Source organism: Streptomyces sp. NPDC002057, assembly GCF_040296665.1.
Taxonomy (GTDB): Bacteria; Actinomycetota; Actinomycetes; order Streptomycetales; family Streptomycetaceae; genus Streptomyces.
In genome coordinates this window covers 115344-171535 of record NZ_JBEOXR010000007.1, presented here as the reverse complement: position 1 = coordinate 171535, position 56192 = coordinate 115344, and the positions used below count along the sequence as shown (strand labels likewise).

Below are 56192 nucleotides of genomic sequence, written 5' to 3'. Positions count from 1 at the left end.
GGCAAGGCCTTCGGCGACGCGACCTGGGAGCAGGTCGTCGCCCGCAAGCCCGAGGTCGTCGTCATCTACGACTACGGCTCCACCACCGTCGAACAGAAGAAGAAGCGGCTCCTCGACGACCCCGCCCTCAAGGACGTCCCCGCGATCAAGAACCGCCGGTTCGCGGTCATGCCGCTCTCCGACACGGTCCTCGGCGTCCGCGTCCCCGCCGCCCTCGACAAGCTGGCGGCCCAGCTCCACCCCACCACCCGATGAACACGGGGACGCGCGAGACCGGCGGACGGGACACCCCGGCCACACCCCCCGCCCCGACCGGCGCGAAGCCCCGCCCCGGGGCGGGGCGGGACCCCGGGGCCGCCGGCCGGCCCGCCGCCGAGGCCCGCCGGGCCGCCGTCGGCCGGCTGCCGTATCCGGTCGTCGTCCTCGGGCTGCTCGTCGCCCTCGCCCTCGCCTCGCTCGTCTCCCTCGCCCTCGGCTCCGTCCGCATCCCGCCCGGCCAGGTGATCGACGCGCTCACCGGGCGGGCCGGGCCCTCCCCGTACCGGACGATCGTCCTCGACGTCCGGCTGCCGCGGGTCCTGCTCGGCGCGGTCGTCGGCGCCGGGCTCGCCGTCGTCGGCGCCGTCCTCCAGGCCCTCGTCCGCAACCGGCTCGCCGACCCCTTCCTCCTCGGGGTCTCCTCCGGCGCCTCCGCCGGAGCCGTCCTGGTCCTCGTCGTCGGCATCGGCGGCGGGATCACCACCACCCTCGCCCTGCCCGCCGGAGCCTTCGCCGGAGCCCTGGTCTCCCTCGTCCTCGTCTACGGGCTCGCGCGGCGCGGCGGCACCATGACGGGCAGCCGGCTCGTCCTCGCCGGAGTCGCCGTCTCGTACATCCTCTCCGCCCTCGCCACCCTCCTCCTGGTCGTCGCCGGCCGGCCCGAACACTTCCAGGAGGCGCTGTACTGGACCCTCGGCGGCCTCGGCAGCGCCCGCTGGGACACCCTCGTCCTGCCCGCCGCGGTCCTCGCGCTCGGCGTCGGCGTCCTCCTCACCCTCGCCCGCCCGCTCGACCTCCTCCTCGTCGGCGAGGAGAGCGCCACCGTCCTCGGCCTGGACACCCCCCGCTTCCGCGCCGCCGTCTTCGTCCTCGCCTCCCTCGTCACCGCCGTCATGGTCGCCGCCAGCGGAGCCGTCGGCTTCGTCGGCCTGATGGCCCCGCACGCCGCCCGCCTCGCCGTCGGCGCCCCGCACCGCCGGCTCCTCCCCGTCGCCGCGCTCGGCGGCGCGCTCGCCCTGGTCCTCGCCGACCTCGGCGCCCGTACCGTCGCCGCGCCCCAGGACATCCCCGTCGGCGTCCTCACCGCCCTCACCGGCGGCCCGTTCTTCCTCTGGCTGATGCGCCGCCGCCCGGAAGGGGCGTCCCTGTGACCGAACTGCGCCTGGAGGGCCTCTCGTACGAGGAACGGCTCCGCGCCGTCGACCTCACCGTCCGCCCCGGCGAGACCGTCGGCCTCATCGGCCCCAACGGCAGCGGCAAGACCACCCTCCTGCGCTGCGTCTACGGCACCCTCGCCCCCACCGCGGGCCGCGCCCTCCTCGACGGCGACGACCTCCACGCCATCGGGCCGAAGGCCCGCGCCCGCCGCGTCGCCACCGTCCCCCAGGACAGCGCCACCGAGTTCGAGCTGACCGTCCGCGAACTGGTCACCCTCGGCCGCTCCCCGCACAAGCGGTTCTGGGAGGGCGACACGGGCGCCGACCGCGAGCGGACCGGGACCGCCCTCGCCCGCGTCGGCCTCACCGAACTCGCCGACCGCGCCTACCCCACCCTCTCCGGCGGCGAACGCCAACGCGCCCTCGTCGCCCGCGCCCTCGTCCAGGAACCGGCCCTCCTCGTCCTCGACGAACCCACCAACCACCTGGACATCCGCAACCAGCTCGACGTCCTCGCCCTCGTCCGTACGCTGGGCACCACCAACCTGCTCGCCCTCCACGACCTCAACCTGGCGGGGGCGTACTGCGACCGGATCTACGTCCTGGAGCGGGGCCGGGTCGTCACCGGCGGCACCCCCGCCGAGGTCCTCACCCCGGCCCTCCTGGAGGCCGTCTACGGTGTGGAGACCGAGGTCATCCCGCATCCGAGGACCGGCAGCCCGACCGTCCTCTACCAGCACCGTCCGGCAGGCGGTCAGGAACTATCCACCATGTGAGATCACATTCCGGAACCCGGACCGGGAATCGATACGATGAGCCCATGGTTTCCCACGACGTGAGCGAAGAGAGCCCGAGCGGCCTGCTGCTCGTGGCGCGCCTGCACGTCGACCTGTGCCGCCTCGCCAGCGCGATCTGTCCGACCCGCGCCGCGCTCTGAGCGACCGGCCGAGCGCACCCTCGTACGACCCCCCTCCGCGCGGGGGCCCCAGCAGCGCGCCCACCACGCCACTTCCGACAGGAGCCCACGCCATGGCCATCGAGGTCCGCATCCCGACCATCCTCCGCACCTACACCGACGGCGAGAAGGCCGTCGAGGGCAGCGGCGGCACCCTCGCCGAGCTCTTCGCCGACCTGGAGTCCCGCCACAACGGGATCGAGGCCCGCATCGTCGACGGCGGCAAGCTCCGCCGCTTCGTCAACGTCTACCTGAACGACGAGGACGTCCGCTTCCTCGACGGCATCGACACCAAGCTCACCGACGGCGACAGCGTCACGATCCTGCCGGCCGTCGCCGGTGGCATGGTCTGATCCACATGCGCTACGACTCCTCGCTGGCGGCGGTCGGCAACACGCCGCTCGTCCGCCTCCCCCGGCTCTCGCCCTCGGACCACGTCCGCATCTGGGCGAAGCTGGAGGACCGCAACCCGACCGGCTCGGTCAAGGACCGTCCCGCGCTCCACATGGTCGAGCAGGCGGAGAAGGACGGCCGTCTCACCCCCGGCTGCACCATCCTGGAGCCGACCAGCGGCAACACCGGCATCTCCCTCGCCATGGCCGCCAAGCTCAAGGGCTACCGCATCGTCTGCGTCATGCCCGAGAACACCAGCGAGGAGCGCCGCCAGCTGCTGGCCATGTGGGGCGCGGAGATCATCTCGTCCCCCGCGGCCGGCGGGTCGAACACGGCGGTGCGCGTCGCCAAGGAGCTCGCGGCGGAGAACCCGTCCTGGGTGATGCTCTACCAGTACGGCAACCCCCACAACGCCGGCGCCCACTACGCCACCACGGGCCCCGAGATCCTCGCCGACCTGCCCTCCATCACCCACTTCGTGGCCGGCCTCGGCACCACGGGCACGCTCATGGGCGTCGGCCGCTACCTGCGCGAGCAGAAGCCCGACGTCAAGATCGTCGCCGCCGAGCCGCGCTACGACGACCTCGTCTACGGGCTGCGGAACCTCGACGAGGGCTTCGTACCGGAGCTGTACGACGCCTCCGTCCTCACGACCCGCTTCTCCGTCGGCTCCGCCGACGCGGTCACCCGCACCCGCGAACTGCTCCAGCAGGAGGGCATCTTCGCGGGCGTCTCGACGGGCGCGGCGCTGCACGCGGCCATCGGCGTCGGCAACAAGGCACTGAAGGCGGGCGAGAGCGCGGACATCGCCTTCGTCGTGGCCGACGGCGGCTGGAAGTACCTGTCGACGGGCCTCTACACGGCCGCGACCACCGAAGAGGCGATCGCGTCGGTCCAGGGCCAGCTCTGGGCGTAGCCCCGCCGCGGCGCCCGCGAGCCGTGACCCGCTAGCGCGCCAAGTGGCGGACCTGGTCCCACACGACCGGGTCCGCCTCTCCCACTCTGCGCCGGAAATCCGCGACCGGCACCTCGCGCAGCTCGTCCGTCTCCAGGAAGCTCGGCCTGCCCTGCGCGTCGCCCACCGCCCCCGGCGGCAGCGCGATCACCCCCGGCCGCTCGTCGTGGTACCTGCTGGTGATCTTGGCGACGAGCACGCTGCCCCGCCGCACCGACAGCACGAGACAGGGCCGGTCCTTCGAACCGGGCCCGTCCTCGAAGGGCACGTCCGCCCACCAGATCTCCGCCGCCCGCGGCCCCCGCCCCGGGCGCGCGGGCGCCTTCCGCGGCCCGGCGGGCCCGCGCGGCGGCCGCCCCGGCGGCCGGGTCCGCCCCGACGGCCGGCGCGAGGAGCGCTTCCGTCCGTCGGCGAGCACCACCGCCAGTGCGATCACCACGACCGCGACCAGCGCGGGCCACCACGACGTGTCCATACCTCAAGACGGTACCGGCGCGCCGCTCACTCCGCCGAGGCGGCCCACCATCCATCCGAACCGGTGACAGAGCCCGTGAGTTCGCCCACAACGGGCCACCACGAAGGAGCGACAGGCCCGGGTGCGCCTTACGCTCGACAGACCGCACAGCCTCCCCCTTCCTCAGCGCGCTTTCCGTATCCGTCCACGGAGGTTCACGCTCCATGAAGCTCACCGTCGTCGGCTGCTCCGGGTCGTTCCCGTCCGCGGATTCGGCCTGTTCGAGCTACCTCGTCGAGGCCGACGGCTTCCGGCTGCTCCTCGACATGGGCAACGGCGCCCTGGGCGAGCTGCAGCGACACATCGGTCTGTACGACCTCGACGCGATCTTCCTCAGCCATCTGCACGCGGACCACTGCATCGACATGTGCGGGTACTTCGTCGCCCGCTACTACCGGCACGAGGGCGGGCGCTGCGACGCGATCCCCGTCTACGCGCCGGAGGGTGCCGAACAGCGGCTGACCACGGCGTACGCGGACACCCCGTCCCCCACCTCGATGGGCGAGGTCTTCGACTTCCGCACGCTGAAGTCGGAGTCCTTCGAGATCGGCCCCTTCTCCGTCCGTACGGAGAAGGTGTGCCATCCGGTCGAGGCGTACGGCATCCGGATCGAGCACGGCGGCCGTTCGCTCACGTACTCCGGGGACACCGGGGTCTGCGAGTCGCTGCACAAGCTCGCCGAGGGCACCGACCTCTTCCTCTGCGAGGCCTCCTTCACCCACGGCAAGGAGGACATCCCGGCCCTCCACCTCAACGGCCGGGAGGCGGGGGCGGAGGCCGCCCGCTCCTCGGTGGGCCGGCTCGTCCTCACCCACATCCCGCCGTGGACCGACGGCGAGCTGAACCTGGCGGACGCGCGCGAGGTCTACTCGGGCCCGTCGGAACTGGCGAGACCGGGCGCGGTCTACGAGGTCTGAGCCTCGTAGGGACGGTCCGAGCTCGGTACGGACGGTCCGAACTCGGTACGGACGGTCCGCGACCCGTACGGACAAAGGGGAAGGCCCCGGAACCTGGACGGTTCCGGGGCCTTCCCCTCACTGCGGGGCGAGGCTCACGCCTTGGTGAGGTCCTCGAGCTCCTCGTCGGACTCGCGGCCCGGCGTGGGGAGGTTGAACTTGGTGATCGCGAAGCGGAAGACCACGTAGTAGATCGCCGCGAAGACGAGACCGATCGGGATGATCAGCCACGGCTTGGTCGCGAGGTTCCAGTTCAGCAGGTAGTCGATGCCGCCCGCGGAGAAGGTGAAGCCCGCGTGGACGCCGAGGGCCCAGGTGACGGCCATCGAGACGGCGGTCAGGACCGCGTGGATCGCGTACAGGACCGGCGCGATGAACATGAAGGTGAACTCGATCGGCTCCGTGATACCGGTGACGAAGGAGGTCAGGGCGAGCGAGACCATCATGCCCATCACGGCCTTGCGGCGCTCGGGGCGAGCGGCGTGGGCGATGGCGATCGCGGCGGCCGGGAGGCCGAACATCATGATGGGGAAGAAGCCCGACATGAAGATTCCGGCGCTCGGGTCACCGGCGAAGAAGCGGTTGAGGTCACCGTGGACGACCTCGCCGGCGGCGTTGGTGAAGTCACCGATCTGGAACCAGGAGACGGTGTTCACGAACTGGTGCATGCCGACGGGGATCAGCGCGCGGTTGATGAGACCGAAGAGACCGGCGCCACCGGCGCCGAGGCCGGTCATCCACTCGCCGAAGCTGGAGATGCCCTCACCGATCGGCTCCCAGACCAGGCCGAAGACGACGCCGACGGCGGTGCCGACGAAGGCCATGATGATCGGGACGAGACGGCGGCCGTTGAAGAAGCCGAGCCAGTCCACCAGCTTGGTGCGGTGGAACTTCTGCCACAGCACCGCGGAGAGCAGACCCATCAGGATGCCGCCGAGGACGCCCGGGTTGTTGAACGTCGCGGCGACGTCGACACCCTTGTTGGCGGTCGTGTTGACGACGGCGTCGGTGATGGGGAAGGCCTTGAGCACGTTGCTGTAGACCAGGAAGCCGACGAGCGCGGCCAGGGCGGTGGAGCCGTCCGCCTTCTTGGCGAAGCCGATGGCGACGCCGATGCAGAAGAGCAGGGGCAGGTTGTCGAAGACCGCGCCGCCGGCGGTGGCGAAGACGGAGGCGACCTTGTCCCAGCCGAGCCCGTCCTTTCCGAAGACGTCGGGCTGGCCGAGACGGAGCAAGATACCCGCGGCCGGCAGTACGGCGATCGGCAGCTGCAGGCTGCGACCGACCTTCTGCAGGCCCTGGAACAGGCCGGATCCGCGCTTCTTCGCGGGAGCGGCGGCCTGGGCGGTGGCCGTACTCATCAACTTCCTCCAGTAAGGCAAGGCGCCGCCAGAGGATGGAAAGGGGGGACGGCGACGTCTCGTGGAACGCGGTGGTCTGGACCGCGTGGTCTACACCAATGAGTGGTGTAGACCAGTTGTAGCACGTGAGACTTAGATAAGGAACCTGCGAATTCTGTGCGCTCAGCCATAGCTGGAAATGCACGACATAAGGCCCCCGGACGGTGAGGTCCAGGGGCCTTCGGCGGGCCTTACGAGGGGGGCGAAAGCCCCGAAACGGTCAGGGCTCCGCGGGGTGACCGCCGCGCTACCTGACGTTGTCGCGCCGTCTCACTTGACGTTCTCGCGCTCCATCTCGTCCCCCACCTCGTCCGGCTCGCGGCCGGGGGTCTGGAGGTCGAACTTGGTGATCGCGAAGCGGAAGATCGCGTAGTACACGACCGCGAACGCGAGGCCGATCGGAATGATCAGCCACGGCTTCGTCGCGAGGTTCCAGTTGATCACGTAGTCGATCAGACCGGCCGAGAAGCTGAAGCCGTCCTTCACGCCGAACGCCCACGTCACCGCCATCGACACACCCGTCAGCACGGCGTGGATCGCGTACAGCACCGGGGCGATGAAGAGGAACGAGTACTCCAGGGGCTCCGTGATGCCGGTGACGAACGAGGTCAGCGCCACCGAGAGCATCAGACCGCCGACCTCCTTGCGGCGGTGCGGCTTCGCGCAGTGGGTGATCGCGAGCGCCGCCGCCGGCAGCGCGAACATCATGATCGGGAAGAAGCCCGTCAGGAACTGTCCGGCGTTCGGGTCGCCCGCCAGGAACATGGGGATGTCGCCGTGGACCGTCGTGCCGTCCGGCTTCTCGTACGTGCCGAACTGGAACCAGATGGGCACGTTCAGGAACTGGTGCAGGCCGATGACGAGCAGCGCCCGGTTCGCCAGGCCGAAGATGCCCGAACCCCAGGAGCCGAGCCCGACCAGCCAGTCGCTGAAGCTCTCCAGGGCGTCACCGATCGGCGGCCAGATCCACAGGCAGAGCGCGGCGAACGCGATCGCCACGAACGTCATGATGATCGGGACGAGACGACGGCCGTTGAAGAAGCCCAGCCAGTCGACCAGCTTCGTCCGGTGGTACCGCTGCCACAGGTACGCCGTGAGCAGGCCCATGACGATGCCGCCGAAGACACCCGGGTTCTGGTACGTGTAGCCGGCGAACGAGTCGTCGATGGCGAGGCAGCCGCCGCCGATGTCCTTCGAGCCCTCGGGGCAGTCCTTCGGGAACTGGCGCAGCACCGTGTAGTAGACGAGGAAGCCGACGACCGCCGCCAGCGCGGTCGAGCCGTCCGACTTCTTCGCCATGCCGATCGCGACACCGATGCAGAACAGCAGCGGCAGGCCGAGGTTGCCGTCGAGGAGGGCGCCGCCCGCGCCCGCCATCACCTTGGCGACGTTGTCCCAGCCGAGACCGTCCGCGCCGAAGACGTCCGGCTGACCGAGCCGGTTGATGATGCCCGCGGCCGGCAGCACGGCGATGGGGAGCTGGAGGCTCCGCCCCATCTTCTGCAGTCCCTGGAAGAGCCCGCCCCACAGGGACTTCTGCGGCCGCGCCGCGGCGCTGTCCGTACTCATCGGCGACCTCCCTGCCCGGAACAAGCCGGGTCCGCGTCTCGTTGCACACTGGTGTAGACCAGTTGCGATAGGCTCCGGGAGCCCGCTGAGGACAGGCCGCCGGTGATCGTCATCATTCGGCAGAACGGCGGCACTCGCTCGCGAAGTTGGGCCAACCGTGGGTTACCGTGACAAAGCGGACCACAGGTGCGCCGAGATTCGCGTCCTCGCGAACGGAACGGACAGGGAGAGACACATGGCCAGCAAGGCTGAGAAGATCGTCGCCGGGCTCGGCGGCATCGACAACATCGAAGAGGTCGAGGGCTGCATCACCCGCCTGCGCACCGAGGTCGTGGACCCCAGCCTGGTCGACGAAGCCGCGCTCAAGGCCGCCGGCGCCCACGGCGTCGTCAAGATGGGCACCGCGATCCAGGTCGTCATCGGCACCGACGCCGACCCGATCGCCGCCGACATCGAAGACATGATGTGAGCAGCTGACCCCGCAGACATGATGTGAGCGGCCCGACCCCGTCGGCACCCTCACATCGCCAAGGGCCCGTTCCGGCAGGGGAACGGGCCCTTCGTCATGGACGGCCACGGGGAGAACGGACCCCTCGTCATGTCCCGCTAGGCTCGTCCCATGTCTCGTATCGACGGCCGTACCCCCGAACAGCTCCGCCCCGTCACCATCGAACGCGGATGGAGCAAGCACGCCGAGGGCTCCGTCCTCATCTCCTTCGGCGACACCAAGGTCTTCTGCACCGCCTCCGTCACCGAAGGCGTCCCGCGCTGGCGCAAGGGCAGCGGCGAAGGCTGGGTCACCGGCGAGTACTCGATGCTCCCGCGCGCCACCAACACCCGCGGCGACCGCGAATCCGTCCGCGGCAAGATCGGCGGCCGCACCCACGAGATCTCCCGCCTCATCGGCCGCTCCCTGCGCGCCGTCATCGACTACAAGGCCCTCGGCGAGAACACGATCGTCCTCGACTGCGACGTCCTCCAGGCCGACGGCGGCACCCGCACCGCCGCCATCACCGGCGCCTACGTCGCCCTCGCCGACGCCGTCGCCTGGGCCCAGGGCAAGAAGCTCGTCAAGGCCGGCCGCAAGCCCCTCACCGGCACCGTCGCCGCCGTCTCCGTCGGCATCGTCGACGGCGTCCCCCTCCTCGACCTCTGCTACGAGGAGGACGTCCGCGCCGACACCGACATGAACGTCGTCTGCACCGGCGACGGCCGCTTCGTCGAGGTCCAGGGCACCGCCGAGGCCGAGCCCTTCGACCGCAAGGAGCTCAACGCCCTCCTCGACCTCGCGTCCGGCGGCTGCGCCGAACTCGCCGAGATCCAGCGCAAGGCCCTCGAAGGCACCCTCACCGCCTGAGACCGGCCGGGTCGCAACCCCCGGAGTTCGTACGGCGTCCTGACGGACAACGGGTGCACGGATACGATCCGTGCACCCGTACGTCTGCACGAACCTGGGGGAGGACCCGCCTTGAAGCGCCGTCTCGCACTCGCCGTGGCCACGGCCGCCGCACTCACCACCGTCCTGAGCGGCTGCGGAGCCCTCGACAAAGCAATGGACTGCGTCAAGACCGCCGACGCGATAGCCACCTCGGTCACCAAGCTCCAGGACGCCGTCTCCAACGCGTCCAACGACGTCACGCAGATCGAGGAGTCCCTCAACTCGATCTCCACCGAGCTCGGCAACCTCAAGGACACCACCGACAACGCCGACCTCGCCAAGGCCGTCGACGACCTCACCAAGGGCGTCGAGACCGTCCGCACCTCCGTGAAGAACGGCGACGCGACCCCGGACATCCAGCCCATCACCGACGCGGCCACCGAGATCGGCAAGGTCTGCACCCCGGGATAATCGGTGGCATGACCCGTCTGATCCTCGCCACCCGCAACGCGGGCAAGATCACCGAACTCCACGCGATCCTCGCCGACGCAGGTCTCGACCTGGAACTCGTCGGCGCGGACGCGTACCCGGAGATCCCCGACGTCAAGGAAACCGGCGTCACCTTCGCCGAGAACGCCCTCCTCAAAGCCCACGCCCTGGCCCGGGCCACCGGCCTGCCGGCCGTCGCCGACGACTCCGGCCTCTGCGTCGACGTCCTCAACGGCGCCCCCGGCATCTTCTCCGCCCGCTGGTCCGGCACCCACGGCGACGACCGCGCCAACCTGAACCTGCTCCTCGCCCAGCTCTCCGACATCGCCGACGAACACCGGGCCGCCCACTTCGCCTGCGCGGCGGCGCTCGCCCTCCCCGACGGCACGGAACGCGTGGTCGAGGGCCGGATGTCAGGCCTGCTCCGCCACACCCCCGTGGGCACGAACGGCTTCGGCTACGACCCGATCCTCCAGCCGGAGGGCCACGCCATCACCTGCGCGGAACTGACCCCGTCGCAGAAGAACGCGATCAGCCACCGGGGGAAGGCGTTCCGGGCGCTGGTACCGGTGGTGAGGGAACTGCTGGGCTGAGGGCGACACGAAGAAGAGCCGCCCTGATGGGCGGCTCTTTCTTCCGCTGTGCGGCCGATGGGACTCGAACCCACATGGGCGAAACGCCCAGAGGCACCTAAAACCTCCGCTTATACCATTCAGCAACGGCCGCGTGCACAGTCATGGTAGCGGTCAGCCCGACCTCGCATCAGGGGCACGTCGGCGACCTCCCCGGCACCACGTATCGGTGACCGCATGGCAGTTGGGGCACAGCAGGCGCAGGTTCTCGCGCCGGTCGTCCCGCCAGTCCCCGTTGATGTGATCGACCTCCAACGTCATCGGCTCGCCGAGCCACTCGGGGCCGACACCGCATCCGACGCACTCCTCCCGCACGCCCACCTCGCGCAGCGCACGCCGGAGCAGATGCGTCCTCGTCCTCCTCTTCTCCTCGTGCCGGACGAGGATCTCCTCCGGCCGCTTCACCGGCGTCGGGCCCGGCTTCCCCCGCTGGTGGGCCTGGCCCAGGAAATGCGCGGTCGAGAGGTTGTCGCTGGAGATCCACTGCCGCAGTCGGCCTCGCTGTGTCCCCGTGACCGGACGCCCGAGCCGACGCAGCACTTCCGCGACGGAGAGGGATGCCGCCACGACGTCGCGCAGCACCTCGGGAGCGGGGCCTTCCTCCCGTGCGGAGAGCGTTCCGCGCGTCATGCGGCTCGCCCCCTGTCACGCCCTCGGTAGCCGGGCGTCGTGGAGTGGCAGTTCGGGCACAGGAACCGCAGGTTCTCGATGCGGTTGTCGCGCCAGTCGCCGTCGATGTGGTCGACCTCCAGCGGCAGCGGCCGGCCGCGCCAGACGGCCTCGTTGCCGCACATCGCGCACTGCTTCCGTACCCCGGACTCCGTCATCGCCCAGGTCAGGCGATCACCCGGCACGCGTCTGGTCTGCGGACCGGTCTGCTCCACGAGCAGCGCCTCGGGTGTGCGGGGGCGCCGGGGCCCTCCCCGTCGGGACGGCGCACGGAAGTGTGAGGTGTCGATGCCGTACGCCTTGATGCGGCGGCTCAGGTGCGCGTGCTGCCCGCCCACGACCTCCACCCCCAGCCGCCGCAGCACCTCGCACATGTTCGTGGACGCCGCCACCGCCTCCTCCAGGACCTCCCGGGTCCACCGCGTCCCCTCCCGCTCGAAGTGCGAGATGTCCACGCCCAGCTTCCGCATCCGCTCCCGCACGTATCTCCGCGTCCCGCTCCTCGGGTCCACCCCCAGCCGTTCCAGCGCCTCCGTCAGCGTCCGCGTCCCCCGCGCGGCCGCTTCCAGGCGTTCCCTCGTGTACGCGCTCGTCGCCATCGCGTCCCCTCCCCAGTACGGATCTCGTACGGAGTAACGACCCGAATATCGGACGGTCACGTCATATCGCGTACGAACCTCGCTCACGGCCGGGACGCGGAACGGCCCGCGCCGGATGATTCCGGTGCGGGCCGTTCGGGAGGCGGAGGGCGGCGAGGGTCAGAACTTCGGTTCCGGGGCCTGGGACATGACCAGTTCCGCCGCTTCCTCCGGGGTCTCCACCGACGGCGGGGAGCCCTCCAGGGGCTGCTGGGCCGTCTCCTTCATGCACGCCACCGCGACCACGCCGACGAGCGCCGCGCCCATCGCGTAGTACGCCGGCATCAGGTTGCTGCCGGTCGCCCCGATCAGGGCCGTGATCACCAGCGGGGTCGTACCGCCGAACAGCGACGCCGACAGGTTGTAGCCCACCGAGAGGGAGCCGTACCGGACCTCCGTCGGGAAGAGCGCGGGCAGCGCCGCCGACATCGTGCCGAGCATGCAGACCAGCGACAGGCCGAGCATCAGCATGCCCGCCGTGATCGCCGGGATCCCGCCCTGCCCGATCAGCAGGAACGACGGCAGCGACAGGAAGAGGAACCCCAGCATGCCCGCCATCAGCACCGGCTTGCGCCCGAAGTGGTCGCTCAGACGGCCGACCTGGGTGATGACCAGCATCAGCAGGACCATCACGACGAGCAGGATCAGCAGCCCGTGCGTCTCGCTGTAGCCGAGTTCGTCGGAGAGGTACGTCGGCATGTACGACAGCAGCATGTAGTCGGTGATGTTGTACGCGCCCACCAGCGCGATGCACAGGATCAGCGTCGGCCACTGCTGCCGGAAGATCTTCGCCAGGTCGCCCTTGGTCGAGGTCTCCACCGCGTCCGCCGCCTCGGAGGCGCGCGCCGACTCGCTCTCCAGCTTCTGGAACGCGGGCGTCTCGTCGAGCCGCAGCCGCAGGTAGAGGCCGACCAGGCCCAGCGGACCCGCCACCAGGAACGGCACGCGCCAGCCCCACGCCTCCATCGTGTCGGAGCCGAGCCAGGTGCTGAGCGCCGTCACGAGGCCCGCCGCGGCCACGTACCCGGCCAGGGTGCCGAACTCCAGGAAGCTGCCGAAGTAGCCGCGGCGGCGGTCGGGCGCGTACTCGGCGATGAAGGTCGAGGCGCCCCCGTACTCGCCGCCCGTCGAGAAGCCCTGGAGCATCCGGAAGAGGATCAGGAGGACGGGCGCCCAGAAGCCGATCGTGGCGTACGACGGGATCAGGCCGATCGCGAAGGTGCCGACCGCCATGAGGATCATGGTCAGGGCGAGGACCTTCTTGCGGCCCAGCCGGTCACCCATCGGGCCGAACACCATGCCGCCGAGCGGGCGGACCAGGAAGGCGACCGCGAACGTCGCGAACGACGACAGCAGCTGGACGGTGTCGTTGCCGGACGGGAAGAAGACATGGCCGAGGGTGACGGCGAGGTAGGCGTAGATGCCGAAGTCGAACCACTCCATGGCATTGCCCAGCGAGGCCGCCTTCACGGCCCGCTTGACCGCCGCCTCGTCGGTGACCGTGATGTCGGTCCGCCGCAGCCGGGGCTGCCGACGCCGGGTGATGGCCCTGAACAGGAGGGGATGGCGTCTCAGGGCATCGGGATCGGCGGCGGGGTCGCGGTCTGTGGCCGGCATGGCCGTACGTCCTCTCTGGGGGCAACAACTCCAGGAGGCACTTCTGCGCGGTCATGTCGTTCGCAAACGGAAACCGCCCGGGAATGGGACGTGCGTCACGTCCCCCCGGGCGGCCTTGCGTGGTTCCGGGCCCTTACGTCGCTTTGGCCCGGCCGCCGGGTCGGTCCGGCCCGGCTCAGCCCTCGATGGCCAGGTCCTTGATGATCTTGGCGACGTGGCCGGTGGCCTTCACGTTGTAGAAGGCGTGCTCCACCTTGCCGTCCTCGTCGACGACGACCGTCGAGCGGATCACGCCCGTCACCGTCTTGCCGTACAGCTTCTTCTCGCCGAAGGCGCCGTACGCCGTCAGCGTCTCCTTCTCCGGGTCGCCGACCAGCGTGACCCTCAGGTTCTCCTTCTCGCGGAACTTCGCCAGCTTCTCCGGCTTGTCCGGGGACACGCCGATGACGTCGTAGCCCGCCGCCGCGAGCACGTCGAGGTTGTCCGTGAAGTCGCAGGCCTGCTTCGTGCAGCCGGGGGTAAGAGCGGCCGGGTAGAAGTAGACGATGACCTTGCGGCCCTTGTGGTCCGCGAGGGAGACGTCGTTGCCGTCCGCGTCGGGCAGGGTGAAGGCGGGGGCGGTGTCGCCGGGCTGCAGTCGCTCGCTCATGGCTCTCCTCGGGATGGTTCGCGTACGCGTTCAGAGCCTAATGGGGGTCTGGGACGACCCGGAGGCGGCAGAGCTGACAGACTGGCGGTCAAGACCGATCATCGACCGGATCACGACTACGGAGGCAGCGCGGTGTCAGAGGCCAGGACCCCTGCGCAGATCGAGGCGGACATCGTCCGCCGGCGCGAGCAGCTCGCCGTCACTCTCGACGAGATCGGCATTCGGGTGCACCCGAAGACGATCGTCGGGGACGCCAAGGCCAAGGTCGCCTCGACGGTCGACCAGACCGCCGGGCGCGCCTTCGACGCAGTCAACCGCGTCGTCTCGGACGTGAAGGCACGTTTCACCCATGAGGACGGTGCCCCGCGCCTGGAGCGCGTGGTTCCGGCGGCCCTCGTCGTCGTGGCGGTCGTCGGACTGCTCGCCGTGTCCTCCCGCAAGGGGAAGGGATGACCCCTCCCCGCCACGGGCGCCACGCCCGGGCGGGTAGGTTCACCCCGTGAGCGAGAACACGCACGACAAGCTGCCCATCCGGATGCTCCACGACCGGGTCCTGGTCCGCACCGACTCCCCGGAGGGGGAGCGGCGTTCCGGCGGCGGCATCCTGATTCCGGCGACGGCGGCCGTCGGCCGCCGCCTCGCCTGGGCCGAGGTGGTCGCGGTCGGCCAGAACGTCCGTACCGTCGAGATCGGCGACCGGGTGCTCTACGACCCGGAGGACCGTGCCGAGGTGGAGGTGCGGGGTGTCGCGTACGTCCTGATGCGGGAGCGCGACCTGCACGCGGTGGCCGCGGACCGGTTCCAGGGGGCCACGGACTCGACCGGGCTCTATCTCTGAATTCTTTCGGCTCTGATTCTTCTGGCCGGTGAAGGCCCTGGTGACCATGGTCACCAGGGCCTTCGGCCTTTCTTTGCTAGCCTGGAGACATCCCGACGAGACGCGCCGTACCGGGCTTTCGACAAGACGACGCAGCCTGTTGTTCCGTCTCGCGGAGGTGTTGTCGTCATGGCCTGGATTCTTCTTCTCGTCGCGGGTCTGCTCGAGGTCGGCTGGTCGATCGGTATGAAGTACACCGACGGTTTCACGCGGCTCTGGCCCAGCGTGTTCACCGGTGTCGGGATCGTCGCCTCCATGGTGCTGCTGTCGCAGGCCGCCAAGACGCTGCCCATCGGTACGGCGTACGGCGTGTGGGTCGGGATCGGCGCGGCCGGTGCGGCGGTCTTCGGCATGGTGGTGCTCGGGGAGCCGGCGACCGCCGCCCGGATCTTCTTCGTCTGTCTGCTCCTGGTCGCCGTGGTGGGACTCAAGGCGACCTCGGGTCACTGACGCGGGCGGCCCGCGCCGGTGTCCGTGCCGGCGTTCGCGCTCGCGGACGGCCTCCCGCTCGTGTGCGGCTCGGCGTTCGTGCGGGGCTCGGTGTGCGCACGGGGCTCGGCGTTCGTGCGGGGCTTCGCGTGCGCACCGGGCTCGGTGTTCGCGCGGGGCTTCGCGTTCGTGCGGGGCTTGGCGTCGGTGGCGGGCCGGGGAGCGGGGCCCGGCGCGGCCGGTCCGCGCGGGCCTGTTCCCTGCCCCGGCCCTGTTCCCTGCCCCGGCCCTGTCCCCGGCCCTGTCCCCGGGCCTGTTCCCGGCGCCGCTCCCGGCCCCGCCTCACCCGTTTCGTACGACTCCTCGGTTCCGTCGGGCCGCCCGCCGGTTCCGTCCGGCCCCTCGGGCCGGTCGAGCTTGTCGGGCCTGCCCGGCCTGCCCGGCCTGTCCGGCCTGTCCGCAGGTCCCTCGGGAGCCGCTTCCAGGTTTCCCTCCGCGGAGGTGGACCCGTCCGGGCCGTCCGGTGCCGGCGGGACCTGCGGCATGTCCTCCGCCCCCGGCATCAGCCGGAGGTCGAAGTCCCGCGGTGCCGTCCCGGCCAGCGCGTCCCGGGTGAACTGGCCCCAGATCTCGGTGGGTGCCCCGCCTCCGTTGACGCGGGCCTGTCCCAGGGCCCCGTAGAGCGACTCCTGCCGCCCCGTCTCCGGGTCCTGGCCCATCAGCGCGACCACCGTCGCGAGCTCCGGGGTGTACCCGGCGAACCAGGCGGCCTTGTCGTCCTCCGCCGTGCCCGTCTTGCCCGCCGCCGGGCGCCCGGCGGCCTGCGCGGCCGTTCCGCTGCCCACCTCGACGACGCTCCGCAGGATGGACGTGGTCGTGTCGGCGGCCTCGCGGCTCACCGCCTGCCGGGCGACGGGGGCCGGCGCGGCGATCTCCTGGCCGTCCCTGCTGATCCGTTCGACCAGGGTGTACGTGCCGTGCCGGCCGTGCGCCGCGAGGGTCGCGTACGCCGTCGCCATGTCGAGGACGCTGGCCGTGGCCGGGCCGAGCGCGATGGAGGGGGAGGCGGTGAGGTCGGGCGTGGTGCCGGGCAGGCCGAGGGCGATCGCGGTGCGCCGGACGTGCCCGGGGCCGACGTCGACGGCCATCTGGGCGTACACGGCGTTCACCGACAGGTTGGTGGCCGCGCCCACGGCGATCTCGCCGTAGCTCTCGTCGTCCTCGTTGGCGGGGTCGTACGGGCTGCCGCTCCAGCCCTGCACCGGGCGCCGGTTGTCCCCGTCGTACAGGGTGTACGGGGTGATGGGCTCGCCGTACTGGGTCTGCGCCCCGCTCTGCACGGCCGCGGTGAAGACGAAGGGCTTGAAGGTGGAGCCGACCTGGTAGTCGCGGCGGGTGGCGTTGTTGACGTACTGCCGGGTGTAGTCGACGCCGCCGTACATCGCGAGGACCTCGCCGGTCGCCGGGTCGAGGGCCGCCGCGCCGACCCGCAGGTACCGGTCGGCGGGGACTCGCGCCGGGTCGAGCTTGCTGACGACCCGGTCCTCGACGGCCTGGACGAGCGCCTCCTGTTTGGCGGGTTCCAGGGTGGTGGTGATGCGGAAGCCGCCGCCGGCGAGGGTCTTCTCGTCGACGATGCCGTGGTCGGTGAGGTACTCCTCGACGGCCTGGACGAGGTAGCCGCGCTGTCCGGACAGGCCGTTCGCGGGGCGGGCGGTCTGCGGGAGGGGGAAGGGCACGCCGACGCGGTCGGCGGGTGCGAGCCAGCCCTTGGTGACCATGCCGTCGAGGACGTAGTTCCAGCGGGCGACGGCCTTGGCGCGGTTCTCGGGGTGGGTGGTGACGTCGTAGGCGCTGGGGGCCTTGAGGAGGGAGGCGAGGTACGCGCCCTCGGCGGTGTCGAGGTCCTCGACGTCCTTGCCGTAGTAGGCGCGGGCGGCGGCCTGGACGCCGTACGCGTTCCGTCCGAAGTAGCTGGTGTTCAGGTAGCCCTGGAGGATGTCCTGCTTGCTCTTCTCGCGGCCGAGCTTGATCGCGATGAAGAACTCCTTGGCCTTGCGGGTGAGGGTCTGCTCCTGGCCCAGGTAGTAGTTCTTGACGTACTGCTGGGTGATGGTGGAGCCGGACTGGCGGCCCTTGCCGGTGACGGTGTTCCAGGCGGCGCGGACCATCGCCTTGGGGTCGACGGCGCGTGAGGTGTGGAAGTCGCGGTCCTCGGCGGCGAGGACGGCCCGCCGGACGGTGAGCGGGACGCGGTCGAGCCGGACGTTCTCGCGGTTGACCTCGCCGTCGCGGGCGAGGGGGGTGCCGTCCCGGTAGAGGTACACGTTGGACTGGGCGACGGCGGCGGCGTTGGCGGGCGGGATCTCCACCAGGAGGTAGCCGGCGGCGAAGGCGCCGGCGAGGAGCAGGGTGCCGAGCAGGAGGAGCCCGAAGAGGGTGCGCAGGACGCGCCGGACACGGCGCTTCGGCGCGGGGGGCGGCTTCGGGCCGGGGAGGGTGGGGTCCCTCGGTTCCCAGCTCGCGCGGACCGGCCGGGGGCCGTCGGCGCCGCTGGTACCGCTGGTACCGCTCGTACCGGAGGAAGGGGGCATGGCATCTCATACTGCCCGCAATATGACGAAAGTCCTGAATACGACCCGAAGGTGACGGGAAATCCGGTCGCGGCACCCGGACGGACCTCGCTAGGGTCGTGCGCTTCGGCGTTTTTCCCTGCGTGAGGGACGGGGTGACCCGGTCCCGGAAGGAGGAACGGCATGCTGCGGCTGTACGCGACGGTGGCCGCGGGCGGCTTCCGGCGCCATGCCACGTACCGGGTCGCGACGGCGGCGGGGGTCTTCACCAACACCGTCTTCGGCTTCATCCTGTCGTACACCTACATCGCCCTCTGGGACGAACGCCCGCAGCTCGGCGGCTATTCGATGGACGACGCCCTCGCGTACGTGTGGATCGGACAGGCTCTGATCACGGTCTGCGGGCTGATGGGCGGCGGCTTCGAGGAGGAGCTGATCGAGCGCATCAGGACCGGGGACATCGCGGTCGACCTCTACCGGCCGGCCGACCTCCAGGCCTGGTGGTTCTCGGCCAACCTGGGCCGTTCGGGCTACCAGCTGCTCGGCCGAGGGGTCGTCCCGATGCTCGTCGGCTGGCTCGCCTTCCGCTTCACGCTGCCGGCCGGGCCCGGCTCCTGGCTCGCCTTCCTGCTCGCCGTGGCGCTGGGCTCCGTGGTCGGCTTCGCGATCTGGTACCTGGTGGCGATGAGCGCGTTCTGGCTGCTCGACGGCCAGGGCGCGACGCAGGTGGCCTGGCTGAGCGGCCTGTTCTTCTCGGGCATGCTCCTCCCGCTGAACGTCTTCCCGGGCACGCTCGGCGAGGTCGCCCGGGCCCTGCCGTGGGCGTCCCTGCTCCAGGTGCCGGCCGATGTGTACCTGGGGAAGTACGAGGGCCGGGGGCTGGCGGGGGCGTACGCCTTCCAGGGGTGCTGGGCGCTGGTCCTGTTCGGCGCGGGGCGGGCGGCGCAGAGGGCGGCGACGCGGAAGGTGGTGGTGCAGGGTGGCTGAGGTCCTGTACGGGGAGGGGGACGGGGATGCGGACACCGGGCGGGGGTCCGGGTCCGGGTCCGTGTCCTCCGGGTCCGCGCCCGTGTCCTCCGGCTCCCGGGTCTCCGGTTCTCCGGTCGGCTCCTGGGCCACGTACCGCATGGTGGCGGGCATGTGGATCCGCTCCACCATGGCGTACCGCTCGTCCTTCGTCCTCACCCTCGTGACGAGCTTCTGCGTCACCTTCTTCGACTTCGTCGTCATCCTGCTGATGTTCGGTCAGGTGGAGGGGCTCGGCGGCTTCACCTTCGCGGAGGTCGCCCTCCTGTACGGGACGGCGGGCACGTCGTTCGGGATCGCCGACCTGACGATGGGGTCGCTGCAGCGGATGGGGAAGCGGGTCAGGGACGGCTCGCTCGACACCTTCCTGATGCGCCCGGCGCCGCTCCTCGCGCAGGTCGCGGCGGACAAGTTCGCGCTGCGGCGCTTCGGCCGCGTGCTCCAGGGGGTCTTCGTCCTGGTCTGGGGCCTGATCCTGCTCGACGTGGCGTGGACGCCGCTGAAGGTGGTGCTGCTGCCGGTGGCTCTGGTCTCCGGTGCGGTGATCTTCGCGGCGCTGATGACGATCGGCGCGGCGACGCTCTTCTGGATGCAGGACGCGACGGAGGTGACGAACGCCTTCACGTACGGCGGGAACACCCTCCTCGGATACCCGCCGACGATCTTCGCGCAGGACCTGGTGCGGGGGGTCGTGTACGTCGTGCCGCTGGCGTTCGTGAACTGGCTGCCCGCGCTGTACGTGCTCGACCGGCCGGCTCCGGCGGGGGTGCCGGAGTGGGCGGCGTTCGCCTCGCCGCTGGTGGCGGCCGTCTGCTGCGGCGTCGCGGGGCTCGCGTGGCGGGCCGGGATCCGTTCGTACCGATCGACAGGAAGCTGAGGGCCGTGCCGTTCATCGAGCTGGACTCACTGGAGAAGGTCTTCACGGTCCATCGCAAGGCGGGCCTGTTCCGCCGCGAGAAGCGTGAGGTCAGGGCGGTCGACGGCATCAGCTTCGGCGTCGAGCGCGGCGAGATGGTCGGCTACATCGGCCCCAACGGCGCCGGGAAGTCGACCACGATCAAGATGCTGACCGGCATCCTCACCCCCACCGGCGGCCGGCTGCGGGTCGCCGGCATCGACCCGTCGCGCGAGCGGACCAGGCTGGCGCAGCGGATAGGGGTGGTGTTCGGGCAGCGGACGACGCTCTGGTGGGACCTGCCGCTGAAGGACTCGTACCGGCTGATGCACCGGATGTACCGCATCCCCGACGCCCGCTACCGGGAGAACCTCGACCGCTGCGTGGAACTCCTGGAACTCGGGGAGCTGCTCGACGTGCCCGTACGCCAGCTCTCCCTGGGGCAGCGGATGCGCGGCGACATCGCGGCCGCGCTCCTCCACGACCCGGAGGTGCTGTACCTGGACGAGCCGACGATCGGCCTGGACGTCGTCTCGAAGGCGCGGGTGCGGGAGTTCCTGAGCGATCTGAACAGCACCCGGGGCACCACGGTCCTCCTCACCACCCACGACCTCACGGACATCGAACAGCTCTGCTCGCGGGTGATGGTGATCGACCACGGGCGGCTGATGTACGACGGGGAGCTGGCGGGCCTGCACGCCGTGGGCGAGAGCGAACGGCTCCTGGTGGTCGACCTGGAGCGCGAGCTGCCCCCGATCGACGTCCCCGGCGCCCGCTTCGTACGGTCGGAGGGCCCCCGCCAGTGGCTTGCCTTCCCGGCCACGGCCTCGGCGGCCCCGCTGGTGTCGGCGGTGGCGGCGAGCCATCCCCTCCTGGACCTCTCGGTGCGGGAGCCGGACATCGAGACGGTGATCGCGAAGATGTACGGGGGAACTCGGGACGAGCGCCGGGAGTCCCTGATGTAGGAGGTCGGCTCATGGTGAGTTTTTCGTACACGGCGGCGGACGAGGAGAAGAGCAGAGGCGTCCGCCGCATGAAGGCCCTGGCGACGGCGCTGCTGGCGGCGGTGGCCGTGATCTACGCCCTGGCCACCTGGGCGGAGAACGCGGGATGGGGCTCCTGGGCGGGCTATGTCGCGGCGGCGGCGGAGGCGGGCATGGTCGGCGCGCTCGCGGACTGGTTCGCGGTGACGGCGCTGTTCCGCCGCCCGCTCGGCCTGCCGATCCCGCACACGGCGATCATCCCGACGAAGAAGGACCAGCTGGGCGCGTCGCTGGGCCAGTTCGTGGGCGAGAACTTCCTCTCCGCCGACGTCGTACGGGGCCGGCTGGCGGCCCTCGGCATCGGCAGCCGCCTCGGCACCTGGCTGGCGAACCCGGCGCACGCCGACCGCGTCACGGCGGAGGCGGCCACGGCGCTGCGGGGCGCCCTGACCGTCCTGCGCGACGCGGACGTCCAGGCGGTCGTCGGGGAGGCGATCACCCGGCGGGCGGAGTCGGCGGAGATCGCGCCGGGCCTCGGCAAGACCCTGGAGCGGATCGTCGCCGACGGGGCCCACCACCGGGCCGTCGACCTGATCTGCACCCGCGCCCACGACTGGCTGGTGACGCACGGGGACTCGGTGATGGACGCGGTGCAGGGCGGGGCGCCCGGCTGGACGCCGCGCTTCGTCGACAAGCGCATCGGCGAACGCGTCTACAAGGAACTCCTCCGCTTCGTCACGGAGATGCGGGACATGCCGGCGCACCCGGCGCGCGGGGCGATCGACCGCTTCCTCACCGACTTCGCGGCCGACCTCCAGGCCGACACGGACACCCGGGCCCGCGTCGAACGCCTCAAGTCGGACCTCCTGGCCCGCCCCGAGGTCCAGGACATCATCGCCTCGGCGTGGTCCTCGGTCCGCAACCTGATCATCGCGGCGGCCGAGGACGACCGCAGCCAACTCCGCCTCCGCGCCCGCGCGTCACTGATCTCCCTGGGCAACCGCCTGGCGACGGACCCCCGCCTCCAGTCGAAGGTCGAGGGCTGGGCGGAGGACGCGGCGGCGTACGTGGTGACGACGTACCGGGGCGAGATCACGTCCCTGATCACGGACACGGTCGCGGGCTGGGACGCCACCCAGACCTCGAAGAAGATCGAGGCGAACATCGGCCGCGACCTCCAGTTCATCCGCATCAACGGCACGGTGGTGGGCGCCCTGGCCGGCCTGCTGATCTACACGGTGAGCCACGGGGTGGGGGGCTGAACACCAGCGGCCGGAGCCCGGCCGCGACACGGACTCACCCGTGGGCGCGGGCCCGGGCCGTGGGACGGCCCGGGCCGTTGCCCCGGCTCAGGCCTTGTCGCGGGTGACGGCCCACGAGGCGGCGGCGACGGCGCCGGCGACGGAGAACACGGCGGGCCAGGCGCCGATCTTCTTGGCGAGGGGATGGGACCCGGCGAAGGCGGCGACGTAGGCGGTACCGAGCCCGGCGGCCACCTTGGCCCCACCGACCTGCTGCCACTCCCGAGCGGCCAGCGCCCCGGCCCCGGCGAGCACGACCCCACCGAGCGGCCGCCTCTTGGTCCACCGCGCCACGGCGTAACCGCCCACGAGTCCGGCGGCGGCTATGACGGGGGAGGGGATGCGGGGCATGGTGTCACCTCGGGGTCGATTGCATGTATGTCCGTACGAGCCTAACGAGGACATCGTGCGGATGACGTGGCACCCGTCGAGAAGGTGCCGTGCGCTGTGGGCGGGAGCGCCGAGTCGTGTCGGCGCCCCCGCGACCGCAGGTCAGGACAGCAGGCGATCGAAGAATCCGATCTGTGGATCCTCGGGCGTGCCCACGAGCAGGGCGCGGTCGAGGAGGATGTTGTTGTGCTCGCAGCTTGTCTCCGGGAGCATCACGCAGGCGTGGCAGGCGGCAAGGTTGGTGCCGCCGGTGCCGGACGCCTCGGACTCGACGCAGAGCGGGTCGGAGGAACACCACTCCGCGCGGCGTACGGCGGCGGCGATCGTGTGGGCGAGGCGGTCCGGTTCACCCTGGGCGACGAGCCCCCCGAGGCTGCCCGCAGAGTCGCTGGTGGCCGTGTAGACGAGGATTCCCGCCATGGCGTCGTCGGCGTAGAGACGCTCGCGAAGGGCTCCGGCGGGGTAGCCGGCGTCGAGGCTCCACTCATTGATGAGGACATGAGCCAAGGTGTGGAGCAGCACCATGCGAGGGGTGGCCGGGGACGTGGGAGCACGGGTCGGGTCGGCGGCGCGCTGCTGGATGAGTCTCTCGTGCGCGGTACGCATTCGTTCGGCGCGCGCCGCCACGGCGGCCGAGCGCTCCCACGCGGCGAGGCGCGTGTCGTCGAGACGGAGAAAGACGCCCTCGCCGCGGACCTCCATGGCGGGGAGCCAGGTCAGTCCCGATGTGGAGAGGGCGGCTTCCCTGCCGTCGGTCGTCGAATCCAGGTCGGCGAGGCGGGTGAAGGCCTTGAGCGCGCGAACCTCGCGAAGTTTTTTCACCAGCATGGGGCCTGTGACACCGGGCGGGAGGTCCGCCGGATTCCCGAGGGGTGTCTCGCAGATGAACTGCTCGTCGCGAGAACGTTCGCGTTCGTCGTTGCCGGCGCGCAGACGCTCGTACTCCTTGTGACGCAGGGCGCGGTACCGGTGGTCGAAGGTGGGGGCCTCCTCGCCCTCGGGGTCCTCCTCCTGTTCGGCGTCCAGGAGGGCCATGACTTCGTCGACGGATACGGGGATCTCTCCCTTGAACACGAACTTCAGGCACATCTCGACCTCTTCGCGCCCGTTCAGGCTGCGGAGCTGCTCCCAGTGCTCTGCGAGCGGATCGGCACGGCCATCGCTCCATGGGGGGATGGAGAGCGCCGACCTGAGCACCGGTTGCCATACGGCGGACGAACCGCGCTGGAGTGTCCGGGCGGTGCAGTCGCAGGGATCCGGGGGCACGGAGGTACCGAGCCACGGACGGGTGCCGCGACAGCGGAGCCCGAGGTCCTTCAGGGCGTTCCTGCGGAATGAGCCCTCCATGGAGACCTCCGGCACCCCGCAGGTGCACGAGACGATTACGGAGCGGAGGGACGAACTGCGCCCCGAGGAACGCAGCTTCAGAGTCCCCCCGCACTGGCCGGCAGTGATCGTTCCGGAACCTGCGGCACGGTGGACCCAGTGCCAGTAGGGGAACTCGTCGAGATGTCCGGCCTCGCAGGCGATCACGAAGCGGGAGGGAACCAGGTCTGTCTCACATGCGCCACAGATGCTCCTGCCGGGGGGCGGGTTGAAGTCGCGGTGCCGACGCAGATCGTCGCATTCGGGGCAGGATTGCATCATGGGAAAGCGGCGGACCCGGACTCCGTCCTTGCTGGCCTCGTCGGACGCGGGAGGCAGCCGGAAGTCGTGGACGCCGAGCAGCCGGGCGAGTCGCCGTTCGTAGATCTTCGGTGACTCGCCGGAATTCCATTGAGAGTCTGCTCCGTCCAGGCCGGAGACGATGAAGGACTCGTGGTCGACGGCGACAAGAGACCCGACCCCGTACGTCGTGATCATCTGGGAGCGACGGACCGCGCCCCGACGGAGGAGGTTGGGGGCGGGAGCTCGGCCGTTCCGGCCGATGACGCGGCGACGTGCGGGGGGTGGGGTCATCGGGATGCCTCCATGAACAGGGCGGACTCGGCGTCGACGTCGCGCAGGCTCCACAGGGTGGGCCACGCTTCGGCGCCCTCGGACTCGTCGTCGTACGACTTCAGGAGTGACGGCGTGCGGTCGCCCTTCCGCTGCTCGAAGAGCAGGCCACCGTGCAGATCGGCCTCGGCACACCACCACTCGACGAATTCGTCGAAGGCGCGGGAGACGGCCTCGGTCTCCGTGGGGCCGGCGGTGGCGACGCGCCGGAGAATGACGGCCTTGATGTCCGTGCGGAGCCGGTGCTCGTAGGACTCGACCCGCCCTGCGGCGTCGTTGGCACGGGCCTCCGGAAGGAAGATCCGAGCGAGAGCGACGATCACTGCGTGCAGGCCGCGTTCGCGCGCCCGAGCGGAGAAGGGGGTGACGGACGTGGACTCCACCTCGCGATACAGGGCGGAGTGGAAGTGCAGGAAGTTCTCGTAGTGGGAGCGGTCACGGGACCGGGTCGCATTGAGCATGACGGCGACCAGGCCGGGGTGGGCTCGGCCGACGCGGCTGGTGGCCTGGATGTACTCGGCGGTGGTCTGCGGCTGGCCCATCACGGCCATCAGACCGAGCCGGTCCACGTCGACACCCACCGCGATCATGTTGGTGGCGAGAAGAACGTCCACGGTATCCGCATCCGGGAGCTTCTTCTCGATGCCCTTGAGGCGGGTGGGGATGTCGCTCGCGTCGACCCGGCTTGTCAGTTCCGAGTAGTTGGTTGTGGACCTGACCTCCACGCCTTCTCGATCGGCGAGCAGCTCCAGATAGGCCACGACGTCGTCGTGGACCTGGAGCTCGGCGGCGGAGAGAAGCCGGAGGCTGTTGAAGTACCCGACGAGGCTCCAGTACGCGTCACGCACCTCGTCCGCGGTCCGCGCCTGCTTGGCACGGTGCATCAGCGTTGCGTACGTACGGATGAGGAGAGTGGACTGGCTCGTGGCGGGAGCCAGAAGCCCGACGTAGCGGCGGCTCGCCTTCTCCCCGCGTGGCGTCTCCACCGCGAACCAGGAGTCGCGGGAGTCCAGGCCGGCGGGCGGGAACTGGTGCACGTCACGATCGAAGAGGCTGAGGCCCTGGGCCGAGGCTCGACGGATGGTCGCGGTGGAGGCGATCACCTTGGGTCGCTCGGCGAGGGCGTCCACAGCGGTCTCGTAGAGTCCGGTGAGCGTCCCGAGCGGGCCCGAGATCAGGTGCAGCTCGTCCTGGACGATCAGCTCGGGGGGAGGGGTGCGGTCGGTCGGGTCGTCACGGTTGAAGAGGGAGGCGGTGGCCGGCCGCCACGGCATCGAGGCGAACTTGTCGACAGTGGCGATCACCAGGGTCGGTCGGGCGTCGTAGACGGCCTCGTCGATCAGGTGGACCGGTAGGCCGTCCGAGAAGGCGCAGTCGCCGGCGGGACAGCGGACGTACATCCGCTTGGCGTCCGTGTCGATGTCGTAGTGACGGGCGTCGAGGCGCGTGCCGCACCACGAGCAGGCGTGCAGCTGGACCGGGTTCTTCGTGGCCAGACGTCTACCGAGGTCCTTGCGGAGTTCGGTGAGCTTCGCCTCGGCCTCCTCGAGTGTGTTGGGAGTGGCGGAGCGCCCCACCCACATTCCGATGGAGAACTCCTCGACACCCAGCTCGTCGGAGTGATCGCGGCGCATCCGCTCCATGGCGCACAGCAGGATCGCGGCCCGTTCGAACTGTTGAAGCGTGAGAAGCCGCAGCGTGTAGCGCATGAGTACGGTGACACCACCGCCGTCCGCACCGCGCCGGATGCGACGCAGGAAGGCGGTGAGCGCGATCAGACCGAGGTAGGCCTCGGTCTTGCCGCCACCGGTCGGGAACCACAGCAGATCGGCGATGCCCCGGTCTTCGTGCTCCGGGTCGTCGATGCCGGCCAGGCAGAGCAGTACGAACGCGATCTGGAACGGTCGCCAGCGGCCGGCGGACGCGTCCGGGATGCCGACACGCCCTGCCTTGACCCAGGCACTGCGGGCCCGCTGATCGGCCATGGCCCGGTTCGCGAGCCGGAAGGCCCGCATCAGGTCCGGCTTGTCGCCGAGGAGCTCGATGCCCTTGAGGATCCTTGCGAGCGCTTCGCGACAGGCCTCGACCTGGGCGGCGGCCGGCTTCTCGTGCGGGGTGCCGGAGAGGGCGGAGGCCTCTGCTTCCTTGCGGGTGATCCAGTGCTCGTACCCTGCGGCCAGGGCTTTCAGAGCGTCCAGGACGTCGGTGTCCGAGCTGTCGGCGAGGCCGAGCATGGACAGCGCGGAGCTGTCGATCTCCGGGTTGGAATCGGTGAGCAGTACGTCGACGGTGGGCACGAACTCGCTTCGCACCTCGGTCACCGCGGCCCGCCTGGAGTCGGTCATCCCGATGGGGGGCGGCGTCCAGTCCCATTCGGCGGCACAACCGTGGCCGACGGCGAAGGTCGGGGCATGACGGTGGAGCAGCCGGCTGGTGGCGACCTCGGGGTCGTGGGCGGCAACCGGTGCGGGACGCTCGACGAAAGCGCTGGAGCCGTTGGTCGCGCGGACGGTGAGGCCGCACTGGAAGAACGACGATGCGTCCTGGAGGTCGTACTCGCCGATCCGCTGCGTGTTCACCAGTGTGACCGTGACCGTGACCGCGCCAGTGACATCGGGGCGGCGGACGTTGACGCGCAGTGCGGCGCCGTGGCCGAGCTCGACTCGCAGAGCGGGGTCCGGCGAGGTCACGTCGACCCAGGTCTCCGGCAGCACCAGCACCTTGCGTCGCCACTGCTCCTGCTGGTCGGAGGTGGTGCGGGCCTCGGCACGGCGAGCCGGGACAGGGCGGCCTTCCGAGTCGTTCGCCTCGTAGACCGCGGCCCGGGCCCGGATCACGATCGCATCGCTTATGGCCGGGTCGACCGCGAAGGTGAGGCCCATCGACGAGGGCCGGCGGGATCCGGCGGCGCCGATCTCGTCGGTGGGGCCCGACTCCTCGACGTCGTCCCGGGAACGCATCGGTACGCGGTCCGCGCCGTCCTGCTCCTCCTCGTCCTCACGGATCCGCTCCTCCGCGGCCGGGTTCGCGGACCTCGGGTAGAGGACGCCGGTGAGGTAGCGGTCGATCGGGGCGTCCTGGACGAGGACCTCGTCCCGGTCGTCCGGCGCGGCCTCGGTGGAGGGACCGAGGAGTTCACGGCGCAACCCCACGAGGAGTTCCTCGTCGCGTACTCGGTAGTGCTCGTCGTGTCGGCCTTCCACGTGGGTCATGCGCTCATCTCCTCGTTGTCGTCAGTCCGGTGGTACTGACCGATGCCGGTGATCCGAGGCGCGATCCACACACCTCGGTCGCCGAGGCCGGCATTGGCGCCCGCGGCGGTGCTGCCGCTCACGGTCTCCAAGGTGTCGATCCGTATGCCGTGGATCGCATCGGGCCACCAGGGGTCCCAGGTCCGATTGACCTTCTGTACCTGGAACAGTTCCTCGCGGAACGTCTCAGAGGCCTCACCGATCTCCCGCCCGGCGTGCAGGAGGACGTACGGCGGGCTCTGGTGTTCTCCCGCCGGAAGATCGTGGCGCTTGCGGAGCACCACTTCGTGCCCGGGAAGAACATGCTCGAGGAGGTAGGCCTGCGTCATGACAGCGTGGGCCTCGGGACCGGGCGGACTGCTCCGACAGACGTCCCCCGCCCCGGAGACGATTCCGAACCGGTCGTAGGACCGCCATCCGCCGACGTACCTGCGGCCGTTTCTCCTGCCGCCCGCGCGTCTCAGGATCGGCAACGGGGGGGAGCTGACGTGGTAGAGGTCATGGCGGGCACGCGTCATCGCCACGTAGAGCGCTCGGGCTTCGGCGGGGAGGTCCAGCTCGTCCTTGAACTGCTTGCGGAGTTCGGCCGCGGTCGGTGGGATCAGGACGATCACCCGGTCGAACTCGAGCCCCTTGGCCCGGTGCACGGTGGTGACGACGATCCGTGAGCTCTCCGGGTCGGCTGCTTCGTCGGGGAACCGGCCGTCGGCGACGGAACGGCGCAGCCGCTCCAGGTCGAGTGTGTTGCGCCCGCTCCCGCGCGCGGCGCGCCGCAGTGCTGTCCACAGGGCGGTCGCGTTCGGCTCGAACGGCAGTGGGATCTCTCCGAGCAGAGCTCGGAAGCGATCCTCGGCGAGGCCGCTCGCTTCGGTGCGACGGAGCAACTCGGCCACCCAGTATGGGACCGGCCGCTCTTCCAGGGGGCGTCGCAGCCGATGTGCGATGCCGTGCTCGTGGAGGAGACCGGACACCACCATGGCCTGTCGATTGTCGCGGGTGAGGATCGCGCATGTGTCGGACAGGCCGCGCAATCCGTCCAGGGTGTTTCGATCCACGAGGTCGCCCAGTCCGTTCGCCGGGTCCATGAGCACCTCGCGCAGTTCCTCGTAGAGGACCTGCGCCGGCTCCTCGTCGGCGAGTCGTTGCAGTTGCGGGCCGTACGGCAGAGCCACCCCGGCCTCGGGCGTGTCGGCTCGGAAGTTCTCTGTGAGGTGCAGTTCCACCAGGTCGTCCGGGAACGAACAGCGCAGCCAGTCGAAGAACCGACCGGTCTCGTCGGCGCGTTCGGCCAGGTCCTCGACCTGGAAGCCGTACACGGTCTGGGCGGCGTCGCCGACGACGGTGAAGCCACAGCTGGCCTGATAGCGGTCGAGAAGGGTTTCCACCAGCTCCCGACGGCCTCCCAAGAGGTCCTGCACCTCGTCGATCACGACATGAGCCGGCGGAACGGCGTCACCCGTCTCCAGCACACCCTTCTCGATGGCCCGCGCTGCGGCCGCGATCCGTCCCTCGAAGCCGACCGAGCTCCATTCGTCGTCGGGGTGGGCCTGCCGGAGCACCCCGTACGCCCATGCGTCGAAGGTCTGTGCCCGGACCCGGCGCGCCCGGTCCCCGTGCCGGGCGATCCGCTCCCGCAGCTCCCGCGCCGCGGCCCGGGAGAAGGTGAGCACGAGGATCTCGGCCGCCTCCAGGGCCTCCTCCGGGTCCTCGTGGCCGCACAACGCGTCGAGCCGGCGTACCAGGGTGTGCGTCTTGCCCGCCCCTGCCCCTGCTGTGACCAGCACGCGCGCGCCCCAGGGCTGCTCGACGACGGTTCGCTGCTCGTCCGTGAGCGGAGGGCTGTCGAGGTAGGTGTCGGTCACGTGCGGCTCCAGAGGTGCTCGAACTGGTTGAACGCGAGCTGGGTGTCGAAGTTCGCGATGTTGTCGCTGACGTTGAGGATCAGGCAGGTGTCCTTGCCTCCGTTCCTGGGACCGCGCAGGCCACGACCGATCATCTGCTGGTAGACGTTGGTGCTGTAGACGGGGCGGGCCACCACCACGACGCGGGTCGCGGGCGCGTCGAACCCCTGAGTGAGGACGCCGTAGTTGGTGAGAACCCGGATGCGGCCCGTGCGGAAGTCCTCGATGCGGCGGCGCCGGTCCTGGGCACTGGTCGTGGAGTCCACGGCAGCAGCCGGCACACCGCGGTCGTTCAGCATGGCCGCCAGGTACTTGGCGTGGTCCACGGAGGTGGCGAAGAGCAGGGTCGGCCAGTTCTCCGGGAGGTCGACCACCTCGTCGACGATGCGGCGGCTGCGGGTGTGGTCGTCGGCGAGCCGCTGCTCGGCGGCGCGGGAGAGCATCGCCATCCGGTCGGCCTGGACCTTCTCGTCCCGCGTCAGTTCGATCCGGCCGCCTTCCAGAGTGCGGTGCTCGACCTGTGCGAGCATCCCCCATTCCTGGAGGTCCCGGTACGGGTCGCCGGACGGGAAGACACCCTCGTCGAGCCGCTTGTTGCCGAAGCGCTTGACCAACCGGTCGGTCTCCTCCTCGTTGGTGTTGCGGAACGGGGTGGCGGTGAGGCCCAGCAGGTGGCGCTTCGTCTCGTACTGGGTGAGTCCCAAATATCCAAGGATCGCCGTATATCGCTTGGAGACGGCGGTGTGCGCCTCGTCCACGATCACCAGAGAGGCCTGCCGCAGCCATGCGTATGCCTCGGTGTCCAGGCACCGTTCCAACTTGGCGTCCGTCGCGATCACGAGGTGTGGATGGTCGACGACGTCGCCGACCTCGTTCGTGCTCCACAGCCGGCTGATGGCGAGCGGTCGTTCGGCGCCCACCTTGCTCCAGACGAACTTCCAGCTCTGAGCGGCCTGCTCGCACAGCTCCTCGGTCTGTGCGATCCACACCAGCGGACCCTTCAGATCACCCACCTGCTTCACCCACCGGATCACGGCCTCCGCGGTGACCCGGGTCTTGCCTGCGCCGGTGGGCAACGACAGCATCGCGCGCTGCGGGGCCAGCCGGTCGAGCAGGGTGCTGATGTTGCGGACCAGGTCCTCCTGGTAGTCGTGGAGTCGGGGGAAGTCCTGGGGGCCGTCCACCGTCTCGAAGGCCGGTGGCGAGGGGGTCCTGGAGCCGGCGAAGGTCACCGGGAAGCGCAGATCGGACACGAAGGCGATGGCCGCCGAAGAGCCTCCGTAAGAGACCGGCGCGTTGGGGATCCGGGCCTGGATGTCCCGGGCGTGCTGCTGGAGCACGCCGTCGCCGTGCGCGTTGAACGCCATCTGCGCGATCCTGTGCGAGGACGGCTCCGCACCGTCGTTCTCCTGGAGCTCGGCCTCCATCAGCCCCTCCGGAAGGCCTGATCGCAGTGCTTCCGCACCGATCAGCAACTCGATCTTGGAGACCACTTCCACAGCGTCGCGGACGGCCTTGATCGCTGCCCTCGTCTCGCTGTCCCTGGCCATGCGCTCCTGGTGCTCCAGCACCGCCTTGCAGCCGGCCGCACCGAGCCCCAGCTCCAGCTCCCGGTCGATGAGGCGAAGCATCGACTCGGGGTCCGAAGGCACGCGGACCTTCACCGTGCCGCCCTGGCGCACCGCGTCCAGCTGACGGGGCCTGGTGCCGTTGGGGGTGCGCGTCACCTCCTCCAGTTCGGTGCACCGCTGCACCAGGCTGTTCCGGTTGGTTCCGCCGAGCCGCTGGCGCAGGGCCGGGTACAGCTCGACGAGGGCCACCGGGTCGCCGTCCGGGACTTCGCGGGTCTCCTTGCTGATCACGTCGGCGTAGCGGAGCATTCCCCACTTCTCGACCATGAGGTCGGCATCAGCCGCCTTCGGCACCAGAAGGGCGGGAAGCTGTTCGGCGCGGAGTGCCCGGTACTCGGCCGGGCCGACCGCGACGGTGATCTCTTCGTCCGAACGATTGCTCCAGGCGTCGCCCACGCGGCAACGGGTCAGCGAGTCCTCGGGAAAATCCGCGCCGAACCGGGTCAGCATCACGTACGTGGCGCCCACGAAGGTGTCGTCCTCGCTCTTGGACACCTCGGCGAGAAGGGTCTCCCAGCGTCCGGCCGGGACTTCGTCGACCGTGGTCGGCATATGCAGCTTCCGTGCCTTCTCCGGGGAGATGTCGGCGACCGGCAGCACGTCTCGATACGCGGCCAGCTGAGGCCCGACGGCCTCGCGCAGCGGCTTGATCCCTTGAGAGGTGGATACGGTTCCGTACTTCCGCAGCATCCATCGGATCGGTGAGGCCACGGCCTGGCGGGTGTTCGTCTGCACGCCGATCCGGAGGGTCCAGTTGTCGACGACGGCGTCGTCGGGCAGCGCCTTCAGGAAGGCGGCACGCGACTCCTCGGACAGTGAGTGGAACAGATGCAGGGGGCCCCCGACCGCGGATCCCTCCACCTTCATCCGACTGAGGGAAGGGCGGGGTGCTCGATCGTCCAGGGTACGCAGATAGGCGGAACGGACCGCCTCCCGGTACTCCTCGAACCATGCCTCGCCCTCCGGCCGCGCGGCGGCCGAGGGGCGCTCGCGCAGACCGATCTCGGGAAAGTACGCGAGGTCGTCCGAGTGGAAGTCCTTGTCGACGGCGATACGAGGGTCCCGCCTCGCGTCGACGACCACACCCGGCAGCATGCAGTCCCGAACGGGTCGGAACCTTCCGTCGGCGGTCCGTACCCGCAGCGTCTCGCGCGGACTCGGAACGCGCTCCAGTACCTTGTGGGCCAGCCGCCGCCCGCCGGCCTGACGGAACAGGTGCCAGAAGCGCTCCCATTCGGCGTCCCCGTACTCGTCGAAGCCTTGGTCGAGGACGCTGACGAATCGGCCCTCGGCGTCCGCCTCCTGGATGCCGAGGGCGTTGAGAGCATGGGCGAGCGACGGGTTCGCGGCGATCTCGTCGACCACGTACACGAGGGACTCGCGCAGGCCTCCCTCATCGGCGCGTCGGAAGACCCGGCCGGGCACCGCAGCGACCAGCCCGTGCTCATCGGTGAGTACGATCCGCGCCCGACGAGCCTCCTCCGCGTACGGGGAGCGGATCTCGACCATCTCCGCGAGGATGCGGATAGCCACAGCCGATGCCTCCGGGGTGGCGGACTCGACGAGTGCCTCCAGCCACTCCCGGACGCCGGTCCTCTCATGTCCGGCCGCGCCCAGAATGTGCTCCACCTTGCCGGATCGCAGGGGGTCGGCCTCGACACCGGGGTGAAGCCAGTCGGTGGGACGGCCAGGGCAGGCGTGCCACATCCGCAGCCATCCGAGGAGTCGCTTCTGGTCCTTGTCGAAGCGCGGGTGGATGTGCAGATCGGTCGGTACCCGCAGCACTCCGTCCTGGTCCGGGAGCGACGGGCTCACGGCGGCGCGTGCCCAGATCTCCCGGGTCAGGAACTCGTCCGCCCAGCTGATCGCCTCCTTCACGCGGCCGGGCAGGAGCGGCAGATGTGCGGCGGGGTCGTCGGCAGGAGCCAGTCGCGCGAGCGAGTCGACGACGAGACCCGCCGAGACGCGGATCATCTCCTCGTTGAAGGCCGAGGAGTCCAGCAGGTTCTGACGGTCCTCGTTGGTCTTCCAGGCGCCGTTGAGGATGCCGCTCAAGGACATCTCGTACTTCGTCGGGAAGAACGACCAGAAGCGTCCGCGTCCTCGCGCCTTCGGGGACAGGTACAGGCCGCTCTCGGGGTCCTTCTCCAACGCCGGTACGGCCCAGGCCAGATCGAGCTTGAGGCGGTCGTGCAGTTCGCCGGCGTCGGCCCGGGCTGCGGCGCCGGGTTCGTGGGTGAGGGTGAAGACCCTCCAACGGTCGGCGACGATCGGCTTCCCCGTCCGCTCCTCGTGCACGGTGTGCAGGTCACCTGCCTGCTCGGAGGCCAGCACTCGGCGAACGGCGAGGCGGGGGCGACGGTCCTCCAGAACGACCTTCGCCACGTGGGGGGAGAGGAGCTGGAATCCGATGGGGAACTCTGCGCGTGACGAGGCGGCCGTCCGTCCGCCGTGCATGTCCTGGGCCAACCGTTCCGAGGCCCCGGGGAGCAGGGGCAGACGCACGACTGTGGCAGCCCATTCCAGCAGCTCGTCGAGAGTGGGGTCCTGGGAGCGTTCGACAGCCATGTCGAGAGGGCGGGCCATGCGCAGAACCGGTGCCTCGAAATCCACGCCCAGCCGGTCTCCGACTCCGGGCACCGCTCGAATACGCTCGTGCGCCCATTCGCGATCGAATCCGAACGAACCGGAGGTGCTGAAGAACTGCGGGGTGTCGGTGACGACCAGCACTGATTTCACACCCACGCCGAATCGGCCGATCTGGCCGCCTCGCTTGCGTGACACGCTCATCCGCAGAATGGTCTCCGCGCCCTCGGCGGAAACGGGAGCTCCCTCGTTCGCGCAGTAGAGGTGCGTCTCGGTGAGGACGACGTGGACAGTACCGCCGGGATGCGTCGCGATCTCGTCCGCCGCGTTCTGCACGAGCTCGAAAAGCTGACGGTCACCGTATCCACCCTGAGTGATCCGCCGCTCGCTGTTGGCGTGCTCGGGAACGAGGCCGGGGTCGACCTCGTAGGTCTGCAGTACGCGCGTCGATTGTTCGAGGACGGTACGGATGACGGGGGAGTCGGTGGCTGGCATGTGTCTGCGGCTCCTGGAGTCGAGGAGGAGGTGAGGGACAGGGGCCGCGGCGGGCCGGCCCGGTGCAAGGACCCGGTCGAGACCGGTGCTTTGCACCGGGCCGGCCCGCCGCGGAACGACGGGTACACGGTCAGTCGTCATCGCGGGGGAGATCGAGACCGAGCTCGTTGAGGTGGTCGGGCGTCTCCCCGTACATTTCGGCGATGTGCTTCCGTGTGGCGTCGTCCGGCGCCATGGCGAGTTCCAGCCAGGACGAACTGAGCTCCCTCCCGGACTGAGGCGGAGCGTAGGGCGGGTGATAGGGCCCGTGCTGCGAATCCGGGTTCCCCGATGCGTCTTCCAAGAAAATCTCTCCGTCGCTTCTGAGACCCGTGACAGAATTCGACACGGGTCGTTGATGTGGGCACACTTTATTGCCGCCCCACTGCAGGACTTTCCTGCTGCAGGCGGTTCGTGATCAACGGTAGGGGACTTCTCCCCGAAGGCGCCACACGATCTGCGGAGTTCGTCTTGTGGATTTCCTGGAGCGTGTGAAGTGGACGGTCGGAGGATTTGGCAAAGAATGGAGCTCTCCCCCGGCCGCCTCGGTGATCTGCCGGGCGGGACGTTTTGCGTCACCTCTCAGGATATGGATCTTGCGGGGTCGCCGCCACCGAAATTCGGTCGACTCCGAGGGATCGATTCGAGCCTCGGGCGAGCTGGCCCCAATGTGAAATGGGTGATTCCGGTACGCATTTTCCGTTTCGATGCTTTTCTGTCGAATCAGTACTCGGGTCGTGGCGAGGAGGTCCCGTCAAGCGGCAGTTGACGTGAGGGTTGGTGTCAAATTAGCCTTCTCTCTGTCTCATGAACGGGTTCGAGGGGTGGGGTTGCATGGAGACGGGCGAGGACTTCGGGCCATGGCTGGCCCGTCAGCTCAGGCTCTCGGGTAGGACTCAGGCGGAACTGGCGGATGAACTGGGTCTGACCCGGGCCGCAGTCTCGGCGTGGATCACCAAGCGGTCGGTGCCGCGCCCGACCGTCATGGTGGAGATCGCCAAGGCGCTCGGCACGGACATCGGCACGGTCCACGCGCGTACCACCGACACGCAGGTCGGTCTTCCCGTCACCTGGTACCACCGCCCCGGCTACCAGGACGGCGGTCGGGACGGCGGCAACGCCGCCGCCTTCGCCTTCGACGCGGATGTCCAGGTACTTGCCCGTGAGACCTGCCAGAACAGTCTCGACGAGCGCCTGGTCGACAACGGACGCCCGGTTCGTGTGCGGTACACCATCCATGAGCTCACGGGGGAGATGCTCGACTCCTTCCGCCGGGCGATCCTCTGGGACGAGCTCCAACGTCACTACGCGGCGGTGTCGGAGAGGGCCTCGAACCAGAAGGTCGGACGGGTCGTGGACGCCGGCGTGCGTGACATGTTCGAGAAGGGGCGTCTCGTCCTCCTGAGGGTCGACGACTACAACGCCTCCGGTCTCACCGGCGACGACTACGAGGACGGCAAGTTCGCCGCCGTGGTCCGTCGCCAGCTGGAGAGCCTCAAGTCCGGTCGTGGCGCGGGGGGTTCCTACGGCCTGGGCAAGGCGACCCTCTGGGCGACCAGTGCGCTCGGCATGGTACTGATCAACTCCACCCTCTCCGTCCCCCATGAAGGCCGGACCGAGAGGCGGGTCATCGGTCGGCTGGAGCTGCCGTGGCGTTCCGTGGACGGGGAGCCCTTTGCGGGCCCCGCCTGGCTGGGGCGTCCGGATCCGGACAGTCCCGGCGCTCGGGTCGCTCGGTCCTGGTGGGCGGACGAGGAGACGGTCGAGCGTCTTCACCTCACGCGGGACAGCGACGAGCCGGGCACTTCCTTCCTCATCGTCGGTGCTCATGATGTCGCGAGCCTCGACCAAGGCGCCGACGAGGTCGACACCGACGAGGAGGAAGGCGCCGACGACGGGACCCACGAGATCGAGGTCATGCACAGGCGACTGGTCGAGGCCCTCGGGCGGGACTTCTGGGCGGCCATGATCGCAGGAGGGGCCCGGCTCCCACTGTTGGAGACCTCGGTCCGCACGATGCGCAACGGCCAGGTCGTCGTCGAGGAGCAGAACGTCGACCCCGCTGCTGACCAGCCCTCCAGGACACGGGCGCTCCGAGCCTTCTACGAGGGGACGACTGTGGACCGGCTGACCGAAGCCGGTCAGGTCGCCTTGCGTACGGTTCCCTTCAAGCTGCCGCTCGGCGGCGGTCGGCGCGGCACGCTCGGCACACATCAGGCCGTACTGCTGGTCACGGACGGCGAGGACGCGGACGGCGCCCCCAACCAGGTCCATTCGCTGCGTGGCAATCGGATGACCATCAAGAAGTCCGGTGTCGCAGGGCTGCCCCTGGGTGTCAACGCGTTCCAGGCCGTTCTGCTCACGGGGCACGCGGCAGGGGATTCGACGCCCTTCGCCGAGGAGGCCGAGGACTTCCTGCGTGCGGCCGAACCGCCCGAGCATGACCGTTGGGGGCAGACGGAGGAGCTGACCCTGCGCTGGTCGCACACCGCCCACCACCGCATCAACAGACTGACCACCGAGGTCAACGCGGCGGTGAAGGAGCTGGTCGCCAAGCCGAAGCGCGCCGCCGGCGAGGGCGGTGCGAAGCTACGGAAGGCGCTCACCGTCCCTCGCAGAGCCGCGGCGCCCCGGCGCCCGGCGGGGCCGTCCCTTCCGGAGCTGGACTCGCTGGAGGCCTCGATCGGTCCGTTGGGACAATGGCAGATCACCGCAGAGGTGAAGCTTCCTCGCGCAGAGGAGCTCCCCGCCATGACGCCGACGGTCCTGCTCGACGTGCGGTCGGGGAGCCGTCCTCGACTTGATTGGGCGGAGCTCGTCGCGGTGGACGGCTGCGAGGTCGAGAACGGCGTGCTCCGCTTCTCGCCCGGTGCGCGACGTGCCGTCTTCAGGGGTTCCACCGACGTCACCAGCCACCCGGTCCGTGCAGCGCTCACACGGCTCGTGCTCGAACTGCGCGTCGGCAAGGGGGAATGAGCCATGAAGTTCTACCCGTACAAGCGACTCATCCGCCCGATCACTCTCCGGGTCACCTCGGCCGCGCTCAGACTGCCTGACGGCAACCGTGACCATCTGGACACGTCGGCGTTCTCCATCCAGCAGCGCACCGTCGCCCTGGGGGTGGCGCAGCACGAGGACTGGGTGTCGGCCCGCATCGGCCTGTCCGCCACGTTGCCGCCCGGTGTCGACTCCGACGGCGCTCCGTGGACCCATCTGCGTGTCCTCGCCGTTCTCACCGACGGCGAGACGAACGTGAGAACCGCCGTCGAGCTCCTGCAGGACGCCTCGGGGAGCAAAGAGTGGTCGGGCACCGTCGACGTGTTCCGGGACGACCATGTCGGTCGTGCCACCCTCTCTGCACTGGCCGTCGCCACCGTCGACGGCGTTCCCGGCAGGTCGATCGCGGAGACCGACGAGGACTGGACCGTCGATGTCGTCGCGGAGGAACCGCTCGGAGGCCTCCGCCTCGACGTGAAGCGGGTGAGCTTCTCGAAGAATTCGAGGGAATGGCTGCGCCCCTACTCCGACGCACCCTGGATCGTGGATGCCTCGGGGCGGCTGCCCACGGTCCTGATCAACGCGGACATCGAAGGTTTCTCCGACCTGCTGGGCGCCGAGAGCGGAGGGATCGAGAGCAAGGTCCACGAGATGCTGGTTGCACAGATGGCCACCGACGTGTGGACCGCCGTGTTCCACAGTTCCGTGGGTGACCTCGAGGTGGAATCCGACGGTTCACCGGTCTTTCCCACCGACTGGCAGGGGGAGGTCCTGCGCGAGATGCTCCCCGACGTGGTTCCGGGCGTGCATGTGGAGGAGGCACTTCGCCGGGTTCATCGGCGGCGCACCGGCGACGCGGGATGGGTGGAACTTCAGACGCGTATCCACTACGCGGCCGTCCGGCGCGCCGGAACGACCAAAGCACTCACCAACGCACTGCGTGGACTCCAGCAGCTGAACCGAGGGGACAACGCATGATCGAGAAACCGCACCATCTCCCCCTTAGGCTCGGCCTGTTGCCCGCATCGGCTGCGGATCCGTTCCTCACGGAGGACCTGCTCAAAGGGGTCGAGGGTCACGGGGGGGTGGACCTCGCCAAGGTCGTCGAGCCGTTGTCGGAGGATGACCCCCGATGGGAGGTCGAACCGCTCAGGGAACTCGTGGAGGACGCGCTGCACGGGTTCGGTGACAGCAGAACCCAGGCCGATGCCTGGTTGGCACCCCGGCTGCACGCCACTCTCCGCCTCACGCGGAGGGAGGCCGCAGACCGACGACTGTGGACGCATCTCGCTCTGGCGGTCGCCCCTGACTACGTGGCCTGGAGACACCTTTCCCCGGGCCGAGGGAAGATCAATCCGGAACGCTTCAAGGGTGCACTCGACCGTCAGTGCTTCTCGCGGTTGTGGTGGGCGGCGGAGATGTTCCGCAACGGGAACGACTACTCGCCCGTCGAGGCGGCGTGCGCCAACCAGGACCTGATCCACTCCGCCCTGCGGCGGGATCTCATCGACCACCGACCTACGGCCCAGGCTCTGGTACGTGTCCTGGGGCGAGGTGTCGCCGGCACCGGCCGTGAGATCGAGGGCCTCATGACGGCGATCAACGCCGCCGGCGCGACCCTCGTCTACGACGTCCTGGGTCCCGACGAGCCGCGCGATCCCCAGGTGCTGCGTCGGTGGGTCGCGGAGGCCGATACCGCGCCCCCGGTCCCGCGGCGCTCCTTGCCGGACGGGCCTGACGAGGAGCCTGTCCCGGAGCCTTCGGTGGCCGCACTCACCGACTTCTTCACCGACCTGTTCGAGACGGCTCCGGTCAGAGGGCGGACGCCGCAAGGCTGAACGGCATGCTTCACCTGCCGGTGAGCGGGTGACCCTTCAGGTCGCTGTGCCCGAGAGGCTCTGCGGAGCGCTGGGGCTGCCAGGCCTCCAGATCCTTGACGCCTTGCTCCAGTCTTGCCGCGACCTGGGTCTCGTCCAGGTCGGGTTCGAGCACGTGTCGCAGCACGTTCAGGGCGAGCCTGGGGGGCACGGCATTGCCGATCTGCTGCGGCACGTCGTTGCCGTCCCACGGGTATGCGGCGGGAAACGTCTGCAGCACTCCTGCCTCGGCACTGTTGAAACGGTCGAGCCCGTCGTCGAGGTCCGTGTCGGTGCCCTTGTGCACCACGCGGTTCCGCGACACCTTTCCGGTGATCGTGGCGGAAGGGGTGTCGTGGTCACGCCGACCACGAGCCTCCGGCACGCCGCCCGTCCCGTAGTTGGAGACGACGGTGAAGGCGGGGCGGCTGCGCACCTTCACCTCGCCGGAGACGATCCGGGCGTGCCCCAGAGCAGTCTCCATGGAGACCCATTCCTCGAGCCTTCTCCCGGGGCGGCCGTTCTCGTTCACGGTGTCGCCCAGAGGAAGCGTGTCGGCGTCGCCGTCCTTCGCCGGCCAGAGGCGGGAGGCCCCTCGGTGGTAGAGCGTGTGGGTCTCCTCCACCGGCGGAAGAGGATCACGGCGGGGCGGTTCGAGCCGTGCCATGAGCACCGCGCGCCGTCGGGTCTGGGGCACTCCGAAGGCCTCGGTGTGCATGAACTGCGTCGCGGTTCGGTAGGCGAGGGTGTCGAGCACTTTGGCGTACTCCTCCCACACCCGCATCACCGCCGGCACCTGTTCCAGCACCACGGCCTCGTAGGCCGTGGCGCCCGGCCGCCTGCTCCGCTCGATGATCCACCACAGAGGTTGCAGAACGAGTCCCGTCCGCTCGTCGCCCAATTCCTCGAGCCTGACCTTGAGCTTCTCGAGTGCGCCGTCCAGATCGCCGACTTCCTTGAGCAGGTCGGTGAACTCGGCATCCGGGAATTCGAGGGTCCTAGGTGACTTGAGATCCTTCAGGATCTGCTTCGCCCGCTCCGTCGAGTTCCCCAGTTCCTCCAGCCTCTTGCGCATCCCCCTGCGCTTCTCGGCCCTCGACCGTTCCAAGGCGCGCTTCTCGGCCTTGAGCGCCTTGGCCTCGACCTCCTTGCGCCTGAGTTCCTCGTGGATCTCCCGCCAGGTGCGGAAGACATGGGTCCAGGCCCGCAGCGGGTCGGGGTGTCCGGAGGTGTCGCGTACGGCAGTGTGCAGGCGGTCGATGTACCGCAGCACATCGTCCAGCGCTCTGCGCCCCGCGCCGTGCCCGGCGACCGTGAAGGTCTGGCAGGGCGGTCCACCGGTCAGCACCTGGGCGTGCGGGAAGAAGGCGGCACGATACTGACGGACGTCCCCCTGGAAGGTGTCCATCCCCGCCTTGGCGCGGGTCGCACATGCTCCGGCGTCCCACTCGATGCCGGTCACCTCGTGTCCGAGGACATGCGCTGCCACATCGAGCCCACCGGGACCTGCGAAGAGATCCAGGATCCGGAACTTCGCTGGTGAGGGGCGTTCCATTTCGATGTGACTCATGGGCGTGAAGTCTAGCCGGCCGGCCGAGGTGCGCAGGACGCCTTCTCTACGCCCTGTGGACAGAACCCAGTGCGGCGCTCACAGCGGCGCCGAGAGCCTTGCCCACCGGCGGGGGAGTCGCGTGACCGATCTGCCTGTACCGGGCCGTCTTTCGCCCTGTGATCCGCCATTCCGGGGGGAAGGACTGCAGGAGGGCAGCCTGGTCCACCGTGATCTTCACCATCTGGGCGGGGTCGTTCGACCGCGGCCACACGTACTCCGCTCCCGGCACCTCGTCCGCCAACGCGCCGGCGTTCACCCCCATGCGTGCCCAGGCCCGCTTCGTGCCGGACGGGCCGAGGTCGGCACCCCCGCGATTCTCCGAACCTCCGACCAGGGTCGGAGCCACGGTCGACGCCTGGACGGCCCACGACTCTGCGTCGGGCCAACCCCGGGCTCTCATGGAGGGGAGCAGGACCTGACCGACAGGTACGGGTTCGCCCACTGTCGGTGCGGGAGGGGAGAAGGCATCGAACCACGGTTCCTTGAGCGCCACGAGAATGCCCTGTCTGCGCTCCTGCGGCACTCCGAAGTCCGCCGCGTTGAGCACGAACCAGCAGAGTCGATACCCGAGGTGTGTGAGTTCGGCCCGGACGAAATCACGGATGCCGGCGTACGACGGGGAGTCGACGAGCGCGGGCAGGTTCTCCAGCAGCAGGGCGCGTGGCTGGATCGAATGGACCAGATAGATCGTGGCGGTGAGAAGCCGCAGTTCCTGGTCACTGTCGGCGCGCCCCACAGCGGCCGAGGCCTTCACCCGTGGGAGACCGGCCGACAGGAGATCGACGTCGAGGGTCTCCGGGTGCTCTTCGGGGAGGAACTCGACCAGGTCCTCCTGAACCACGTTCCAATGCGGCCTGTTGGTCAGCAGGGTTTCGCACGCCTGAGGTCTGTGGTCGAGGAGAAGAACCGGGGAGAAGCCCGCGCTCTCCAGTCCGGACGCCAGCCCGCCGGCGCCGGAGCAGACATCGACGAAGCGAAGTCGATCACTCACCCGACACCTGCCCGTTCTCGCGGAGGCGGCGTGTCCGATCAGTGGGACCCCGCCGCGCCCGTGCTCTCTTCTTCAGATCTACCGCCGCGCGTACCGTCGTCGCGACGACGTCCGCGGGCATGTGTTCCCAGAAGCGCAGGACGACCCATCCCTGGGCCTCCAGGTGCTCGGTCGTCTCCTGGTCCCGGGCCATGTTGCGGTCCAGCTTCTGTCGCCACCACTCGGCATTCGCCTTCGGTTGCGTGGCGTGCTCCGGGCAGCCGTGCCAGAAGCATCCGTCGATCAGCACGGCCACCTTGACGGAGGTGAAGGCCACATCGATCCGGCGGCGGGCCATGCCAGGCACGGGATACTCGACGCGGTAGCGCAGGCCGGCCGCGTGGAGCAGGCGGCGGACCGCGAGCTCGGCTGCGGTGTCCTTGCTGGCCTGCCTGCTCATGCGGGCCGAGACGGCGGGGGAGGACGGTACGGCTTCAGACACACCTGCATTGTGCCGGAGCGGCGGGGCTGTCACTCCGCCCCGTGGCACTCCCCATAACCCCGCTCCGACCCGCACCAGCACGCCTCCCCCCAAGCCGGTGGCCATGCCGTGGCTCGGCCTCGGGCTGCCAGTGTTGTCGCGTACTGGGGGAGGAGGTCCGCGTTCGACGGGTGGGTGGATTCCGAGGCGGCGAAGGCTTCGTAGGAGGGGACCGTGGCTCTGACGATGCCCAGGTTCGGGGTGCCCGCCTGGGCGAGTTCGCGGAGGGAGGCCTCGATGTCCGTGAGGTGGGCGGTGTACGTGGGGTACTCCGCCTCCAGCTCCGGGTACGCCGTCAGCAGCTCGTCCAGTTCCGCTTCCGGCCAGTGGAGGACCGCGACCGGGAACGGGCGGGAGAGGGCCGTGCGGTAGGTGCCCAGTTCCGAGCGGAGGCGGGCGATCTCCGCCTGCAGTTCCGCCGGGTCCTCCGAGCCCAGCGACCACAGGCGCTTCGGGTCGTGCAGTTCGTCCAGCGGGACCGCCGCCGTGTGCAGCCGGTCCGCCAGCTCGTCCCAGTCGTCGTGGGGGAGCGCCAGCATCCTGCGGATCCGGTGCCGGGTGATCAGGAGGGACTCCGTGCTGTGCGGGAGGTCCGGGGACGTGACCAGGAGCCGGGCCGCCTCCGTCAGCGTCGACTCGGCCGCCTCCAGCTCGTCGTGCGCCTCCAGCGTCTCCGCCGTGATCTCCCACGGGGCCGCGTCCGAGGGCCGGGCGTCGCGGACGCCGGCGATGATCGCGCGGGCCTCGGCCTCATGGCCGTACTCCCACAGGTTCGCCGCCTTCAGCGCCCTGATCAGGGGCGGGTTCGCCGGCTCGCCGGACAGCAGCGTGTCGTAGAGGTCCGTCGCGGCCGGGCGGTCGCCCGCCAGTTCCAGGTGTGCCGCGGCCTGGAGGAACAGCGGCTCCCTGTCCCCGGGGTACTGCGCGGCGGTGCGCAGCAGGCGCTCGGCTTCGGTGGTGTGGGCGGCAGGCGTATCGGGGCGCATGCCGTCCACCGTACTGCTGTACGGGCCTGGAGAGTTGGCACCCCAGGGCATATCGTGCCCCGCGTGCGGGCCAGGGTGGGGCAGCGGGTGCCGGTCGTCGTCCAGTCGCGGGGGCGGCGCCGTACGGGTGCCCGCGTGCTCTGGGTGGCTGCCGAGACCGTCGTCACCTGTGGTGTCGTCGTGCTGCTTCTCGTCGTGCACCAGCTGTGGTGGACCAATCAGCTCGCCCGCGCCGACGCCCGCGAGCAGGTGCGGGTCCTGGAGCGGGAGTGGGCGATCTCTCCTCCCGTTCCGGCCGGTGATCCCCCTCCCGGCGGTGAGCCCGAGGACCTCGGGCCGTCCGGCGGTGACCGGGGCTCCTCCGCGGCCCCGGTTCCGGACCCGGCGCCGACCGGGTCCGGGTCCGTTCCCCGCGACACCTCCGGGGGCTCGTCCTCCTCCGCCTTCGCCGTCCTCCGCGTTCCCCGGATCGGGCTCACCGTCCCCGTCGCCCCCGGCGTCTCCAAGCGGTCCGTCCTCGACAAGGGGTACGCCGGGCACTACCCCGGTACCGCCGGTCCCGGCCGGACCGGGAACTTCGCGCTCGCCGGGCACCGCAACACCCACGGCGAGCCGTTCCGGTACATCAACCGGCTCGCGCCCGGGGACGAGATCTCGGTGCGCACCCGGGGCGCCACCTTCACCTACCGCGTCGACCAGGTCCTGCGGCAGACCGCTCCCCGTGACGTCGGGGTCATCCGGCCCGTGCCCCGGTCGATCGTCAAGCCCTCGTACGGCTACGACGACCCCGGCGCCTATCTCACCCTCACCACCTGCACCCCCGAGTTCAGCAGTGCCTACCGGCTCGTCGTCTGGGCGAAGTTGGTCTCGACCGGGTGATCAGACGCGGGCCCCTCTGCAGTGGCTTCTCGTTCCGTGTCTCCGGTCCGTCGTCGCGCTGCCGTTCGTGAACCGGGTGCCGCCGTGCGTGCCGCGGATGTTCGGGCCGACCGCGGTCACGCCGGTCGCGGTCGGTCCGGCGTGGAGGGGCGACCGCCGGTGAGCCTGGCCGCCGTCGCCGTCGCCGTGTCCGTCTCCGCCGTGTCCGCCGTCGCCGTGTCCGTCTTCGCGGTCTTCACCGACGCCGCCGTCACCCCGTCGCCGGGGAAGGCCGGCGCCGTCCCAGGGCGAGGGTGACCCCCGCGCCGGTCAGGGCCAGCGCCGCCGAGGCCAGGACCGCCGTGTCCGCCCCCGCCGTCGCCAGCGCCAGCATCAGGGCGACGCCCGCCGAGGAGCCGATGTAGCGGGCGGTGTTGTTGGCGCCCGAGCCCATCGCCGCCCGCTCCGGGGGGACGGAGTCGACCGCGAGCCGGGGCAGCGCCGCGTTCAGCAGGCCGCTGCCCGCGCCCGCCACCACGAGGCCGGGGAGCAGGCGCGGCCAGGAGCCGGACGGGCCGTCCAGGCCGCCGAGGAGGGCCAGGACCCCTCCTGCCGACAGGGCGAAGCCCACCGCCAGTTGGTACGGGGCGGAGAGCCGGCCCGCGAGCCGGCGCGTCTGGAGGGCCACCACGAACGCCGTCCCCGACCAGAGCACGAACAGCCACGCCGCCCCCAGCGGCGACATCCCCGCCGTGCCCTGGAGCAGCGCGGGCACCACGCTGAACAGGCCGATCACCGCCATGCCCGTGAACAGCGCCCCCAGCGTCGACGCCAGGAACGCCGGCCGCCGCAGCAGCGCCAGGTCCACCATGGGCGCGCGGCTCCGGTGCTCGATCGCCACGAACACCGCCGTCAGCGCCACCGAGGCCGCCATCAGGCCGCCCACCGGGGGCCGCAGCCAGCCGTCCCGGCCGAGCGTGAGCGCGGTGAGCAGCGCCGCCAGGGCCAGGCCGAGCGCCGTCGCACCCGCGATGTCGGGGCGGGGCCTCGCCGAGGCCGCCGGCCCCTCCCGTACCGGAGTCTCGGGTCCCAGCGTCCGTGCGCCCACCGCCGCGATCACCAGGGCCGCCGCGCCCAGGACCTCGTACGCGAGCCGCCAGTCCACCAGGCTCAGCGCGCCCGCGAGCAGGGGGCCGAGCGCGATGCCGCCGCTCACCGAGGCGCCCCAGATCCCGGTCGCCCTGATCCGGTCCCGGCCCGCCGGGTACGCGGTCGCGAGCAGGCCCAGGCTGCCCGCGATGACCGCCGCGCTCGCCGCGCCCTGGGCGATCCGGGCCGCGGTGAAGGTGAGCGTCGAGCCCGCGAGGCCGCCGAGGGCGGTGGTGAGGCCGAGGGCGGAGGTGCCGAGGAGGAAGACCCGGCGGCGCCCGTGCGCGTCGGCGAGGCTGCCGGCCACCAGGAGGAGGACGGCGAGGCCGAGCGGGGTGCCGTTGAGCAGCCAGGCCCGGGCGGAGACCGGGGTCGCGAAGGCGGCGGCCATGTCGGGGAGGGTGAGCATCGGGGCGGTGTAGTTCATCAGCGCGACGGCGGTGGCCGCGGCGGTGACGGCGAGGGCGGCCCGGGGGCGGGGGCCGTGGGGCGGCGCGGAGGGCCGCGCGGTGGACACGAGCCGGGGCATGGCGGGAACCTCACTCGTGGGTTCGGTGAACGAACTCGTCCGACGGACCCAAGGTAGCACCAAGGTTCATTCAATGAACCTTGGTTGGGTACGATGGATCCCATGGCTCTCGGCAAGGACTACGCCCACCAGCAGTGCTCCATCGCCCGCGCCCTCGAAGTCGTCGGTGAGCGCTGGACCCTCCTCGTCGTCCGCGACGCCTTCTACGGTGTCCGCCGCTACAACGACTTCCTCGTTCACCTCGGCGCCCCCCGCGCCGTCCTCGCCGCCCGCCTCCAGGCCCTCGTCGAGGCCGGGGTCCTCGACCGGCGCCGCTACCGGGAGTCGCCCCCGCGCGACGAGTACGTGCTCACCGGGCGCGGGCTCGCCCTCTGGCCCGTCCTGCGCTCGCTCGGCGCCTGGGGCAGGGCCGAGGTCCCCGGAGCCGTACCCGTGCGCCACTTCCACCACGCCGACTGCGGCACGGAACTCGGCCCGTACGGCGAATGCCCGGCCTGCCGCGTCCCCGTACCCCCCGCCGACGTCGAGATGCGGCCCGGCGCCGGACTCGACCGGGACCCCGCCGACCCCGTCAGCCGCGCCCTCCTCGGCCCCCGCCGCCTCCTGACCGCCGTGGAGCACACGAAGCTCTGAGGGGTACGGGACCCCCCGAAGCGCGCGCACGTCACCCGCGTACGGTGAAACCACCGACGTACGGGCCGGCACCCGCGCACGGTGAAACCACCGACGCCCGGGCGAGGCACCCGCGTACGGTGAAACCACCGACGTACGGGAACTCCCGAGGGTCCTCGCGCGTCCTCACCCTGAGATGCCGTGCGGCGGCGTCCGGCAGCTGCGAGAGGAGGCGGAATGACGACCAGGAACCCGCTCCTGCGCATCGTCGCGCCGCTCTTCTTCCTCCTCGCCCTCGCCGACCTCCTCCTCTCCGACGGAGCCGGCGTCCCCGCTGCCGTCGCCCTCGCCGCGACCACCGTCGTCTGCTCCCTGTTCGGAGCCCGTACGGCCCCGGCCGTGCCGCCCACCGCCGTCCGCACCGCCATCCGCGACCGTGAGCGGCGCACCGCCTTCCTGCCCCAGCGCGACCCCGACGCCGCAGGGCGCCGCAGACCCCGCGCTCCCGGCCGTCCCCTCCCGACGGCCGCGTAGGGAGCACCCGCAGCACACCACCCCGGACACCGAGCACCACCCCCGGGCGCCCCTCGCACACCTCCAGGCTCCCCACGCGGATCCGTCATGCCGAGAACCGACATCTCCCCGGCACGACGAGACCCCACGGAGGGCTCCCCTTGTCTGTCTTCGCTTCCCTGGTCGAGCGGCTCGCCGACCTGCTCCAGCCGCTCTTCGCCACCACCGCCACGGCCGCCGCGATCGTCCTCTTCACGATGCTCGTACGGCTCGCGATCCACCCGCTGTCCCGGGCCTCGGCCCGCGGTCAGAAGGCCCGCACCCGGATCGCGCCCGAACTGGCCGCGCTCCGGAAGAAGCACGCCAAGAACCCCGAGCGGCTCAGGAAGGCGATCACGGAGCTGCACGCGCGGGAGAAGGTCTCGCCCTTCGCCGGCATCCTGCCCAGCCTCCTGCAGGCGCCCGCGTTCCTGCTCATGTACCACCTCTTCTCCGGCGACCGGATGACCGGGCACACCCTCCTCGCCGCCCCGCTCGGCGACCACTGGGGCGACGCCCTCTCCCACGGTGGCGTCCTCGGTCCGGAGGGCCGGGTCTACCTCGTCCTCTTCGCGCTCGTCGCCGCCGTGGCCACCTTCACGTACCGGCGGACCCGGGCGCAGCTCGCCGCCCAGCCCCTCGACCTGGGGCAGCCCACACCGGGTGCGGGCGCCATCGCCAAGGTGATGCCCCTGCTCTCCTTCGCCACCCTGATCACGGTCGCCGTCGTCCCCCTCGCCGCCGCCCTCTACGTCGTGACGAGCACCACGTGGACCGCCGTCGAGCGGGCCCTGCTCTTCCGTACGCCGGGCGCGAAGGAGGGTCCCGCGCCCGTTGCTACTCGCGCGTAAGGGTCCAGTGGCTGAACGGGGTCTTGCAGACTGACCCTTTGTCTTGGAGGATCGACCAATCCTCCGATGGCCGCACTCCATCGGCCGGGGTACCTCAGGGCCCTTTCCCGGGCCCGCCTCGACCACAGGGAGAAGTCCATGAAGCTGCTGCGTGTCGGCCCGCCCGGAGCCGAGCGTCCCGCCCTGCTCGACCAGGACGGAACGCTCCGCGACCTGTCCGCGCTGGTCGACGACATCGACGGCAGTCTGCTCGCCGACGCCTCCGCCCTGGACCGGGTCCGGGCCGCCGGAGGCGCCGGCGTGCTGCCCGCGCTCGACGCCACCGGGCTCCGCGTCGGCCCGCCCGTCGGCCGGATCGGCAAGGTCGTGTGCATCGGGCTGAACTACCACGGGCACGCCGCCGAGACCGGTCAGGCCACCCCCGCCGAGCCCGTCGTCTTCCTCAAGGCCGCCGACACCGTCGTCGGCCCGGACGACACCGTGCTCGTACCGCGCGACTCGGTGAAGACCGACTGGGAGGTGGAGCTCGCCATCGTCATCGGCCGCACCGCCCGCTACCTGGAGACCGACGAGGAGGCACTCGCGCACGTCGCCGGGTACGCCGTCGCCCACGACGTCTCCGAGCGCGAGTTCCAGATCGAGCGCGGCGGCACGTGGGACAAGGGCAAGAACTGCGAGACCTTCAACCCGCTCGGCCCCTGGCTGGTCACCGCCGACGAGGTGCCCGACCCGCAGGCCCTCGGCCTGCGGCTCTGGGTCAACGGCGAGCTCAGGCAGGACGGCCACACCTCGGACCAGATCTTCCCGGTCGCCGAGGTCGTCCGGTACGTCAGCCGGTTCATGACCCTCTACCCGGGCGACATCATCAACACCGGCACCCCGGCGGGCGTCGCCATGGGGCAGCCGGAGCCCAAGCCGTACCTGCGCCCCGGTGACGTCGTGGAGCTGGAGGTCGACGGGCTCGGCCGGCAGCGCCAGGAGCTCAAGAGCGCCTGATCCGCCCGGAGCGGGGCCGTGACGGAACGGGCATGACGCCTGTTGCGGCCCTTCCGGCGTGAAATCGGCGGCGCCCCGCGTGGGGCGTCGCCATTTTCATACCATTTTTTGCATATTGCCGGATATGGAAAGAAACACACACGAACGGCGACGCGACCGGCGCCGTCTCGCCGTCATCGCCGCCTCCACGGTCTCCGCCACCGCTCTGGTCGGCGCGCTGGCCGTCAACGGCTGGGCCGACCCGCTCCCCGGCGGCCTCGGCCCCTGCCTGCCGGGCAACTGCCCGACCGGTACGTACCCCGACCTCGGCAGCGGGCCCGTCGAGTTCCGGGACAACAACATCAACGTCTACGTCGGCGGGAACTTCCTCGTCCGCGAGGCCGCCGCCGAGGCCGAGGGCAAGGTCGTCGTCCTGGGCGGCTTCGACATGAACAAGCGCGCCGGCGCCTCCAGCGTCTACAACGTCGGCGTCGCGGGCGTCGGCTCCCGCGTCCCCCCGGAGAACGGCACCGACTTCCTCACCGTCGGCCAGGACCTGACCGTCGCCACCGGCCAGCGCCTGCTCGCCGAGGAGGGCACGGTCAGCGGAGTCGTACGGTACGGGGGCGCGCTCTCCGGCACGGTCGAACCCGACCCGGTGCAGGACGACGAGGCGGCCGCCCCGTACACCGCGCTCCGCGACCAGCTCACCGACGCCAGCCAGTGCTACGCGTACGTGAACGGCGCCTCCCGCACCGCCACCGGCACCGCCGTCAACAACAACTTCGAGACGCTGTTCACGGGTGACGGCACCTCGGCGCTCCAGGTCTTCAACGTCGACTTCGACCTGGAGTCCGCGAGCGAGGGCCAGCAGGGCATCACCTTCGCGAACATCCCCGACGACGCCACCGTCCTGGTCAACGTCCTCGGCGCCGACCGCACGATCGACTCGTACATCAACCAGCTGCCGAACGGCCTGCGCGAGCGGGTCCTGTGGAACTTCCCCGACGCCACGACGGTGAAGTTCGAGGGCGGCGCCCAGTTCGCCGGCAGCGTGCTGATCGGCAACCAGGCCAGCAGCACGACGATCACGATGCCGGGCATGAACGGCCGCTTCTTCACCACCGGAAACCTGACGCACGCCTCCGAGGCGAGCGGCGGCGGTGGCCAGGAGATCCACGCCTACCCGTTCAACGGCGACCTCCCGTCCTGCACGGAGCCCACCCCCACGCCGACGGACCCGACGCCGACGCCCACCGATCCGACGCCGACCCCGACGGATCCCACGCCGACCCCGACGGACCCGACCCCGACCCCGACCGACCCCACCCCCACCCCGACGGACCCGACCCCGACGCCCACGGATCCGACGCCGACCCCGACGGACCCGACCCCGACGCCGACCGACCCGACCCCCACCCCGACCGACCCGACCCCGACGCCGACCCGTCCGACCCCCACACCCACGCACTCCGGCCACACGAACGGCGGCTCGTCGAACGGTGGCAGTGACGGCGGGTACGGCGACGACGGCGGCTACGGGGACGACGGCGGCTACGGCGACTCGGGCGGGTACGGCGACGACGGCGGCTACGGAGGTCCCGGCGGCAACCACGGTCCCCAGGGCCAGCTCTCCGAGACCGGCGCGGGCACCGGAAAGATCGTCATGGGCGCCACCGCGGTGGGTCTCGCCCTCGGCGGCGGCGCGCTCGTGATCGTCAGCCGGCGTCGTCGGCGTATGAGCTGAGCAGCCGCTCCAACGCCTCCACCACCAGGGCGTGATCCTCGGCCTGCGGCAGCCCCGAGACCGTGACCGAGCCGACCACGCCCACCCCCTCGACCCCGATCGGGAACGAACCGCCATGCGCGGCGTACCGGTCGGGGTCGAGGCGCGAGGAGGCCTCGAAGGTCGTCCCCTTGGCCCGGAACCGGGCTCCGACCAGGAACGAGCTCACGCCGTACCGCTCGACGACCCGCCGCTTGCGGTCGATCCAGGCGTCGTTGTCGGCGCTGGAGCCGGGCAGCGCGCAGTGGAAGAGCTGCTGCGGACCGCGCCGGATGTCGATCGCGACCGGCGCCTCCCGCTCGCGCGCCAGGCCGACGAGGAGGCTGCCGAGCGTCCAGGCATCCTCGTACGTGAACCGGGGCAGGACCAGCCGGGCTTCCTGGGCCTCCAGGTCGGTGATCTCGTGGCCGCTCACAGCGCGACCGCGATTCCCTCGCGGGCGGACCGCCGCGCCGCCTCCAGGACGTCGAGCGCGGCCGCGGCCTCGTGCGCCGTGACCGGGTTCCCGCCGGTGCCGCGCAGGGCGGCGGCGACGGCCGCGTAGAACGCCGGGTAGTCGCCCGGCAGCGACTCGACCGGGGCGCCGCCGCCGGTCAGCGGCGACTCGCCGGCGCCGAGCCGGCCCCACAGCTCGCTCGGCTCCACGCCCCACGGCGCGCCGGGCACGGGCCGCAGCCCCTCGCGGAGGTCGGCCTCCTGCGGGTCGAGCCCGTACTTCACGTACCCCGCGCGCTGCCCGAGGACCCGGAAGCGCGGGCCGAGCTGCGCGGTGGTGGCGCTCACGTACAGGTGGGAGCGGACGCCGTTCGCGTGGGTGAGGGCGAGGAAGGTGTCGTCGTCGGCCTCGGCGCCCGGCCGGCGCACGTCCGACTCGGCGTACACCGAGACGACCGGGCCGAACAGGACGAGGGCCTGGTCGACGACGTGGCTGCCCAGGTCGTAGAGGAGGCCGCCGATCTCCGAGGCCGCGCCCGACTCGCGCCAGCCGCCCTTGGGGAGCGGGCGCCAGCGCTCGAAGCGGGACTCGAAGCGCTGGACCTCGCCGAGCGCGTCCTCGTCGAGGAGGTGGCGCAGGGTGCGGAAGTCGTTGTCCCAGCGGCGGTTCTGGAAGACGGAGAGGAGGAGGCCCCGCTCCTCGGCGAGGGCGGCGAGGGCGCGGGCCTCGGCGGCGGTCCCGGCGAGCGGCTTGTCGACGACGACGGGGAGGCCCGCCTCCAGGGCGGCGGTGGCGAGGGCGACGTGGGTCTTGTTGGGGGAGGCGACGACGATCAGGTCGAGCGGATCCGCACCCTCCTCCCACAGCTCCTCGGGGGTGGCGACGACCCGGACGCCGGGGTGGGCGGCGCGGGCCTCGGCGGCCCGCTCGGGGTTGCCGGTGGTGACGGCGGCGAGGACCAGGTCCTCGGAGGCGGCGATCAGCGGGGCGTGGAAGACGGAGCCCGCGAGGCCGTAGCCGACGAGTCCGACGCGCAGGGGGGTGCGGGGGGAGGTACCGGTCGTGTCCGTGCCAGTCATGGAACCCACTTAAGCAACGGTGTTGCCAAAGTGCAAGCGACAGCGACAATGGGCGGGTGAAGACGGACCTGGGTGGAGTGAACGTGCCGGCACTGCGCAGCCACAACGCGGCGCTCGTGCTCGACCTGCTGCGTACGGCGGGGGAGGCGGGCATCAGCCGTCTGGAGCTGGCGGAGCGGACCGGGCTCACCCCGCAGGCCGTCAGCAAGATCACCGGACGGCTCCGCGCCGAGGGCCTCGCCACCGAGGCCGGCCACCGCGCCTCGACCGGCGGCAAGCCGCGCACGGTCCTGCGCCTGGTCCCGTCCGCCGGGTACGCCGTCGGCGTCCACCTCGACCGCGACGAGCTGACCACGCTCCTCACCGACCTCGCGGGCACGGTCGTCGCCCTGCGCCGGCGCGCCCTGGACCTGGGCGCGGGTGCGGGGCCGGTCCTGGACGCGGTGGTGACGGAGGTGCGGGAGGTGGTGACCGGGGTGCCGTCCCCCGGAGCGGCCCTCCCGGCCGGCGCGGCTGCCGGGCCGGGAGCGGGAGCAGGGGCCGCGCCAGGAGCGGAATCCGCACCGGAAGCAGGGGCCGCACCAGGAGCGCAAACCGCCCCGGGAGCAGGAGCCGCACCAGGAGCGGAAACCGCCTCCGTCCCCGCCCCCGTTCTGGGCGTCGGCGTCGCCATGCCCGGCCCGCTGGACCACCGCGCGGGGGTGCCCGGGCGGGTGACCGGCTTCCCGGAGTGGGCGGGCCACCCCGTCCGGGAGGAGCTGGCGGCGCGCCTCGGGCTGCCCGTCGTCCTCGACAAGGACACCAACGCCGCCGCCCTCGGCCTCGCCCTCCGGCCCGCCGCCCCCGGCTCCTTCGCCTACGTCCACCTCGGTACGGGTCTGGGCGCGGGCCTCGTCCTGGGCGGGGCGCCGCTGCGCGGGGACAGGACGGGCGCGGGCGAGCTCGGCCACCAGACCGTGCAGCTCGACGGGCCCCCCTGCGACTGCGGCGGGCGCGGCTGCCTGGAGGTCCTGTGTCTGGCGGCGGTCGCGCGCGGCGACGCGGTGGGCGCGGCGCGGGTCCTCGGCGCGGGCGCGGCCAATCTCGTGCGGCTCCTCGACATCGACCAGGTGCTGCTCGGCGGGCGGGTGGTGCTCGGGGCGCCGGAGGTGTTCGCGGAGGGGGTGCGGGAGGTTCTGGCGGGTCTGGGGCTCGCGGTCCCGGTGGGGGTGGTGGCGGAGCCGGACGTGGTGGCGGAGGGCGCGGCCCGGCTCATCCTCGCTCCGATCTTCGGACAATAGGCTGATCGGGCGGATCATCCGGGCCGTCCGGGGGCGATGGCGGTGTCGCTGCCCGGCCCGTCCGTTCCGGGATGGCAGCGTCGCGGCCGACCCGTACGCCCGCGAACAGCAAAGGCCCTCCATGGCATCCGCCCCTCTGCGACCGCGCAGCACCCGCGCACTGACGACGGCGGCCGCACTGGCCGCCACCGCCCACCTGGCCGCCGCGCCCCAGGTCCACGCCTCCCCGCCCGCCCACCTGGCCGCCGCGCCCCAGGTCCACGCCTCCCCGCCCGCCCCCTTGAGCGCCCCGGCGGCGCTCGCCGCCACCCCGGCGGCACCCGCCCAGGCGGTGCTCGCCCCCCGTGCCCCCGCGCCCGATCCCCCCAACCCCACCTGCGGCACCCCCTCCACCGCCGGGTTCCCGCTCGACACCCGGATCCACGGCGGCCCCGCCGACTACCCGGCCGGCGGGTCTCCCCAGGAGTGGAAGCTCGACCTCACCAACACCACCGACGCCCCCTGCTCCGGCATCCACCCCGTGCTCGTCCTGACCGACCGCGAGCGGGTGCTGCGGCCCGAGCAGATCCGGTTCGAGTTCTACGACGACGGGGCCGCGCGCTGGCTGCCGGTGACCTTCGAGGCGACCGAAGAGGCCGAGAACGTCGGCGCGTTCACCGGGTTCGGCGGCTTCGCCGTGCCCGCGGGCCGGACCCTCACCGTCCCCGTCCGGCTGGCCTTCCGCGCGGGGACCGCCCCCGACGAGGTCGTCGTGAACGCCGCCGTCGTGCAGCGGCGGGGCGCCGACGGCGACTGGGTCGGGGAGTCCGGCGAGTACCGCCTGACCGTCGGCCCCGCCGAGTCCGCCGCCCCCGCCGTCCCCACCGCGTCCGAGGAGCCCCCCGGCCCCGCCGTGTCCCCCGCACCTGACACATCCGGCACGGCCGCCCCCTCCCGTCCCCCCGGAACCGCCTCGCGCCCTCCGGTCGAGGCGGGGGACCCCGCCGCCGACCCGCAGGATGCCGAACTCGCCAGTACCGGACCGGAGTCCGCGTCCCGTGCCGAGCGTCTCGCCCCGCTCGTCGCCGCGCTCCTCGTCCTCGGCGCCGTCCTCGTCCACGTCGGCCGCCGACGCCGGCACCGCTGAGCCACGTCGCGTACACCTTCCCGTTCATCCCCGTCTGCGACCATCCCCCGGTGAACTACCAGAACACCCCCGGTGCCCCCGTCCGCTCCGGCATCCCGGAGCACGGCCGCGTGCCCAAGTACTACGCCGTCAAGGCGAAACTCGCCGTGATGGTCGACGAGTTGGGGGAGGGCGGGCTGCTGCCCACCGAGCGGGACCTCGCCGTGCGGTACGAGGTGTCCCGCGAGACCGTGCGGCAGGCGCTGCGCGAACTCCTCCTGGAGGGGCGGCTGCGCCGCCAGGGCCGGGGCACGGTCGTCGCGGGACCCAAGCTCGAACAGCCCCTCTCGCTCGCCAGCTACACGGAGGGCGTGCGCCGCCAGGGCCGTCGCCCCGGCCGCAGCCTGATCTCCCTCGACCGCTTCCCCTGCCCTGAGTCGCTCGCCCCCGAGGTCGGGGCCGAGCCCGGGGAGACCGTCTGGCACATGGAGCGGGTGCTCCTCGCCGACGACGAACGGGTCGGTCTGGAGAGCACGTACGTCTCCGAGGCCCGCGCCCCGCACCTGGACACCGAGTTCGACCCGGACTCCTCCTTCTACGCCTACCTCCACGACCACCTCGGCATCTCGTTCGGCGACGCCGACGAGCGCATCGAGACGGTGCTCGCGACCCCCCGCGAGGCCCTCCTCGTCGGCACCCCTCCGGCGCTCCCGATGCTGCTGCTCCACCGCGTCTCCCGGGACACCTCGGGGCGGCCCCTGGAGCGGGTCCGCACCCTCTACCGGGGTGACCGCTTCAGCTTCACGGCCCACCTGGGGCAGCGGGGCTGATCCTCCCGTACCGCCACGATCCACCCCCGTATGATCACGGGAAGGTAACGGGTCTGGTCCAAGCTTGTCGGGCCGTTCACCGTCCCGTCGCCCACCGGCCCCGCCCGGGTCACCCGCCCCCACGACCGTCGAGGGCATGAAGGTGATCGTCGTAGGAGCCGGCGTGGTGGGAACCATGCACGCCTGGCACGCAGTGGAACGCGGCCACGAGGTCGTACACATCGAGCGCGAGGCCGAGGCGCGCGGAGCGTCCCTCCGGAACTTCGGCCAGATCTGGGTGAGCGGACGGGCGGGCGGAGAGGAGCTGGACACCGCCCTGCGCGCCCGCGAACTCTGGGAGGGCGTCGGGGCCCGCGTCCCCGGACTCGGCTTCCGGGCCATCGGCTCCCTCACCCCCGTACGCAACGAGCTGGAACTCGCCGTCGCCGAGGCCGCCGTGGCCCGCCCCGACGCCGCCGCCCGCGGCTACAAACTGCTCACCGCCACCGAGGCCCGCGCGGTCAACCCCGCCCTGCGCGGCGCGTTCGAGGCGGCGCTCTGGTGCGAGCGGGACGCGGCCGTCGAACCGCGCCTCGCCCAGCTCG

At 71.0% G+C, this 56192-nt stretch carries 51 protein-coding genes, 1 tRNA gene and 1 riboswitch (2 of these 53 cut by a window edge); of the genes, 31 read left to right on the top strand and 21 right to left on the bottom strand.

What is annotated here, in order from left to right:
* The 6 genes from ABT129_RS08935 to ABT129_RS08910 form a co-directional block, all read left to right on the top strand.
* Positions 1-255: the 3' portion of an ABC transporter substrate-binding protein gene (locus ABT129_RS08935; protein WP_351898428.1), read on the top strand. The gene continues 720 nt to the left of window position 1, outside the view; the window shows 255 of its 975 coding nt (coding positions 721-975); the start codon falls outside the window, past its left edge; the stop codon is at positions 253-255.
* Positions 252-1409 carry a FecCD family ABC transporter permease gene (locus tag ABT129_RS08930; protein WP_351898426.1) on the top strand — a complete coding sequence of 386 codons (1158 nt, stop codon included), beginning with the start codon at positions 252-254 and terminating at the stop codon, positions 1407-1409. Before ABT129_RS08935 ends, ABT129_RS08930 begins: the two co-directional genes overlap by 4 nt.
* Complete coding sequence (locus tag ABT129_RS08925; protein WP_351898423.1) at positions 1406-2191, top strand: ABC transporter ATP-binding protein; 786 nt, start codon at positions 1406-1408, stop codon at positions 2189-2191. Before ABT129_RS08930 ends, ABT129_RS08925 begins: the two co-directional genes overlap by 4 nt.
* A 44-nt stretch (positions 2192-2235) precedes the next feature.
* The gene (locus ABT129_RS08920; protein ID WP_351898421.1) at positions 2236-2352 is read left to right on the top strand and encodes a putative leader peptide; all 117 of its coding nucleotides are present in this window, start codon (positions 2236-2238) and stop codon (positions 2350-2352) included.
* Positions 2353-2444: 92 nt separating this feature from the next.
* Positions 2445-2723 carry a MoaD/ThiS family protein gene (locus ABT129_RS08915; RefSeq protein WP_351898418.1) on the top strand — a complete coding sequence of 93 codons (279 nt, stop codon included), beginning with the start codon at positions 2445-2447 and terminating at the stop codon, positions 2721-2723.
* Between the two features lie 5 nt (positions 2724-2728).
* On the top strand, positions 2729-3679 hold the full coding sequence (locus ABT129_RS08910) for a PLP-dependent cysteine synthase family protein (RefSeq protein WP_351898416.1): 951 nt from the start codon (positions 2729-2731) through the stop codon (positions 3677-3679).
* A gap of 31 nt (positions 3680-3710) precedes the next feature.
* Here ABT129_RS08910 and ABT129_RS08905 read toward each other — a convergent pair whose 3' ends face one another.
* Positions 3711-4193 (bottom strand): type II toxin-antitoxin system PemK/MazF family toxin, encoded by a 483-nt coding sequence (locus ABT129_RS08905; protein WP_351898413.1) that lies wholly within the window; start codon positions 4191-4193, stop codon positions 3711-3713.
* A 203-nt stretch (positions 4194-4396) separates the two neighbouring features.
* Between ABT129_RS08905 and ABT129_RS08900 the strand changes: the two genes are divergently transcribed.
* The gene (locus ABT129_RS08900) at positions 4397-5149 is read left to right on the top strand and encodes an MBL fold metallo-hydrolase (RefSeq protein WP_351898411.1); all 753 of its coding nucleotides are present in this window, start codon (positions 4397-4399) and stop codon (positions 5147-5149) included.
* Between the two features lie 134 nt (positions 5150-5283).
* On the opposite strand, the gene ABT129_RS08895 is transcribed toward ABT129_RS08900, so the two are convergent.
* Both ABT129_RS08895 and ABT129_RS08890 read right to left on the bottom strand, forming a co-directional pair.
* The gene (locus tag ABT129_RS08895) at positions 5284-6549 is read right to left on the bottom strand and encodes a PTS transporter subunit EIIC (protein WP_351898408.1); all 1266 of its coding nucleotides are present in this window, start codon (positions 6547-6549) and stop codon (positions 5284-5286) included.
* 309 nt (positions 6550-6858) lie between these two features.
* A complete protein-coding gene (locus ABT129_RS08890) occupies positions 6859-8157 on the bottom strand; it encodes a PTS transporter subunit EIIC (protein ID WP_351898406.1) in 1299 nt (432 codons plus the stop codon).
* A 235-nt stretch (positions 8158-8392) separates the two neighbouring features.
* On the opposite strand from ABT129_RS08890, the gene ABT129_RS08885 reads away from it, so the two are divergent.
* The 4 genes from ABT129_RS08885 to rdgB all read left to right on the top strand — a co-directional run bounded on the left by ABT129_RS08885 (position 8393) and on the right by rdgB (position 10617).
* Positions 8393-8626: a PTS sugar transporter subunit IIB gene (locus tag ABT129_RS08885; RefSeq protein WP_351898403.1), complete on the top strand. Its 234-nt coding sequence runs from the start codon at positions 8393-8395 to the stop codon at positions 8624-8626.
* 150 nt (positions 8627-8776) lie between these two features.
* Positions 8777-9514, top strand: coding sequence for a ribonuclease PH (rph, locus tag ABT129_RS08880; protein ID WP_351898401.1), 738 nt, complete (start codon positions 8777-8779; stop codon positions 9512-9514).
* A gap of 111 nt (positions 9515-9625) precedes the next feature.
* Positions 9626-10006, top strand: a complete 381-nt coding sequence (locus ABT129_RS08875) for a hypothetical protein (protein ID WP_351898398.1) — start codon at positions 9626-9628, stop codon at positions 10004-10006.
* 8 nt (positions 10007-10014) lie between these two features.
* Positions 10015-10617, top strand: a complete 603-nt coding sequence (rdgB, locus tag ABT129_RS08870; protein WP_351898396.1) for an RdgB/HAM1 family non-canonical purine NTP pyrophosphatase — start codon at positions 10015-10017, stop codon at positions 10615-10617.
* Positions 10618-10666: 49 nt separating this feature from the next.
* On the opposite strand, the gene ABT129_RS08865 is transcribed toward rdgB, so the two are convergent.
* The 5 genes from ABT129_RS08865 to bcp all read right to left on the bottom strand — a co-directional run bounded on the left by ABT129_RS08865 (position 10667) and on the right by bcp (position 14229).
* Positions 10667-10750: transfer RNA gene (locus ABT129_RS08865), tRNA-Leu, on the bottom strand.
* A gap of 20 nt (positions 10751-10770) precedes the next feature.
* Positions 10771-11286 (bottom strand): HNH endonuclease signature motif containing protein, encoded by a 516-nt coding sequence (locus tag ABT129_RS08860; RefSeq protein WP_351898394.1) that lies wholly within the window; start codon positions 11284-11286, stop codon positions 10771-10773.
* Complete coding sequence (locus ABT129_RS08855) at positions 11283-11924, bottom strand: HNH endonuclease signature motif containing protein (RefSeq protein ID WP_351898392.1); 642 nt, start codon at positions 11922-11924, stop codon at positions 11283-11285. The genes ABT129_RS08860 and ABT129_RS08855 overlap by 4 nt, the downstream gene beginning before the upstream one ends.
* A 159-nt stretch (positions 11925-12083) precedes the next feature.
* Entirely contained in the window at positions 12084-13580 is a 1497-nt protein-coding gene (gene proP / locus ABT129_RS08850) for a glycine betaine/L-proline transporter ProP (protein WP_351898389.1), read from the bottom strand.
* A gap of 175 nt (positions 13581-13755) precedes the next feature.
* The gene (gene bcp, locus ABT129_RS08845) at positions 13756-14229 is read right to left on the bottom strand and encodes a thioredoxin-dependent thiol peroxidase (RefSeq protein ID WP_351898387.1); all 474 of its coding nucleotides are present in this window, start codon (positions 14227-14229) and stop codon (positions 13756-13758) included.
* 132 nt (positions 14230-14361) lie between these two features.
* Between bcp and ABT129_RS08840 the strand changes: the two genes are divergently transcribed.
* From ABT129_RS08840 to ABT129_RS08830, 3 genes are all read left to right on the top strand, one after another.
* Positions 14362-14682, top strand: a complete 321-nt coding sequence (locus tag ABT129_RS08840) for a DUF3618 domain-containing protein (protein ID WP_351898385.1) — start codon at positions 14362-14364, stop codon at positions 14680-14682.
* A gap of 46 nt (positions 14683-14728) precedes the next feature.
* Positions 14729-15067, top strand: coding sequence for a GroES family chaperonin (locus ABT129_RS08835; protein ID WP_073807849.1), 339 nt, complete (start codon positions 14729-14731; stop codon positions 15065-15067).
* A 74-nt stretch (positions 15068-15141) separates the two neighbouring features.
* A riboswitch (guanidine-III (ykkC-III) riboswitch) is annotated at positions 15142-15203 on the top strand.
* Between the two features lie 32 nt (positions 15204-15235).
* Positions 15236-15556 (top strand): DMT family transporter, encoded by a 321-nt coding sequence (locus tag ABT129_RS08830; protein ID WP_351898382.1) that lies wholly within the window; start codon positions 15236-15238, stop codon positions 15554-15556.
* Here ABT129_RS08830 and ABT129_RS08825 read toward each other — a convergent pair.
* Entirely contained in the window at positions 15550-18129 is a 2580-nt protein-coding gene (locus ABT129_RS08825; RefSeq protein WP_351898380.1) for a transglycosylase domain-containing protein, read from the bottom strand. The genes ABT129_RS08830 and ABT129_RS08825 overlap by 7 nt on opposite strands.
* A gap of 165 nt (positions 18130-18294) precedes the next feature.
* Between ABT129_RS08825 and ABT129_RS08820 the strand changes: the two genes are divergently transcribed.
* From ABT129_RS08820 to ABT129_RS08805, 4 genes are all read left to right on the top strand, one after another.
* Complete coding sequence (locus ABT129_RS08820; protein ID WP_351898540.1) at positions 18295-19095, top strand: ABC transporter permease; 801 nt, start codon at positions 18295-18297, stop codon at positions 19093-19095.
* Positions 19096-19234: 139 nt separating this feature from the next.
* Complete coding sequence (locus ABT129_RS08815; protein ID WP_351898537.1) at positions 19235-20011, top strand: ABC transporter permease; 777 nt, start codon at positions 19235-19237, stop codon at positions 20009-20011.
* Between the two features lie 5 nt (positions 20012-20016).
* Positions 20017-20994, top strand: coding sequence for an ABC transporter ATP-binding protein (locus ABT129_RS08810; protein ID WP_351898378.1), 978 nt, complete (start codon positions 20017-20019; stop codon positions 20992-20994).
* Between the two features lie 11 nt (positions 20995-21005).
* Positions 21006-22274, top strand: a complete 1269-nt coding sequence (locus ABT129_RS08805; RefSeq protein WP_351898376.1) for a DUF445 domain-containing protein — start codon at positions 21006-21008, stop codon at positions 22272-22274.
* Between the two features lie 87 nt (positions 22275-22361).
* On the opposite strand, the gene ABT129_RS08800 is transcribed toward ABT129_RS08805, so the two are convergent.
* From ABT129_RS08800 to ABT129_RS08780, 5 genes are all read right to left on the bottom strand, one after another.
* On the bottom strand, positions 22362-22664 hold the full coding sequence (locus tag ABT129_RS08800; RefSeq protein ID WP_351898375.1) for a hypothetical protein: 303 nt from the start codon (positions 22662-22664) through the stop codon (positions 22362-22364).
* A gap of 141 nt (positions 22665-22805) precedes the next feature.
* A complete protein-coding gene (drmB, locus tag ABT129_RS08795; RefSeq protein ID WP_351898373.1) occupies positions 22806-24662 on the bottom strand; it encodes a DrmB family protein in 1857 nt (618 codons plus the stop codon).
* A complete protein-coding gene (locus tag ABT129_RS08790) occupies positions 24659-27913 on the bottom strand; it encodes a helicase-related protein (RefSeq protein ID WP_351898370.1) in 3255 nt (1084 codons plus the stop codon). Before ABT129_RS08790 ends, drmB begins: the two co-directional genes overlap by 4 nt.
* The gene (locus ABT129_RS08785; RefSeq protein WP_351898368.1) at positions 27910-29814 is read right to left on the bottom strand and encodes a UvrD-helicase domain-containing protein; all 1905 of its coding nucleotides are present in this window, start codon (positions 29812-29814) and stop codon (positions 27910-27912) included. Before ABT129_RS08785 ends, ABT129_RS08790 begins: the two co-directional genes overlap by 4 nt.
* Positions 29811-34565 carry a sacsin N-terminal ATP-binding-like domain-containing protein gene (locus ABT129_RS08780; RefSeq protein WP_351898366.1) on the bottom strand — a complete coding sequence of 1585 codons (4755 nt, stop codon included), beginning with the start codon at positions 34563-34565 and terminating at the stop codon, positions 29811-29813. The genes ABT129_RS08785 and ABT129_RS08780 overlap by 4 nt, the downstream gene beginning before the upstream one ends.
* A gap of 873 nt (positions 34566-35438) precedes the next feature.
* Here ABT129_RS08780 and ABT129_RS08775 point away from each other — a divergent pair.
* The 3 genes from ABT129_RS08775 to ABT129_RS08765 are packed head-to-tail and all read left to right on the top strand — an operon-like array spanning position 35439 to position 39439.
* Positions 35439-37580, top strand: coding sequence for a helix-turn-helix transcriptional regulator (locus ABT129_RS08775; RefSeq protein WP_351898364.1), 2142 nt, complete (start codon positions 35439-35441; stop codon positions 37578-37580).
* A gap of 3 nt (positions 37581-37583) precedes the next feature.
* Positions 37584-38579: a hypothetical protein gene (locus ABT129_RS08770; RefSeq protein ID WP_351898362.1), complete on the top strand. Its 996-nt coding sequence runs from the start codon at positions 37584-37586 to the stop codon at positions 38577-38579.
* Positions 38576-39439 carry a DUF6339 family protein gene (locus tag ABT129_RS08765; protein ID WP_351898359.1) on the top strand — a complete coding sequence of 288 codons (864 nt, stop codon included), beginning with the start codon at positions 38576-38578 and terminating at the stop codon, positions 39437-39439. Before ABT129_RS08770 ends, ABT129_RS08765 begins: the two co-directional genes overlap by 4 nt.
* Before the next feature lie 10 nt (positions 39440-39449).
* On the opposite strand, the gene ABT129_RS08760 is transcribed toward ABT129_RS08765, so the two are convergent.
* The 4 genes from ABT129_RS08760 to ABT129_RS08745 form a co-directional block, all read right to left on the bottom strand.
* Complete coding sequence (locus tag ABT129_RS08760; RefSeq protein ID WP_351898357.1) at positions 39450-41027, bottom strand: DNA cytosine methyltransferase; 1578 nt, start codon at positions 41025-41027, stop codon at positions 39450-39452.
* A 46-nt stretch (positions 41028-41073) separates the two neighbouring features.
* Positions 41074-42060 (bottom strand): DNA cytosine methyltransferase, encoded by a 987-nt coding sequence (locus tag ABT129_RS08755; RefSeq protein WP_351898355.1) that lies wholly within the window; start codon positions 42058-42060, stop codon positions 41074-41076.
* Positions 42053-42499 (bottom strand): very short patch repair endonuclease, encoded by a 447-nt coding sequence (locus tag ABT129_RS08750; protein WP_351898535.1) that lies wholly within the window; start codon positions 42497-42499, stop codon positions 42053-42055. The genes ABT129_RS08755 and ABT129_RS08750 overlap by 8 nt, the downstream gene beginning before the upstream one ends.
* Before the next feature lie 71 nt (positions 42500-42570).
* On the bottom strand, positions 42571-43566 hold the full coding sequence (locus tag ABT129_RS08745) for an SEC-C metal-binding domain-containing protein (RefSeq protein WP_351898352.1): 996 nt from the start codon (positions 43564-43566) through the stop codon (positions 42571-42573).
* Positions 43567-43629: 63 nt separating this feature from the next.
* Between ABT129_RS08745 and ABT129_RS08740 the strand changes: the two genes are divergently transcribed.
* On the top strand, positions 43630-44445 hold the full coding sequence (locus tag ABT129_RS08740) for a class E sortase (RefSeq protein ID WP_351898350.1): 816 nt from the start codon (positions 43630-43632) through the stop codon (positions 44443-44445).
* A gap of 250 nt (positions 44446-44695) precedes the next feature.
* Here ABT129_RS08740 and ABT129_RS08735 read toward each other — a convergent pair whose 3' ends face one another.
* Complete coding sequence (locus tag ABT129_RS08735; protein ID WP_351898347.1) at positions 44696-46102, bottom strand: MFS transporter; 1407 nt, start codon at positions 46100-46102, stop codon at positions 44696-44698.
* A gap of 102 nt (positions 46103-46204) precedes the next feature.
* On the opposite strand from ABT129_RS08735, the gene ABT129_RS08730 reads away from it, so the two are divergent.
* The 5 genes from ABT129_RS08730 to ABT129_RS08710 all read left to right on the top strand — a co-directional run bounded on the left by ABT129_RS08730 (position 46205) and on the right by ABT129_RS08710 (position 50839).
* Complete coding sequence (locus ABT129_RS08730; protein WP_502981691.1) at positions 46205-46735, top strand: winged helix-turn-helix transcriptional regulator; 531 nt, start codon at positions 46205-46207, stop codon at positions 46733-46735.
* A 216-nt stretch (positions 46736-46951) separates the two neighbouring features.
* Positions 46952-47248: a DUF6412 domain-containing protein gene (locus tag ABT129_RS08725; RefSeq protein ID WP_351898342.1), complete on the top strand. Its 297-nt coding sequence runs from the start codon at positions 46952-46954 to the stop codon at positions 47246-47248.
* A gap of 140 nt (positions 47249-47388) precedes the next feature.
* On the top strand, positions 47389-48117 hold the full coding sequence (locus ABT129_RS08720) for a YidC/Oxa1 family membrane protein insertase (RefSeq protein ID WP_351898340.1): 729 nt from the start codon (positions 47389-47391) through the stop codon (positions 48115-48117).
* A 138-nt stretch (positions 48118-48255) separates the two neighbouring features.
* Complete coding sequence (locus ABT129_RS08715; protein ID WP_351898337.1) at positions 48256-49113, top strand: fumarylacetoacetate hydrolase family protein; 858 nt, start codon at positions 48256-48258, stop codon at positions 49111-49113.
* Between the two features lie 124 nt (positions 49114-49237).
* Positions 49238-50839 (top strand): choice-of-anchor A family protein, encoded by a 1602-nt coding sequence (locus ABT129_RS08710; RefSeq protein ID WP_351898336.1) that lies wholly within the window; start codon positions 49238-49240, stop codon positions 50837-50839.
* Here the strand turns inward: ABT129_RS08710 and ABT129_RS08705 are convergent.
* Both ABT129_RS08705 and ABT129_RS08700 read right to left on the bottom strand, forming a co-directional pair.
* The gene (locus ABT129_RS08705) at positions 50811-51293 is read right to left on the bottom strand and encodes a heme-degrading domain-containing protein (protein WP_351898333.1); all 483 of its coding nucleotides are present in this window, start codon (positions 51291-51293) and stop codon (positions 50811-50813) included. The two genes, ABT129_RS08710 and ABT129_RS08705, sit on opposite strands and share 29 nt — an antisense overlap.
* Complete coding sequence (locus tag ABT129_RS08700; RefSeq protein WP_351898331.1) at positions 51290-52393, bottom strand: Gfo/Idh/MocA family protein; 1104 nt, start codon at positions 52391-52393, stop codon at positions 51290-51292. Before ABT129_RS08700 ends, ABT129_RS08705 begins: the two co-directional genes overlap by 4 nt.
* A gap of 56 nt (positions 52394-52449) precedes the next feature.
* Between ABT129_RS08700 and ABT129_RS08695 the strand changes: the two genes are divergently transcribed.
* The 4 genes from ABT129_RS08695 to ABT129_RS08680 all read left to right on the top strand — a co-directional run.
* Complete coding sequence (locus ABT129_RS08695; protein ID WP_351898329.1) at positions 52450-53673, top strand: ROK family transcriptional regulator; 1224 nt, start codon at positions 52450-52452, stop codon at positions 53671-53673.
* Between the two features lie 121 nt (positions 53674-53794).
* Positions 53795-54799 (top strand): hypothetical protein, encoded by a 1005-nt coding sequence (locus ABT129_RS08690; protein WP_351898326.1) that lies wholly within the window; start codon positions 53795-53797, stop codon positions 54797-54799.
* Between the two features lie 50 nt (positions 54800-54849).
* Positions 54850-55608: a GntR family transcriptional regulator gene (locus ABT129_RS08685; protein WP_351898324.1), complete on the top strand. Its 759-nt coding sequence runs from the start codon at positions 54850-54852 to the stop codon at positions 55606-55608.
* Positions 55609-55744: 136 nt separating this feature from the next.
* Positions 55745-56192: the 5' portion of a TIGR03364 family FAD-dependent oxidoreductase gene (locus ABT129_RS08680; protein WP_351898322.1), read on the top strand. The gene runs 674 nt beyond the window's last position; 448 of the gene's 1122 nt are visible here — the first part of the coding sequence; the start codon lies at positions 55745-55747; its stop codon lies off the right edge, out of view.

Coding starts and splice junctions, on each gene's coding strand:
- ABT129_RS08855 (WP_351898392.1), bottom strand. CDS start 11,924: ATGGCGACGAGCGCGTACACGAGGGAACGCCTGGAAGCGGCCGCGCGG.
- ABT129_RS08825 (WP_351898380.1), bottom strand. CDS start 18,129: ATGCCCCCTTCCTCCGGTACGAGCGGTACCAGCGGTACCAGCGGCGCC.
- bcp (WP_351898387.1), bottom strand. CDS start 14,229: ATGAGCGAGCGACTGCAGCCCGGCGACACCGCCCCCGCCTTCACCCTG.
- ABT129_RS08885 (WP_351898403.1), top strand. CDS start 8,393: ATGGCCAGCAAGGCTGAGAAGATCGTCGCCGGGCTCGGCGGCATCGAC.
- proP (WP_351898389.1), bottom strand. CDS start 13,580: ATGCCGGCCACAGACCGCGACCCCGCCGCCGATCCCGATGCCCTGAGA.
- ABT129_RS08750 (WP_351898535.1), bottom strand. CDS start 42,499: ATGAGCAGGCAGGCCAGCAAGGACACCGCAGCCGAGCTCGCGGTCCGC.
- rdgB (WP_351898396.1), top strand. CDS start 10,015: ATGACCCGTCTGATCCTCGCCACCCGCAACGCGGGCAAGATCACCGAA.
- ABT129_RS08745 (WP_351898352.1), bottom strand. CDS start 43,566: ATGCGCCCCGATACGCCTGCCGCCCACACCACCGAAGCCGAGCGCCTG.
- ABT129_RS08730 (WP_502981691.1), top strand. CDS start 46,205: ATGGCTCTCGGCAAGGACTACGCCCACCAGCAGTGCTCCATCGCCCGC.
- ABT129_RS08710 (WP_351898336.1), top strand. CDS start 49,238: ATGGAAAGAAACACACACGAACGGCGACGCGACCGGCGCCGTCTCGCC.
- ABT129_RS08830 (WP_351898382.1), top strand. CDS start 15,236: ATGGCCTGGATTCTTCTTCTCGTCGCGGGTCTGCTCGAGGTCGGCTGG.
- ABT129_RS08930 (WP_351898426.1), top strand. CDS start 252: ATGAACACGGGGACGCGCGAGACCGGCGGACGGGACACCCCGGCCACA.
- ABT129_RS08715 (WP_351898337.1), top strand. CDS start 48,256: ATGAAGCTGCTGCGTGTCGGCCCGCCCGGAGCCGAGCGTCCCGCCCTG.
- ABT129_RS08915 (WP_351898418.1), top strand. CDS start 2,445: ATGGCCATCGAGGTCCGCATCCCGACCATCCTCCGCACCTACACCGAC.
- ABT129_RS08920 (WP_351898421.1), top strand. CDS start 2,236: ATGGTTTCCCACGACGTGAGCGAAGAGAGCCCGAGCGGCCTGCTGCTC.
- ABT129_RS08775 (WP_351898364.1), top strand. CDS start 35,439: ATGGAGACGGGCGAGGACTTCGGGCCATGGCTGGCCCGTCAGCTCAGG.
- ABT129_RS08780 (WP_351898366.1), bottom strand. CDS start 34,565: ATGCCAGCCACCGACTCCCCCGTCATCCGTACCGTCCTCGAACAATCG.
- ABT129_RS08895 (WP_351898408.1), bottom strand. CDS start 6,549: ATGAGTACGGCCACCGCCCAGGCCGCCGCTCCCGCGAAGAAGCGCGGA.
- ABT129_RS08790 (WP_351898370.1), bottom strand. CDS start 27,913: ATGACCCACGTGGAAGGCCGACACGACGAGCACTACCGAGTACGCGAC.
- ABT129_RS08700 (WP_351898331.1), bottom strand. CDS start 52,393: ATGACTGGCACGGACACGACCGGTACCTCCCCCCGCACCCCCCTGCGC.
- ABT129_RS08760 (WP_351898357.1), bottom strand. CDS start 41,027: ATGAGTCACATCGAAATGGAACGCCCCTCACCAGCGAAGTTCCGGATC.
- ABT129_RS08815 (WP_351898537.1), top strand. CDS start 19,235: ATGGTGGCGGGCATGTGGATCCGCTCCACCATGGCGTACCGCTCGTCC.
- drmB (WP_351898373.1), bottom strand. CDS start 24,662: ATGACCCCACCCCCCGCACGTCGCCGCGTCATCGGCCGGAACGGCCGA.
- rph (WP_351898401.1), top strand. CDS start 8,777: ATGTCTCGTATCGACGGCCGTACCCCCGAACAGCTCCGCCCCGTCACC.
- ABT129_RS08900 (WP_351898411.1), top strand. CDS start 4,397: ATGAAGCTCACCGTCGTCGGCTGCTCCGGGTCGTTCCCGTCCGCGGAT.
- ABT129_RS08765 (WP_351898359.1), top strand. CDS start 38,576: ATGATCGAGAAACCGCACCATCTCCCCCTTAGGCTCGGCCTGTTGCCC.
- ABT129_RS08725 (WP_351898342.1), top strand. CDS start 46,952: ATGACGACCAGGAACCCGCTCCTGCGCATCGTCGCGCCGCTCTTCTTC.
- ABT129_RS08770 (WP_351898362.1), top strand. CDS start 37,584: ATGAAGTTCTACCCGTACAAGCGACTCATCCGCCCGATCACTCTCCGG.
- ABT129_RS08735 (WP_351898347.1), bottom strand. CDS start 46,102: ATGCCCCGGCTCGTGTCCACCGCGCGGCCCTCCGCGCCGCCCCACGGC.
- ABT129_RS08910 (WP_351898416.1), top strand. CDS start 2,729: ATGCGCTACGACTCCTCGCTGGCGGCGGTCGGCAACACGCCGCTCGTC.
- ABT129_RS08690 (WP_351898326.1), top strand. CDS start 53,795: ATGGCATCCGCCCCTCTGCGACCGCGCAGCACCCGCGCACTGACGACG.
- ABT129_RS08860 (WP_351898394.1), bottom strand. CDS start 11,286: ATGACGCGCGGAACGCTCTCCGCACGGGAGGAAGGCCCCGCTCCCGAG.
- ABT129_RS08805 (WP_351898376.1), top strand. CDS start 21,006: ATGGTGAGTTTTTCGTACACGGCGGCGGACGAGGAGAAGAGCAGAGGC.
- ABT129_RS08890 (WP_351898406.1), bottom strand. CDS start 8,157: ATGAGTACGGACAGCGCCGCGGCGCGGCCGCAGAAGTCCCTGTGGGGC.
- ABT129_RS08800 (WP_351898375.1), bottom strand. CDS start 22,664: ATGCCCCGCATCCCCTCCCCCGTCATAGCCGCCGCCGGACTCGTGGGC.
- ABT129_RS08905 (WP_351898413.1), bottom strand. CDS start 4,193: ATGGACACGTCGTGGTGGCCCGCGCTGGTCGCGGTCGTGGTGATCGCA.